The 57,671-nt window shown below is 43.7% G+C and carries 52 protein-coding genes (2 of these 52 only partly in view); 5 read left to right on the forward strand and 47 right to left on the reverse strand.

The window, feature by feature from the left end:
- From ACZ41C_RS08820 to flxA, 29 genes are all read right to left on the reverse strand, one after another.
- Positions 1 to 1,857, reverse strand: the 5' portion of a protein-coding gene (locus ACZ41C_RS08820) for an MMPL family transporter (protein WP_464565658.1). It extends 1,827 nt beyond the left edge of the window; the window shows 1,857 of its 3,684 coding nt (coding positions 1-1,857); its start codon is at positions 1,855 to 1,857; its stop codon lies beyond the left edge, outside the window.
- The gene (locus ACZ41C_RS08825) at positions 1,850 to 3,019 is read right to left on the reverse strand and encodes a DUF2062 domain-containing protein (protein ID WP_464565737.1); all 1,170 of its coding nucleotides are present in this window, start codon (positions 3,017 to 3,019) and stop codon (positions 1,850 to 1,852) included. Before ACZ41C_RS08825 ends, ACZ41C_RS08820 begins: the two co-directional genes overlap by 8 nt.
- Positions 3,020 to 3,104: 85 nt before the next feature.
- On the reverse strand, positions 3,105 to 3,587 hold the full coding sequence (locus tag ACZ41C_RS08830) for a hypothetical protein (protein WP_464565660.1): 483 nt from the start codon (positions 3,585 to 3,587) through the stop codon (positions 3,105 to 3,107).
- A complete protein-coding gene (locus ACZ41C_RS08835) occupies positions 3,587 to 3,955 on the reverse strand; it encodes an ApeI family dehydratase (protein ID WP_464565662.1) in 369 nt (122 codons plus the stop codon). The genes ACZ41C_RS08830 and ACZ41C_RS08835 overlap by 1 nt, the downstream gene beginning before the upstream one ends.
- Complete coding sequence (locus ACZ41C_RS08840) at positions 3,956 to 4,546, reverse strand: porin family protein (protein ID WP_464565664.1); 591 nt, start codon at positions 4,544 to 4,546, stop codon at positions 3,956 to 3,958. It abuts the gene before it with no gap.
- Positions 4,543 to 5,151, reverse strand: coding sequence for a flexirubin biosynthesis protein LolB2 (lolB2, locus tag ACZ41C_RS08845; RefSeq protein ID WP_464565669.1), 609 nt, complete (start codon positions 5,149 to 5,151; stop codon positions 4,543 to 4,545). The genes ACZ41C_RS08840 and lolB2 overlap by 4 nt, the downstream gene beginning before the upstream one ends.
- Positions 5,132 to 5,749: a flexirubin biosynthesis/transport protein LolA2 gene (gene lolA2 / locus ACZ41C_RS08850; RefSeq protein WP_464565671.1), complete on the reverse strand. Its 618-nt coding sequence runs from the start codon at positions 5,747 to 5,749 to the stop codon at positions 5,132 to 5,134. Before lolA2 ends, lolB2 begins: the two co-directional genes overlap by 20 nt.
- Positions 5,742 to 6,518, reverse strand: a complete 777-nt coding sequence (locus ACZ41C_RS08855; protein WP_464565673.1) for a polysaccharide deacetylase family protein — start codon at positions 6,516 to 6,518, stop codon at positions 5,742 to 5,744. The genes lolA2 and ACZ41C_RS08855 overlap by 8 nt, the downstream gene beginning before the upstream one ends.
- Complete coding sequence (locus tag ACZ41C_RS08860; protein WP_464565675.1) at positions 6,512 to 7,579, reverse strand: beta-ketoacyl synthase N-terminal-like domain-containing protein; 1,068 nt, start codon at positions 7,577 to 7,579, stop codon at positions 6,512 to 6,514. The genes ACZ41C_RS08855 and ACZ41C_RS08860 overlap by 7 nt, the downstream gene beginning before the upstream one ends.
- Positions 7,580 to 7,669: 90 nt before the next feature.
- On the reverse strand, positions 7,670 to 8,869 hold the full coding sequence (locus ACZ41C_RS08865; protein WP_138257948.1) for a beta-ketoacyl-[acyl-carrier-protein] synthase family protein: 1,200 nt from the start codon (positions 8,867 to 8,869) through the stop codon (positions 7,670 to 7,672).
- Between the two features lie 62 nt (positions 8,870 to 8,931).
- Positions 8,932 to 9,189 (reverse strand): phosphopantetheine-binding protein, encoded by a 258-nt coding sequence (locus ACZ41C_RS08870; protein WP_138257947.1) that lies wholly within the window; start codon positions 9,187 to 9,189, stop codon positions 8,932 to 8,934.
- Entirely contained in the window at positions 9,179 to 9,793 is a 615-nt protein-coding gene (locus ACZ41C_RS08875; protein WP_464565678.1) for a 3-oxoacyl-ACP synthase, read from the reverse strand. The genes ACZ41C_RS08870 and ACZ41C_RS08875 overlap by 11 nt, the downstream gene beginning before the upstream one ends.
- Positions 9,794 to 9,798: 5 nt before the next feature.
- The gene (locus ACZ41C_RS08880; protein WP_125221530.1) at positions 9,799 to 10,860 is read right to left on the reverse strand and encodes a methyltransferase; all 1,062 of its coding nucleotides are present in this window, start codon (positions 10,858 to 10,860) and stop codon (positions 9,799 to 9,801) included.
- A 59-nt stretch (positions 10,861 to 10,919) separates the two neighbouring features.
- Complete coding sequence (locus tag ACZ41C_RS08885) at positions 10,920 to 12,062, reverse strand: beta-ketoacyl-[acyl-carrier-protein] synthase family protein (protein ID WP_464565680.1); 1,143 nt, start codon at positions 12,060 to 12,062, stop codon at positions 10,920 to 10,922.
- The gene (locus ACZ41C_RS08890) at positions 12,055 to 12,492 is read right to left on the reverse strand and encodes an acyl-CoA thioesterase (RefSeq protein WP_154917433.1); all 438 of its coding nucleotides are present in this window, start codon (positions 12,490 to 12,492) and stop codon (positions 12,055 to 12,057) included. Before ACZ41C_RS08890 ends, ACZ41C_RS08885 begins: the two co-directional genes overlap by 8 nt.
- Positions 12,482 to 13,747, reverse strand: coding sequence for an ABC transporter permease (locus ACZ41C_RS08895; protein ID WP_464560797.1), 1,266 nt, complete (start codon positions 13,745 to 13,747; stop codon positions 12,482 to 12,484). Before ACZ41C_RS08895 ends, ACZ41C_RS08890 begins: the two co-directional genes overlap by 11 nt.
- Entirely contained in the window at positions 13,740 to 14,483 is a 744-nt protein-coding gene (locus tag ACZ41C_RS08900; protein ID WP_464560799.1) for an ABC transporter ATP-binding protein, read from the reverse strand. Before ACZ41C_RS08900 ends, ACZ41C_RS08895 begins: the two co-directional genes overlap by 8 nt.
- Positions 14,484 to 14,496: 13 nt before the next feature.
- A complete protein-coding gene (darH, locus tag ACZ41C_RS08905) occupies positions 14,497 to 15,504 on the reverse strand; it encodes a BtrH-related acyltransferase DarH (protein ID WP_464560801.1) in 1,008 nt (335 codons plus the stop codon).
- Positions 15,488 to 15,898, reverse strand: a complete 411-nt coding sequence (gene DarG / locus ACZ41C_RS08910) for a flexirubin biosynthesis protein DarG (protein ID WP_138257939.1) — start codon at positions 15,896 to 15,898, stop codon at positions 15,488 to 15,490. The genes darH and DarG overlap by 17 nt, the downstream gene beginning before the upstream one ends.
- Entirely contained in the window at positions 15,895 to 16,356 is a 462-nt protein-coding gene (locus ACZ41C_RS08915) for a hotdog family protein (RefSeq protein WP_464560803.1), read from the reverse strand. The genes DarG and ACZ41C_RS08915 overlap by 4 nt, the downstream gene beginning before the upstream one ends.
- A 5-nt stretch (positions 16,357 to 16,361) precedes the next feature.
- Positions 16,362 to 16,796 carry a hotdog family protein gene (locus ACZ41C_RS08920; RefSeq protein WP_464560805.1) on the reverse strand — a complete coding sequence of 145 codons (435 nt, stop codon included), beginning with the start codon at positions 16,794 to 16,796 and terminating at the stop codon, positions 16,362 to 16,364.
- Complete coding sequence (darB, locus tag ACZ41C_RS08925) at positions 16,797 to 17,930, reverse strand: dialkylresorcinol biosynthesis protein DarB (RefSeq protein ID WP_464560807.1); 1,134 nt, start codon at positions 17,928 to 17,930, stop codon at positions 16,797 to 16,799. It lies immediately after the preceding gene.
- Entirely contained in the window at positions 17,930 to 18,856 is a 927-nt protein-coding gene (locus ACZ41C_RS08930) for a flavodoxin family protein (protein WP_464560809.1), read from the reverse strand. Before ACZ41C_RS08930 ends, darB begins: the two co-directional genes overlap by 1 nt.
- Complete coding sequence (locus ACZ41C_RS08935) at positions 18,853 to 19,740, reverse strand: LpxL/LpxP family acyltransferase (RefSeq protein ID WP_464560811.1); 888 nt, start codon at positions 19,738 to 19,740, stop codon at positions 18,853 to 18,855. Before ACZ41C_RS08935 ends, ACZ41C_RS08930 begins: the two co-directional genes overlap by 4 nt.
- A gap of 120 nt (positions 19,741 to 19,860) precedes the next feature.
- On the reverse strand, positions 19,861 to 20,103 hold the full coding sequence (locus tag ACZ41C_RS08940; RefSeq protein WP_138258004.1) for an acyl carrier protein: 243 nt from the start codon (positions 20,101 to 20,103) through the stop codon (positions 19,861 to 19,863).
- 4 nt (positions 20,104 to 20,107) lie between these two features.
- The gene (locus ACZ41C_RS08945; protein WP_464560813.1) at positions 20,108 to 21,331 is read right to left on the reverse strand and encodes a beta-ketoacyl-[acyl-carrier-protein] synthase family protein; all 1,224 of its coding nucleotides are present in this window, start codon (positions 21,329 to 21,331) and stop codon (positions 20,108 to 20,110) included.
- A gap of 22 nt (positions 21,332 to 21,353) precedes the next feature.
- The gene (gene flxB, locus ACZ41C_RS08950) at positions 21,354 to 22,085 is read right to left on the reverse strand and encodes a flexirubin biosynthesis SDR family reductase FlxB (protein ID WP_464565740.1); all 732 of its coding nucleotides are present in this window, start codon (positions 22,083 to 22,085) and stop codon (positions 21,354 to 21,356) included.
- 28 nt (positions 22,086 to 22,113) lie between these two features.
- Complete coding sequence (locus ACZ41C_RS08955; RefSeq protein WP_464560815.1) at positions 22,114 to 23,235, reverse strand: WG repeat-containing protein; 1,122 nt, start codon at positions 23,233 to 23,235, stop codon at positions 22,114 to 22,116.
- Positions 23,232 to 24,767 (reverse strand): flexirubin biosynthesis tyrosine ammonia-lyase FlxA, encoded by a 1,536-nt coding sequence (gene flxA, locus ACZ41C_RS08960; protein ID WP_464560817.1) that lies wholly within the window; start codon positions 24,765 to 24,767, stop codon positions 23,232 to 23,234. The genes ACZ41C_RS08955 and flxA overlap by 4 nt, the downstream gene beginning before the upstream one ends.
- Positions 24,768 to 24,885: 118 nt before the next feature.
- On the opposite strand from flxA, the gene ACZ41C_RS08965 reads away from it, so the two are divergent.
- Positions 24,886 to 26,133, forward strand: a complete 1,248-nt coding sequence (locus tag ACZ41C_RS08965; RefSeq protein ID WP_464560819.1) for an NAD(P)/FAD-dependent oxidoreductase — start codon at positions 24,886 to 24,888, stop codon at positions 26,131 to 26,133.
- Between the two features lie 22 nt (positions 26,134 to 26,155).
- On the opposite strand, the gene ACZ41C_RS08970 is transcribed toward ACZ41C_RS08965, so the two are convergent.
- Entirely contained in the window at positions 26,156 to 27,439 is a 1,284-nt protein-coding gene (locus ACZ41C_RS08970; protein WP_464560821.1) for a serine hydrolase domain-containing protein, read from the reverse strand.
- 217 nt (positions 27,440 to 27,656) lie between these two features.
- Between ACZ41C_RS08970 and ACZ41C_RS08975 the strand changes: the two genes are divergently transcribed.
- The gene (locus ACZ41C_RS08975; RefSeq protein WP_464560823.1) at positions 27,657 to 29,315 is read left to right on the forward strand and encodes a solute:sodium symporter family transporter; all 1,659 of its coding nucleotides are present in this window, start codon (positions 27,657 to 27,659) and stop codon (positions 29,313 to 29,315) included.
- Position 29,316: 1 nt separating this feature from the next.
- On the opposite strand, the gene ACZ41C_RS08980 is transcribed toward ACZ41C_RS08975, so the two are convergent.
- Both ACZ41C_RS08980 and ACZ41C_RS08985 read right to left on the reverse strand, forming a co-directional pair.
- Entirely contained in the window at positions 29,317 to 30,147 is an 831-nt protein-coding gene (locus tag ACZ41C_RS08980; RefSeq protein WP_464560825.1) for a phosphatase PAP2 family protein, read from the reverse strand.
- A 125-nt stretch (positions 30,148 to 30,272) separates the two neighbouring features.
- Entirely contained in the window at positions 30,273 to 31,175 is a 903-nt protein-coding gene (locus tag ACZ41C_RS08985; protein ID WP_464560827.1) for a histone deacetylase family protein, read from the reverse strand.
- A gap of 53 nt (positions 31,176 to 31,228) precedes the next feature.
- Here ACZ41C_RS08985 and ACZ41C_RS08990 point away from each other — a divergent pair, with 53 nt between their 5' ends.
- Complete coding sequence (locus tag ACZ41C_RS08990; RefSeq protein ID WP_464560829.1) at positions 31,229 to 32,185, forward strand: L-threonylcarbamoyladenylate synthase; 957 nt, start codon at positions 31,229 to 31,231, stop codon at positions 32,183 to 32,185.
- Positions 32,186 to 32,200: 15 nt separating this feature from the next.
- Here ACZ41C_RS08990 and ACZ41C_RS08995 read toward each other — a convergent pair whose 3' ends face one another.
- The 4 genes from ACZ41C_RS08995 to ACZ41C_RS09010 all read right to left on the reverse strand — a co-directional run bounded on the left by ACZ41C_RS08995 (position 32,201) and on the right by ACZ41C_RS09010 (position 39,818).
- Positions 32,201 to 34,348 carry a Tex family protein gene (locus ACZ41C_RS08995; protein WP_464560831.1) on the reverse strand — a complete coding sequence of 716 codons (2,148 nt, stop codon included), beginning with the start codon at positions 34,346 to 34,348 and terminating at the stop codon, positions 32,201 to 32,203.
- Between the two features lie 59 nt (positions 34,349 to 34,407).
- Positions 34,408 to 36,483, reverse strand: coding sequence for a methionine--tRNA ligase (gene metG / locus ACZ41C_RS09000; RefSeq protein WP_464560833.1), 2,076 nt, complete (start codon positions 36,481 to 36,483; stop codon positions 34,408 to 34,410).
- Between the two features lie 126 nt (positions 36,484 to 36,609).
- On the reverse strand, positions 36,610 to 38,310 hold the full coding sequence (locus ACZ41C_RS09005) for a DUF1501 domain-containing protein (RefSeq protein ID WP_464560835.1): 1,701 nt from the start codon (positions 38,308 to 38,310) through the stop codon (positions 36,610 to 36,612).
- 14 nt (positions 38,311 to 38,324) lie between these two features.
- Positions 38,325 to 39,818 carry a DUF1800 domain-containing protein gene (locus ACZ41C_RS09010; protein ID WP_464560837.1) on the reverse strand — a complete coding sequence of 498 codons (1,494 nt, stop codon included), beginning with the start codon at positions 39,816 to 39,818 and terminating at the stop codon, positions 38,325 to 38,327.
- A 190-nt stretch (positions 39,819 to 40,008) separates the two neighbouring features.
- Here ACZ41C_RS09010 and ACZ41C_RS09015 point away from each other — a divergent pair, with 190 nt between their 5' ends.
- Entirely contained in the window at positions 40,009 to 40,368 is a 360-nt protein-coding gene (locus tag ACZ41C_RS09015; RefSeq protein ID WP_464560839.1) for a YraN family protein, read from the forward strand.
- A 188-nt stretch (positions 40,369 to 40,556) separates the two neighbouring features.
- Complete coding sequence (locus tag ACZ41C_RS09020) at positions 40,557 to 41,216, forward strand: aspartate kinase (protein ID WP_272635627.1); 660 nt, start codon at positions 40,557 to 40,559, stop codon at positions 41,214 to 41,216.
- A gap of 170 nt (positions 41,217 to 41,386) precedes the next feature.
- Here the strand turns inward: ACZ41C_RS09020 and ACZ41C_RS09025 are convergent, their stop codons facing one another.
- The 11 genes from ACZ41C_RS09025 to ACZ41C_RS09075 form a co-directional block, all read right to left on the reverse strand.
- On the reverse strand, positions 41,387 to 42,718 hold the full coding sequence (locus ACZ41C_RS09025) for a thioredoxin-like domain-containing protein (protein WP_464560841.1): 1,332 nt from the start codon (positions 42,716 to 42,718) through the stop codon (positions 41,387 to 41,389).
- A gap of 12 nt (positions 42,719 to 42,730) precedes the next feature.
- Positions 42,731 to 44,038, reverse strand: a complete 1,308-nt coding sequence (locus ACZ41C_RS09030) for a serine hydrolase domain-containing protein (protein ID WP_464560843.1) — start codon at positions 44,036 to 44,038, stop codon at positions 42,731 to 42,733.
- Positions 44,039 to 44,249: 211 nt separating this feature from the next.
- A complete protein-coding gene (locus tag ACZ41C_RS09035; protein ID WP_154917408.1) occupies positions 44,250 to 44,582 on the reverse strand; it encodes a TerB family tellurite resistance protein in 333 nt (110 codons plus the stop codon).
- A gap of 106 nt (positions 44,583 to 44,688) precedes the next feature.
- Entirely contained in the window at positions 44,689 to 48,096 is a 3,408-nt protein-coding gene (gene mfd / locus ACZ41C_RS09040) for a transcription-repair coupling factor (protein ID WP_464560846.1), read from the reverse strand.
- A 200-nt stretch (positions 48,097 to 48,296) separates the two neighbouring features.
- Entirely contained in the window at positions 48,297 to 48,494 is a 198-nt protein-coding gene (locus tag ACZ41C_RS09045) for a hypothetical protein (protein WP_464560848.1), read from the reverse strand.
- A gap of 153 nt (positions 48,495 to 48,647) precedes the next feature.
- Positions 48,648 to 52,652, reverse strand: a complete 4,005-nt coding sequence (locus tag ACZ41C_RS09050) for a hybrid sensor histidine kinase/response regulator transcription factor (RefSeq protein WP_464560850.1) — start codon at positions 52,650 to 52,652, stop codon at positions 48,648 to 48,650.
- Positions 52,653 to 52,861: 209 nt separating this feature from the next.
- Entirely contained in the window at positions 52,862 to 53,653 is a 792-nt protein-coding gene (locus ACZ41C_RS09055) for a tryptophan-rich sensory protein (protein WP_464560852.1), read from the reverse strand.
- Positions 53,654 to 53,737: 84 nt separating this feature from the next.
- Positions 53,738 to 54,391 (reverse strand): ligase-associated DNA damage response endonuclease PdeM, encoded by a 654-nt coding sequence (pdeM, locus tag ACZ41C_RS09060; protein WP_464560854.1) that lies wholly within the window; start codon positions 54,389 to 54,391, stop codon positions 53,738 to 53,740.
- 99 nt (positions 54,392 to 54,490) lie between these two features.
- Entirely contained in the window at positions 54,491 to 56,956 is a 2,466-nt protein-coding gene (locus tag ACZ41C_RS09065) for a ligase-associated DNA damage response DEXH box helicase (protein ID WP_464560856.1), read from the reverse strand.
- Positions 56,957 to 57,090: 134 nt separating this feature from the next.
- Complete coding sequence (locus ACZ41C_RS09070) at positions 57,091 to 57,408, reverse strand: GIY-YIG nuclease family protein (RefSeq protein ID WP_464560858.1); 318 nt, start codon at positions 57,406 to 57,408, stop codon at positions 57,091 to 57,093.
- Positions 57,409 to 57,508: 100 nt separating this feature from the next.
- On the reverse strand, positions 57,509 to 57,671 hold the final stretch of the coding sequence (locus ACZ41C_RS09075; RefSeq protein ID WP_464560860.1) for an ATP-dependent DNA ligase. 1,526 nt of this gene lie beyond the right edge of the window; 163 of the gene's 1,689 nt are visible here — the last part of the coding sequence; its start codon lies off the right edge, out of view — the gene reads right to left on this strand; the stop codon is at positions 57,509 to 57,511.

The raw sequence follows: 57,671 nt of genomic DNA on the forward strand, positions 1-57,671 counted from the left end.
TTTGAGGAGCGAAGTGGCCGTTGTTCCTGTGCTGTCGGTTACAAGATAGTCATCGACACTGAGTGCCGGAAATTCCTTGAATGAGGATACGGACATGGGTTTGAAATCACCCTGGAGCCAATCGTAAAAATGTTGAAAGGTACCCTCCTTAAAGCCCAAAGCATCGGCGCTATTATTTAATTGTTTCTTTAGGGAATCGTTTCTGGGTCGCGACCAGAATTCCTGCCATTGCCTTATTTTATCGGTTTGGGTCTTTTCGGATTTAACAAGGCTGGATACAGAGGTGAAATTGACCAGTTTTCCTTCTTTTTTCAGTCTTAGTAGGTCGGTATAAATGACATCGTTCTGCTGTAATACCTTTTCCTGTTCGGTCCCGTAGGTGGATAGGTATACCGATTTTGATTCCAGATCTGTTAATGACTCCAACTTCTTACGTGCCTGGGTCAATACTTCTGATTCATAATTGAGTTTGGCGATATCCTGGTCAAAACCCACGCGGTTGTAGAAAAAAATACTCAGTATACTCCCCAAGAGTACAGTACCAATGGACCATTTATTTTTATGGAATTCAAAAGCTGCCATTCTTTCCAATACGTTGGAATCCTTCGGCCGATGTCCCTCAAAAGCATATACCTGTGGGATGAACAACAACGAAAAAACGGCCGATCCCACCACACTGACCGATGCAAAAACTCCCAAATCCTGTAGCGCTTGGGATTCCAAAAACAACAGACATAGAAAGGCCGAAGCCGTCGTAAGGCTGCTCATTAAAATGGAGGGAGTCACCTCCCGGTACATTGTTTGCAATTCTTCGCCTTTGCGAATGTGGGTCAAAATATGCAGGGCATAGTCCAGGGTAACCCCCAGTAATATCGCCCCGATTCCCAAAGAGACCGCCGAAAGGAACTCCCGTGAAATCGCCAATAGGGCCATCGCCAAAAGCGCCCCAAAAAGTGTTGGGGCAAAAAGTATGAAGGGCAGGGCGAGGCGTCTGTAAAACAAGATCAATAGTACAAGAAGGACGATCATGGCGATACTCACCGTAAATAGGATGTCGTTCTTTACTTGCTGGGCATTGGCCACTGCAACCAAGGCCGCGCCAAAAAACGAAGCTTCCACTTTGCCGCCGTATAATACGTTCAAGCTATTTTGAATGTCATACAGGCCTTCGGCCAAGGGTTGGTTTTCCACCGTGGCACTTGAAGGATTTGTAGGCGTGATGAACAATAGGATATTGGTCTCCTCCTTGTTGAGCAAAAAACCATCGCGGATGATAAAATCCTCGGCAACACCTATTTTTTGAAGTTTTTTGAGTGCAATGAAGGAAAGTCCAAGCGGGTCCTTGAGAATATTCTTTTTGGCAATGATTCCTGATGGGGAGACCAAAGTGCGATAGTTTTGGGCCATTTGTACGTCAATACTATCGTTTGAAAGTTTTTGTTCGATGCTACCATAATCCGGTTCGTCCAAAAAAACGGGAAGATTGTTATACACCAGATCCAACGTGTTCAATACCTGCGCATCAGCGACATTTCCTTGAACGTTCTTGACATAATCTGAATACCCATTTTGAAGGCTGTCCAGGAATTCCGAGGCATACTTGGTAAGTTCTTCTACGGATCCTGCTTCCTTTTTTTCAATATTTACAATGATTTTGTCCGTAAAGGCAATGGACTTCAATACTTTTTGGATGCGCCTAGACTCCGGATTGGAAGGTATGAGGGCCGTGATGTCATCCTTAAAATTGACTCTGGTAGTACAAACTATTAGTCCTGCAATTATAAGTAGTAGCAGAAAAACACTTACTGTCCTGTTTTTTCGTATTCGTTGGTATGCCCTAAAAAAGAAATCACCCATTGTTGACGGCCATTTTCCGCTTTCCAAAAAATGTAAGGGTAAGATAGCCTATTCCACCAAAAAGTACCGCACCTAAAATGGCCAATACCAAACTTCCCAGAAGATAGGCCTTTAGGTGTATCACAAAGTCGAAATTCTCATTGATGGAATCCAATGAAAGTGTAAAGGATTCACCTAAAATCCAGCTACCTGTCTGCAGGCTTGCAAGTATTATGAAGGGTATAAAAGGAGGAAGGCTAACATTGGAAAAAGCGAAGGCAATGGGTTTGTTCAATTTCAATAAGAAGGATAAAAAAAGCACCAAAAGTGTATGCAGGCCCCAAAACGGACTAAGGCCAATAAATACCCCCAAGGCAATCGATCCCGCTTTCTTCGCAGGGGAATCGTTACTTCCCAGCACATCGTTCAAAAGGAATTTCTTGACTCCCTTTTTTTTTATCTTTCTAAAAAAATCCCGCGGTTTTATATAGAATATGGTAACGATTACGAACCATGTATTGAGGATGCTTATCCGTGTAAAATCCGGGACCGTCCTAAAATGGGAGACCCGGTCTACATCGTCATATAAAATTTTGACGGGAACGTTTTTAACCAAGGTGCCTTTCCAAGAGGCTTTTACGATGACCTCGATTTCAAATTCGAACTTGGGTGTATAAAGCGATAATTTTTCGATCTCTTTTAGTGGATAAAGGCGATAGCCGCATTGCGTATCCTGTAACCAGGTTCCGGTCTCGAACCAAAACCAGAAATTGGAAAATTTGTTGCCAAAACTACTTTTTCCTGGTACATCGGCCTGGGTCATATTTCTTGCCCCTATGTAGAGCACGTTTTTGGTGGTCTCGGACTCCAAGGCATCCAGAAACACGGGAATGTCCTCCGCAAAATGCTGCCCATCAGAATCCATAGTTATGGCATATTCGTAGCCCTTTTTCAAAGCCTCTTTAAATCCGGTTTTAAGGGCCTTGCCCTTACCTTGGTTTTTCTCCAACTGAAACACTTCAATTTCATGGAACTCATCCAAGATTTGGGAAGTACTATCAGTAGCGCCATCATTTACAACCAGGATATTGGAGGTGTACCGCAATACATCCTTCAGAACCCGGGCCAACGTTTTCTCATTGTTGTACGTAGGTATCAGCACACAGCAACGCCATTGTTGCATCTTTTCCTGTATGGTCGCTTGGTTTGGCACGGGCTTATAGGTTTTTGGGCCTAAAATCTTCGTAAAGATACACAATCAAATAGGTCTACAGGGCCGACTTCTCCTCATCGGTAAATACCTTTGAACCCTGAATATAGTTACGGATCATTTTTTTCAGGGAACCATCCCTAATTTCTGTAAAGTGGTCTAGGATAAAACCCTTATCGGAATCGATAGCATCGTTATACTTTACAATCTTGGGAGCATTTTCCTGAACGCTCAACCGGATGAAACGAAGTTCAATGTTCCCAGGTTCTGAAGCGATGGCGGCCTCCAAGATGCTTACACCTTCCTTAAAAAACCCTTTTTTATCCTTGACGGCTTTGGCACGATTGGCCTTTAAAGTCAAAACGGCTCCTTTATATCCATAAAGTTCTATGTCATCATCTTGGGAAATGCCAGATAGTTTTTCAGCGAGGGTGTTCGTTATGGAGGCATCGTCCTTGGCCTTTGGATACAAGCTGCGTACCTCATCCAAGGATGTGGAGTAGGCTATAAAACTCAGAAAACCAAGCAACAACATCTTCATTAGGCCCTAATTTTAAAACTTGCGTTCAATTTTAGTGCCAGGGTGTCCTCAAAGCTGACCGTATTTTTGATCTTGACCTCGTCATCTGACTGGGAAAGTTCAATTTTAAATTGGACGGTGTCATTCTTTTCTGGATTGATAACGGTCATGAACTTGACATTGGAAGCAACGGACAGTAATAATTTTTTTTCAAGGGATTTCTCCGTGAGCTCCTTTATTATCTGTATCACACAGACCCCGGGCAATACCGGATGGCCGGGAAAATGGCCTTCAAAGATTTCATGTTCCTTGTTAAGTTTAACCGTGGCCTTCACATACGGTTCCGTGTAATTAAATTCCTGAATCTCGTACAATCCTTCTAACAGCATTTACTTGGTTTTAAATTTATAAGAGGCGCCAATTTGAAGAACACCGTTCAAGTTGCTTCCTGCTTCCTCGTAAAGGTCATCTGCGCCAAAAAAGTCCACACTTACGGTTCCTTGTTTATACCGCGCCTCCAATGTAAGTCCAAAATTGAATTCATATCCCATACCGCCAAAGACCACAACATCAAAAGGTGATATTTCTCCATCGGCCTCTCCATTGAACAAGTTCACAAAATTATTTTTTAAGTTGACGTCCAATCCCAGGCCAAGATTAAAATGAAACCCTTTGTTCTGGCCCACATAGAATTTATTAGCTCCCATAATGGACAAATAATGGATCCGAACATCGCCATAATCCGCGCTCAACGATTTTCCTCCCTGGGAGGAGTAAAAAACTTCCGGTTGAATGGTATACAACTTCGTAATGGGAATGTCCAGAAATCCACCAATATATAATCCCGATTTTGGTTCCAGCCTTGTTTTGCTAATGGTGCTTTCGTTGTAGCCCATTTTGATGCCGGGAGCTACCTGAGCTCCTAAAAAATAGGGAAAGGTACATGCAAACAAAAACAGGAATGTTATGGACTTCTTCATTTGATTGCTTGTAAATATATGGTAAGTTTCATTGTTTTGTGCGAAATTACAATTTGTCTTGCCACACGGTCATCGATCTCTGAGAATGTGATGACCACTTTTTCCTTTTCGTTTCCCACCCGTGTAATGTTGGTAAGGATATCGTTATTGAACGTGTAGAAATGTGTTTTGGAACCTATTTTGGTCTTTGTCAGTTCGCTGTCGTTCTTCGTGTAGGTATTCAATGGTACAATTTCTTCCTGGATCAAGCTTCTAAAATCCTGTTCCAGGATACTTAAAAGGATTTTACGGTCCATTTCCTTTAGGATGCGGTTCACTTTAAAGTCGGTCCCGCTAAGGGTAAAATCAAAAATCGTGTTCCCAAGTTCCGTAGTAAAGGCAATTCTATGGGTTTGATCTGCCAACTTTTTTAGGACCAAGATCCCTCCGAAGTTATTCTCGAAAACAATGATGTTCGCCTTGTAGACGTAATCCTTTTGTACATTCGAGAAATAGGGGTTCATTATTTCCAGGGTGTCAAGTGCAGTGGGTTGGTAGCCCATTTTTTTTGGGTACGAGGCACAGCTGAATAGGAGCAGGAAAAGGCTAAAGGTCAAAAACCGCATCGGGTAGGGTTTTGTTTTCTATCCGATTGGAAAAAACAATTCTGGTGTAATCGCCGCTGGGTTCGATCATTTTCACTTCTTCCACGGTCCCTCTTTGCGAAAATGTGATGTGGAAGGCTTGGATGAACTCTGAAAACTGAGGGTCCCTGGGTAAAAAATGCACCAAACTTGTCTGGTTCTCCTTGAAGTAGGCAATTTCAAAATCATCGGCATTGAACATATTCCCGTTAATACTGGCGCTTATCAAATGGTTGAGCTGTTTGAAAAGTTCGTTGGAACCAAGATCCAGCTTACTTTTGTTACCGTTGTCATTGATAAGCAGTTTTTGGTCCTTAAAAACTACCTTGTAAGAGAAAGGCTTTACGTATTGCCAACTCACATTGTCCGGGCTTTTGTAAGCCAATTTCCCGGTCGATTCGATGTCGCTTGACAAAAAGTCCAAATGCTTGTACTGTACAAAATCACTGGTGATGGTCTGGGTCTCTTCTGCCTTTTGTTTCACCAATTGCTGTAAGGATTTTGCCGCTTCAGCGGACATTCTGGTCTGTGCGAAACCAATGTAAGAGAATAGTAAGAGGATTGCCAGGATTCTATTCATACGCCCGTATTTGGAACAGTTGATCTACCGTGATCGATAGCAACTTTCTTTCCTCCAAAAATACCAATAATCGTTCCAAAACGGCGATCGATTTTGCACTGGTATCATGAAGTAGGATGATGGCCCCGTTTTGGGTACGGCTGGTTATCCGTTTTAAAACCTGGTCCTCATTTCTAAAGGTTGTATCCAAGGAACGCACGTTCCATCCTATGGTCTTTAACCCCAATTTTTTTACCGCCCTGGCTATACTTGGATTGGTGACACCAAAAGCGGGCCGGTACAAGGCCATTTTTAACCCTGAGATACCTTCAACAAGTTTGTTGGTTAGGGTAAGTTCTTCCATAACCTTTTCAGTTCCAAAAAAACCAAAAGTGTTGGCATGTGAAAAGGTATGGTTTCCAACGGAATGTCCCCGCCGTATAATCTCCTTAAATAGCTCCGGATGTTTTTCAATATTTTTCCCGATGCAGAAAAAGGTCGCCTTGGCATTGTACTTTTCTAGGAGGGAAAGCGCCTTTGGCGTGTATTCCGGATGCGGCCCGTCATCAAAGGTTATGGCGACCTGGGGTTTATTGATTTCGTTATTTGAATTCAAGGAAGTCATGTGGTAGTTCCACCGGATAAAAAAAGAACCACCCAGTGTCAAAAGGAACCAACTTGCCATCAATAGGGCGAAAGCGGGCCACGGAATCGGTTTGAAAATGGAAATGACCAGAGAGAAAACCAGGCCCAACAGGAAAATGGTATTTACTGTTTTCCGAGTTAGCATTTTTCCAGGACTACCAGACTGTGGTTTTTACCCCGATATTGGTTATATAATAAAAGCCTTTTTGGTTGGCTTACTTTTATATCGTTCCAGCGGATGACCTCTGGAACCTTACCGGTTTTGAAGATTTTATTGGCCATCCAAAAACCGAAACCGGAAGCCGTGTCATATTCTCCGGAAAGATGTTTATACACAAATTGTGGAATAGTTTGAAATATCCCATTTGCAAGGTCTTGGTAAATCGTATCGAAATCTATATCCCCATTGTTACCTAAAATGACACCGTCCAAATCTTCGAGTGTCAATCCATTCGTATGCAAAAAACCCAGTATTGTATCGGAGACCTCCTCCTTCTTTAGGGTATTGTAAATTCCCATGGCAATGAGCCTTGAATAGGTTGTATCCTGTTTTTGATTGGACAGTACAAAAAAGTGGGATCCCTCCCCAAAAACAATGCCCTTGGTGCCGGAGCGAAGTACCTGTTCCCTGGAAACGGGTTCTTTTTTTATATGATCGATGAATTGATGGGTGGTTACATGGTGTTCTACCAATTCGTCCACGGCACCTACCAATATGTTTTCAGCTTCATTGTTCTCTAATTGTAGCTTGGCGTCCCATAGGCTGGACTCGAACGATATGTTGGAATGCACGTAGGTAAAATTGTATCCCTTGCACCCCATATCCAATGCAATGGAGCCCGCTACGGTGTTGTGGGAAGATTGAATGAACCGGGTAGGGGTAAGGTATTGTTCATCGTTATCCAATAAGTCCCGCACAAATTTTTCGGATTCGCCCAAGCAGCCTAGACCCGTACCTACGATGATGGCGTCCACATTGTCCAGACCCGCTTCCTTTAGGGCATTTTGGGAGCTTACGGTGCTCATTTTTAAGCCTTTTGCCATTCTTCTAGCCGCAGCTGGAGGTATGTAGTCCCTATAATTGGGGTCGACCGCTTTAACCGAAGTGCCCTCATAATCAACGACCTCATCCAAAAACCCCGAATCATCAAAAGTTTTTTGGACGGAAACAGATCCGATACTGTTTATATACACCTCCAATTTCATGCGTTTAAAATTAGTTTATTGGCTTGACTTTTAAACATTTTCTTTCGCCTGGGTATTTCACTTACCATACCAATGCCCTCGATGAGGGTTTCATGCCTCTTTGGTAAAAATAAGGGTAGAACAGTTACCGCCAAAACCAAAGGAATTGGAGAGTACCGTTTTTATCTCCTTGTACTTTAATTGGGTCTCTGGAACCAAATTAAATTCGGTCATGGGCGTCTTAAAGTTGAGGTTGGGATAGATGACGTTGTTTTGGATGGACAAAACGGAATAAACGGCCTCTACACCCGCCGCTACTGCCAAGGTATGCCCCGTAAAGGGTTTGGTGGAACTGAATTCCGGAACGTTCTCCTTAAACACACGAAGTAAGGCCCTCCCTTCGGAAAGGTCGTTGTTGGGCGTTGCCGTACCGTGGGCATTGATATAATCCACCTCGCTTGGAGTAATACCTGCTACTTTTAGGGCCTTCTCCATTGCCATGACGGCTCCGTCGCCATTTTCCGAGGAAGCGGTTTGGTGATAGGCGTCGTTGGCATTGCCATAGCCTTTTACATAGGCCAAGACCTTTTTGTTTTCCTTTGAAACGATTGCATCGGATTCCAAAATCAAAAATGCCGCCGCTTCGCCCAGATTCAACCCTTTTCTGTGTTCATCAAAGGGAGTGTTATACGTATCGGATAAGATCATCAAGGTCTTAAAACCGTTGATGGTAAACTTTGAAAGACTGTCCGACCCTCCCACGATTACCCGATCCAGTTCACCACTTTTTATCATTCTGGCCCCCAACATGATTGCATTGGCGGCGGAGGAACAGGCCGTACTAATGGTGGTTACAAAGCTTTTGGTCAGACCTATGGCATCCGCAATTTTTTGTGTGGAGTCACCGGCATGTAAGCTGTTTATATGATTCCAATGGAGGTCCCTTTCATAAAAGTCATAGAAATATTGCTCGGATTTGTCCATGCCCCCTACCGTAGTGCCGGATATAAGTCCGGTTCTGTACTCAGATATATCTTGAATTTCTGCCTGTGCCAGTGCTTCCTTTGCGGCCATGATCCCCAATAATGGGGTCCTCGAATGGGAATCTGCGGGCAGGCCCAGTAATTTTTCCAATTCCCCATTGGTCAACAGAACTTCCCCCACCATGATTTCATGTTCATGGACCGTTTTTATACGGCTAATTTTGGAAATGCCCGTTGTGCCAGAAATCAAGGAAGCGAAGTTATCCGCAACATTGTTACCAATAGCGGAAATTAGGCCCATTCCAGTAATCGCAACTCCTTGATTCATTGAAAATATTTAGACAAATAGCAGATTACACCTTGTATGTAAATCTGTGATAGGGTACCAAGTTAGGCTTTGTTCGCACTGATGAAAGCGGCCATGGTATCTATGGACTCGAAGATTTTTCGGCCTTCCTTTGGATCTGCCAGTTTAATGCCATAATCCTTGTCCAGCATTACGATGAGTTCCAACGCGTCAATGGAGTCAAGTCCCAAACCGTCTCCAAACAATGGATCGTTGTCCGCAATTTCAGCTGCGGTAACATCTTCCAGGTTCAGCTGCTCTATAATTTTTTCCTTTAATTCTTGTTTCAAATCACTGCTCATGGGTCGTCTTATATAATCGGTTTATTTCAGCATCGGAATGGACAAAAGTACCTTTCTTCGCTACAACATACAAAAATGCATCATATTTTTCATTATCCACATCTACCCACCCACATAATACCTTTTCGGCCTTGTTTTCATCCATCAATTCCGCAGAATAGGAACTCAGGGTTTCAGGACTGAATTCGTCCATGACAAAGAAACAGTTCTCCGAATGAATTTTGTGCTTGATACTGATTTCGCCCATACAGATATTGGCCAAGGTATATACGAAAACGGCGGGGCTGGGATAGTACTGGGTGGCATCCTTTATGGAGTCTTGGTACCCACGGTCCGTATCCAAACTGGAAGCCCTATTGGAGAATACCATGGCGATATTTTTTTCCGATTCTTCCCTCAATAACACATTCGCGGCCAAAAGTCCCAGTTTACTCAGGTTGTCCATTTTAAAGAACTTGGGATAATCCACGATCAACTGTTTGTAGGCCAATTTCATGACCGATTTAAAATCGGTTTCCAAGGTTTTGAATACGGGCGTACCGTTAACGGAAACGATGCCATTGTTTACGTGGCTAAAGGATTCTATGTAATACCGGTTCTCCAATAAAATTATTTCTTTTTGCAGACGAATAACGTGTGGAATTCGCCCAAACTTATATCATTCTTCAATTCCAAACCGGCGGCTTCGGCAAGTTCCATAAGTTCCGTGGCCTTGTACATTTTGCTGTTTCCGTTGGCCAAAGCGGTAAAGTAGAGGGACGTGGCTTCCAAGGTGAATTTGGCGTTCTCGAATTTTTGTCGGTCCGTATAGGTCTCAATAATGATCAATTCCGTTTGGGATTCCATGGCATTCGCCGCTGTTTTCAAAATTTTTAGGATTTCCTCTTTTGAGAAGCAATCCAAGAATTGGCTCATCCAAATGGTATCCGCACCCATGGGAATTTGAGGATTTTCTGAAAGCCAATCGATTTCACTTCCTTGGACCCTATCCCCAAAACCTTGATCCGCGGTATTCTTCAAGGCTACCTTTAATTGTCCAGGTAAATCGAAAATATGCACGTTTACCTCTTCATTGTAAGCACAACATTGGATGGCAAATTTTCCGGTGTTTCCGCCAATATCGAACAACAGTTTTGGTTGGTGCCTAAAGACGATTTTTAGCGCTTCCTCAAAAATACCATCGGAATAGAAGTGATCAAAAGCGAACCATGACTTCTGAATTTCAGGTTTCAATTGGGAAAGTCCCTCGTAAATGGTGGGCCAATTTCCCAATTCCTTGAGTCCGGCAGGTTTGCCTTCCCGAATGGCTTCCTCTAAGTGGAAAAGTCCCTTGTAACAAACATCTTGAGTGAAATTCATGTTCACCTGGGTCATAGGGTTGTAATTTAAGAAATAACCAATTTTGGTGAGCTCATACCTTCCGCGTTCGTCCATGGAGACAATGTTGGCACTTTCGGCCATTTCCAAGAGTACGCTCAGGCCATACTCGCTAATGGAGAGTTCCTCGCAAATTTCGGTAAGGGTGACCCCGCCTTTGGCTACGTTTTGAAATATAAAGTCAAAAACCCCTAAATTTTTCAAGGAAACCGTGGTCTGGAAAACGAAAGGGGCAAAAGCTATTTTCTGTGCCTCCTGCAGTGCATCAATGGCCTTAATATATTTTTTTGGCATTTCTTAAAATCAAGGATTGAAAAAGGCGAATTTAATACCCCACACGATAATAACAAAGTTTATACCTTTTTAAAGATAACCGCGGTGTTTGAACCGCCAAACCCCGAGGCGGTTTTCAGGAATACGTTTAGTTCCTTTTTGGTTGTTTCTTTGATAATGTTCATGGGCCTTGAGACACCCAGTTCCTCAAAACCAAGGGAGGCGAACAAGGTGTTTCTATGTAGGGAATGCATGCCGATGATGGATTCCAGTAGGCCCGATGCGCCCAAGGTGTGCCCAAAGTAGCTTTTTAGACTGTTTACGGGTGTTTTGGATAGGCCGGCACGTTCAAAGGCGATCGACTCCATTTCGTCATTGAACATCGTGGCCGTACCATGCCCGGAAATATAATCGATATCATTTTTTTCCATGCCCGATTGTAATACGGCATTTTCAATGCACCTGTAAAGCCCTTCACCGGTACGGGAAGGACCCGAGATGTGGTTGGCATCGTTACAGGATGCCTCCCCCATGATTTGAACAGATTCCGGCGCAAGTTCCTTCGGGTTTTTGGTCACCAAAACACTTGCCGCCACCTCTCCGATATTGATGCCGGTCCGGGAATTGCAGTACGGTCTACAGGGTTCCAAGCTTAAGGCTTGAAAAGCATTGAACCCAGAAAGTATGAACTGGGTTACCAAATCTCCAGCCACCACAAGAATGCGGTCGTACCTACCTTGTTTAATCAGCCTTTTGGCTACGGCAATTGACAGAACCCCGGAAACACAGGCATTGGAAACAATGATGGCCTTGTTTTTAAATCCGAAGAATTTCTGAACCTGTTCGCCCAATTCGGCAAGATAGGCCCTGGATTCCGCAAAATTACTGTCCTCCTCCAGAACGTCTATGTTTCCTTTGGTGGTGGAAATAAGTAGTCCCGTTCTTTCGTCCAATCCTATTTTTGATTTTTCTAGCGTGTCCGCAAGGGAAACCAACATCATTTTCTCCAAACGGGTGTGTTCCGTGTTGGGATTGAGGTTTTCATATCGTTTTTGAAGCTCCTTTGGGGCTATCCGTGAGGAACAAAAGGGCACATGCAATACCTTGTTGTCCTCATAGACCGATAACCCGCAGTTTCCTTTTTCGATACTATCGATAACCGTGGTACTATCAAAACCTAAGGAAGAAACGATGTTGTTATGTGATAGGTAAACGTTATCCATCCAATAAACCTACTTTTTTCTTCCACTCCTTAAAAAAATCGGGAATGACCAAGGAAAGTTCCCCTTGGAGTTCCACAAAAACCTGTACGGTTTCCCCGGTGCATACCACTTTTCCTTCGGGATTCATGATTTCGTACCTGAATATCATCTTGGCAGCGGCAGAATCCACGTAGGTCGTCCTAATTTCGGCAACATCGCCATAGCGAAGGGGAAGTTTGTGTTCACAGGTCGATTTAACAATAGGGGATGAAAAATTATGCTTTTGCTGATCCAAATAGGAAATACCGTGATGCCTCCCAAAAGCTTCACGCCCATCCTCAAAATATTGAATGTAGTTTCCGTGCCAAACAATACCCAATGGGTCGGTTTCGGTAAAACGCACACGTACCTTGCTGGTAAAACTGATTTCCTTGGAACTGTTAGACGGCATTTTTTCTTTCGTTATAAATTATGGCCACAACCGTTGTTGCAATGAAAAATAGGAAAAGGGCGATTATTTCCAGAAGGATTTCCCCAAACCCAACATTTCTCAAAAATACATCATAAAAGGCATTCAGTCCCCAGTTCATTGGGGACAGTTTTGAGAGCAGCTGCATGAAATGGGGCATGGCAAAAACGGGCACCCAAACCCCGCCAATGGCCGCGAGAATCACCACAAAGGTTGCCCCAAAGGGAGCCGATTGCTCCTGGGACCTGGCAACGGTTCCCAACAGCAGTCCCAAACCAATGGCCGCCAGCCCTGCAAAAAACGCAACGATCATCAACAGCGGAATTCTTCCCGCGACTTCCAGTTTTGGAAGTCCTATTACGGGAAATAGGTATACCCCCAACAATAACATCAATATAAATTGGAGGAGGGAAACGACCACAAAGACAAGGGCCTTGCCGCCCAACACCGTGGCATAAGGAACGGGCTGGGTTTTAAGCCTAATAAAAGTCCCTTGATTTTTTTCGTGTACAATATTGATGGATAAGGGCAAAATGATAAAGAAGATGGCGAACAGGGTCCAGGCCGGAATATTGTGCTGTGTGGAATTGGGAATTCCCTCTTTTTTGTTAGTATTCGGAACGATCTCCGTGAAGGAAATAAAACTTTCCGTATCAAAAATGGGACTGTCCTCTTCTTCGCCTAACTCCTCTTGGAAGGCCTTGTAAATGGATTTGCTCTCTATTTGGGAAATCATTTTATCAATGTTGTTCCGCACCGAGCTTTTAAACGATTGTTGGGTGGCGGGATCAAAGTAGAGCCTAATTTCCTTTTTTTCGATTTTTAGTTCTTGACCATCCTGTGTTTCTTCAACCCCAAATTGGGCCAATATTCCAGATACGTTTTGGTCTATTTTCAGATGTAAATCCCGCGTCAGGTGTTTGGGTAGGATAATGGCCAATTGATATTCTCCTTTTTGTACCAGGTTCTGAGCTTGTTCCTCACTTTCTTCCCTAACGATTTCAAAAATACGGGACTCCATTAGGTTGTTTCCAACCTGGTCCGAGACTTCGCCTTTGTCCAAATCTACCAGAAGAATAGGTATCTTGTTTTCCTGAATGGTCTTAAAGGTATTGTCCTGTATCAGCGTGATGGTAACGACCAAAAGCAATGGCATCAGGAACAAAACGGCCAGGCCGCCCATATCCCTGGTGAGCAACCAAAACTCCTTTTTTGCCGATACCCAGAGTTTATGCATAATCGCGAAGGGCTTTACCAGTTTGGGCCAAGAAAACCTCTTCCAGGTGTTCCGCACCTTGTTCGTTTTGGATCAATTCCTTGGGCGTACCCAAACATAATAGCTTGCCATGGTCTATGATACCCACTTTGGTACAAAAGGTTTCGGCTTCGTTCAAATGGTGCGATGTATAAATAATGGTCGTTCCACGGGCATTCAGTTCCTTCAAGTATTCGATAATGACCGACTTGGACTGAACGTCCACCCCAACCGTTGGTTCGTCCAAAAACAGTACTTTGGGACGGTGAAGGATACTGGCAATTAGGTTGATCCTTCGTTTCATACCACCTGAAAAACCCTTTATTTTTTTATGGGCGAATTTTTCGAGTCCCAAAATTTCCAAGTGTTCCTGTATGGAAGTTTTGAACGAGGGTCCTTTTAACCCGAACATACTTCCAAAATAATAGAGGTTTTCGTACGCCGTAAGACTGGGGTAGAGGGCATATTCCTGGGGCACGATACCGATCAGTTGTTTCAGTTCCTTTTTGTTTGCGGCATAATCAAGTCCGTCTATCTTGAACGAACCGGAAGTGGGCCTTATCAAACCGCTGAGTATGGAAATAAGGGTGGTCTTACCGGCGCCGTTAGGACCCAGCAGTCCAAATATTTCCCCTGTTTGGATGTTCAGGTCCAACTCCAGAAGGGAGTACTGTTCCGCCTTCTTGTATTTTTTGGAAAGTTGGTCTATTTGAATCATGGGGTAAGGCGGCTTATACGGCTTTCTTCAAGGTTTTGAAAAAATGTTCTTCCCTGTCTGCAAGTGCTTCCAATTGGATGGCCACATCTTCATAGCCGTTACTTTCCGCGTTTCGGTTTTTATAGATCCGTGAGGCGTCCACCGCAAAACCGCGCCAAGCGTCACCTATAGAAGTCATCTCCTTGGAAAGCTCCATGAGTTTGGGATTTTCCAGTAAAACACTGGCCTCTTGTAAGAATGCAGCATAAATGTACCTAAATCCGCCACCGCCCGTACCAATTTCCTCCTGCATACGCACGATTTGGCCCAAATAATGGTTCGCTTTTTTAGGCCCCAGTTTTTTGGGCCATTTACGAATGTTTTTGGCTACCCACCGCATGGCCTTTACGCCCACAATGGGCACGGGGGCCGTCATATCCCGGGCCGTCTGTTTGATGCCCTTTACAATGGCGCTTTTTAGTTCCAGTTTCTCCGGAAAAGAAATAGGGTAGTACATATGTCCTTTGGGCGCAAATGCGCCTTTGGCAAAGCGTACCTTTTCCAGCTCCTTACTCGATAGGCTGGTAACCTCTTCCATTACGGGGTCACTGATCAAATACCGGTCTCCGTGTTTGCCGTACACGACCATATTATGGGCATTGAAATGGAAACGGTACTCATCTGGAAAATACACCAGATTGTACACACCTACCTGAAGACCTACCGGATTGTTCTTTGCCAAATTCTGGTCCAGACGTTCCTGCGCCTTTTTTGGATTATTGAACTTTTCCCGTTTCATTTTTATGCCTGTCCGTTTGGCAAACCTATTGAATATGAACCCTGGCATGGATCGGTAGGTGAACACGGGGGCATAGTTGACCTTTAAAAAAGGGAGGTAACTAAAAAGCAATCCAGAACCTATGCCAAAGACCATTGGCTCGCTTATTTGGAAACCGTTGTGCTTCATGAGGTTTGAAACCACGCCGTTTTCACAATGTGCGGACTGATTGTGGGTAAAGTCTATTTTAAGATTTTCCGTCATCAATGGATTTCAATTGTTCAATACTGATATCGAATACATCGGCATATTTCTGTAACGTCTTTTGGCTTAATTTTTTAAATACCGATGGTTTAAAGTGTCTTTTTACGCGCCATTGCCAAAGGCCCATATAGCTTGCCAGCACGGGAAGATCCATTTTATGGACTTCCATATAATATTCAATGGGACTCGTTTCATGGTTCAGAACCCGACTCTTTGCATGTGCCACACGCTCTTCTATTTCCTTAATGGCGTTGTCCAAGGCAATTTTTTTGGGATCCCAGCCAGTGCTCAGTGAAGTCGTGTATTTGCCATCTTCGTCCACTGCATAGACCATTTCCCTGAAATTGGCAGATGCCAGGTTACTTTCGTCCTGCGGCACATCTTCTTTCTTCATACGTGTACTTCTTGGATCAAACAGTTCAACGTACAATCTACAATTAAATCGTCATTTCTAAAAGTGCTGGAGCTCATCGTGCAAATGCTTACCCCGTTAAGGTCGTACCGTGACAAGAGCTGTGCCTTTGTAACCAGAACCTCATGTACTTTGGGTAGTTCATAAATACGAACTTTTTTTATGGCACTTATATAGCCGATGAGGTCATTGCTCGTACCTTCAAAATCCTTTACGTCGTAAAAACTTTGGCCAACGATCGCGGAACAGGTTTGGGCGGCGTTTTCAATGAGTCCAGCTTCGGTAAAGTATCCGTTTTCCAAAAAAATGCAGTGCGGCTGTATGTTGAATTCCGTAATTACGGAAGTACTGTCCACAAAGGGCATATCGGTTACCAAAAGCATGGGAGGCCTATGGGGCAAGAACTTCCGAATGTCTATTTTTTGCCCGTCCCTTTCCATTGGATTTATGCCAAAGCGGTTTTAATTTCACTGGTTGCGATCACTCTTTCGCCACATTCGACTTTTGCCTCCACCAAGGTAACACCCATGATATCATGAAGAATCGTAACCGTTGTAACCAATTCCGAACCCAATTTGGGCAATTCGAAAATTTCGGCTTTTTTAATGGCGCCTATGTATCCTACAGGAGCAGGTTTATTTTTTAAATAGTAGGTATAGCCTTTGTGCATGGCCACGGTTTGGGCCATATTCTCGATCAGCCCAGGCTCCAAAAATAGTGCATCGACACAGAAAAGGTTTTCGCTTTTTACGGTCAGTCCCGATACAATTTTATATTCTGAAAAATGGTGCAACGTATCGACCATTACAAACGGATTTTTTTGGGGTATCAGTTCGATGATGAATTCCGAATCGGTAATTGGGGGTTGCAATCGTTCCATCTAATAGACGGTTAAATAAGCGTACATGTAGGAAAATCGGGCACTTTCCGGAACATGAAGCAAAATTCTGTCCCCTTTTTTCAAGTTTCCCGATGCTACAAGCTCTTCCAGCATCACATAAATGGAAGCGGCACCCACATTGCCTACCCGCTCAAGGTTCAAAAACCATTTTTCCCATGGCATGGGTATCCCTTGATTTTCCATTTCCTTGTACAGGCCTTCCTTAAAATAATACGAGGAGATGTGGGGCAAATAATAGTCTACGTCCCCTGGGCCTATGCCATGTTTTTCATACGCTTGTTTTAGGCTGTCCACTCCTTTGACCAAGATGTTGGCGCCCAATAAACGGGTGTCCTGTTTCATGGCAAATAGGGACATCTTTCCCCAATCCTCTGCGGGATATTCACTCCAGGGTTTTAGATTGCCATCCTCGGTTTTTTCGGCGCCAGCGTACATACATGCATCCATTTCGAACGCATACGAGTAACCCTCCATCCATTCGATTTTCAGGGGATTGGGTCCTTTTGGCTTACTTTCCAATAAGACGGCGCCCGCCCCATCGGAGAGCATCCATCTAAGGAATTCCTTGTTAAAGGCCAACATGGGATTGTCCTCCAATTCCTTTAAATGGGTGACCTCGTTTTCAAAAATATCGTTGGTCATCCAGGATGAGGTACGTTCGGAACCGGCACATACGGCATTTTCCACTTGTCCTGTCATTACGGAAAGATATCCGTACTTTAAGGCATTCATTCCGGAACAACATGCCCCGGAAGGCGAATTGATTTCCATGTTGCCATTTTTCAAATACCCGTGCACCATGGCCGCATGCGACGGCAATATTTGATCGGGACTGGAGGTGCCACAGGACAATAGTTGAATGTCCTTGGTGGTAAAACTCTCATCACACAGTTTCTCCACCACCTCTTTGGTCAGTTGTGCATTGTTATGGGTCGTATTGCCATGTTCATCAATGGCATAATACCGTTGTTTTATTTGATTGTTGCGTAGGACGATACGGCGAGCTTTGGAGGCCTTTCCGTCTATAACTCCCAGTTTTTTCTCCATTTCCTCATTGGATACGGGTTTATTGGGTAAAAATTTGGCAATTTTAGTTATAAATACGTCCTTCATCAATTCTCTTTTAACGCAACCGAGGAATAATAGATTTTATCCCTTTTCCTTCGTTTATAGCTCGGCAAATAAGTCAGCAAAAATACGACAAAAACTATAGGGGCTATGACCCAAATAGCAAATAACAAATAAATTTTGAAGAAACCAATCCATTTGAGGCGTTTGGGATTTCCGGGTTCTCCTTTCCTGATAATGTGGTTCGCCCATTTGGAAAAAAGTACGTTTCCCCTTTTATCGGTCATGATGAGAAAGGGATTTACCCTAACTCCGTTCAGGGCTAAAATTTCATTTTGAAGGGCGTCATAATTATTGGAAAGCAGGGCTTGCTTAATGGGAGCCCCAAACCGCTCCGCTTCTTTAATGTCCTTATCAGATACCCCGGGTTTTGGAAAAATACCCAAATACCGGTCCTTTCTGCCTGAAAACATCCAATGTGCAATGGTGATCACACTGATATGATTGATATTTCTATCTACAAGGGCGATATGCCCCACCAACTTCGCCCCTACATCAAGCAGCAGCTTCTTCATTTTTTCTTGGGCCATGATCCACATATTTCTACAGGCCACCACCGTAACCACTGGGGTGTCCTTAAGAAGTAATTTTGCATCGGCCGATTTTAGAAAGGAGTTTATGGGAATCGATGGGGTCAGATACCAGACCGGATAGCCTAAAATCACCAAATCGTACTTTTTGTCCAAGATCGTTTTGGATGGAGATTCAAAATCGGTTGGAATCTGAAGGAAAGATTCAGGAAAGCTATCATAGAATTTTTCCTTCTTCCAGGGAAAGTCGTATGCTGGTTTCGGCACTACTTCATAATAGGAAATACGAACGTTATCGCCTTGTATGTTTCTTGCGATATTTTCCAGTATGGTCAATAACTGTCCGGTCTGGGAATAATATATAATTAAAACTTCCTTCATTTCTTTAGACTGTCTTTCCAAAAGTCAAAATAATTGAACCATTGATAGGGATACCTTACTAAAATCCATTCCATGCTTTGGGTGAATTCACTTAGTAAGGCTTGTGGATCCCGTGCCTTGGCAACCGCTTGTTTTGCGTAAAGATGGTATTCTTTTTTTGGGCCTTTCAGGACATACACGAACAGTACGGGCACCTTTAAACGGGTGGCCAAAAGATAGGGGCCCAATGGAAATTCAGCTTCGGCACCCAAGAATTCCTGTTTTAGGGTCTTGGTGCCTGGAAGGTATCTGTCTCCCGTAAAAACGACCAGACCACCCTGTGCCAGGGCATTGTGTATTTCAAAGATGTGCGACATATCTTCTTGGACCACAATAAACTCCATGGAGGATTTTGATACAATGCCGTCCATATACTCTTTTATATTCTCATGTTCCGCATGTGTGGTCACCATGAAAATCTTTGAAATGGAATAACGATCCTCCAAAAAATAATGGGAAACCTCAAAGTTTCCAATATGTCCGCTTATTAAGATACCACCCTTGTTTTGTTTAAGCAACTCATCAATATGCTCCATTCCGTCATGGGTATATTGATATCTGTCCCTGAATTTTGTAGAAATGGCGACCCTGTCCGTCAACACCTTGCCCAGCATGTAATAGCTTTTGTAAATGGCGGCAATACTTTTTAACCCGGTGTATTTGAGTCTTCCATTGAAATAATAGAAAATGGACTTGGAGCTACTAAAGGAGAATAGGAAATAATACAGGACTACAAACCTCAGAATAAAATAGGCCGTGCCAATTCCAAAAGTGTTTAGGAAAAAGATATATAGCTTATAGCCTAGGACGGTACCTTTAGATTTTCCTTCCCACTCCGTCGCCATGTCTCTATCTTCTTTGGGATTTTATCGGCTCCGCCGAAGAATTTGATATCCCTTGGCTTGCCGCAAAATTGAGGTTCGGTTTCATATGAATGCCTCCGGGGCGAGCCCGGAGGTAGTTTGCTAATCCAGTTTTCGTTCTATAAGGTTGTAGAAATCCTGAAGGGTCACAACGTTGACAAAATCCTCACCAACCAATTTCACTCCAAAATTGCTTTCCACGGCGACCACCAAGTCCACAAAATCCAAGCTGTCCAGGCCAATCGTATCCTTTAGGTTTGCATTGGGTTCCAATGCTTCCTCCTCTACTTCAAAATCTTCTATCAAAAAGTCGTTTATCTTCTTGATAATGGTTTGTTTGGTCATCATTTTATCGGTCAACATTTTTTACGATAAGTGCGGAGTTTGTACCGCCAAATCCAAATGAATTGGACAAAAATACATCAATTTTTTTATCTATGGTTTTGTTGGCCAAGTTAAGTTTTGCCGAGACTTCATCGGGATTTTCAAGGTTAATGTTTGGAGCCACGAAGCTGTGCCGCATCATCAACATGGAATAAAGAACTTCACTGGCCCCGGCCATCCAACATTCGTGTCCCGTCATGGATTTTGTGGAACTTATCAAAGGGTTACTTTGACCAAATACTTCATAGAGCGCCTTTGCTTCGTTGGCATCCCCTACAGGCGTTGAGGTCGCATGGGCATTTATATAATCAATGGCAGCCGCATCGATGTTGGCATCCTTTAGGGCCTTTTGCATGGCCCTGGATGGGCCGTCTACATTGGGAGTGGATATGTGGTCCCCATTGGAAGAAAAGCCATAACCAATGACCTCACCTAAAATAGGGGCACCTCTTCTTACGGCACTCTCAAAACTTTCCAGGATAAGGGTGGCTGCACCACCACTGGGAATGAGTCCATTTCTGTCTTGGTCAAAAGGTCTGGAGGCCTTGGTAGGGTCGTCATCCCGCAAACCAAAAACACCCAAACCGTCAAAACTTGCCATAGAAATGTGGTTGGTTTCTTGTGCTCCCCCGGCGATTATACAATCTTGCAGCCCGCTTTTAATCAAATGATAGGCCAATCCAATGGAATGCGAACCACTGGCACAGGCTGCGCTTAGGGTTAGATTTATCCCCCTCAATTTAAAAATGGTGGAAAGGTTCATGGTTACCGTAGAGTTCATGGCCTTAAAAATGGCACCCGATCCTACAAGCGTTGTATCTTTTTTCTCTTTTATGGTGTCCACGGATTCCACCACGGACAGTGCCGTGCTATCGTTTCCAAAAATGATTCCAACTTCATTCTTCTCAAAAAAGTCTTCCGTGATTCCAGCGTTCTGCATGGCCTCGACCGTGGCGACGTAGGCATACCTGCTTTCCTCGCCCATGCTGATTCGCTGTCTTCGGGAGAGCATCATTTTTAGATCGGGATCTTCCAAAATACCGGTGAGGGGAGATCTAAAGCCAAACTCGGTTCGAACGGGGTCGATACCAATTCCGGATTTTCCTTGGTACAGGGACTCCTTGACTTCATCCAGATTCTTTCCTATACAGGAATATATGCCCATACCCGTAATTACGACTCGCTTCATCTGCCTCTGCGTTTTCAGTTCATCAGGAATAGATACCTCCGTTTATATTGATTACTTCGCCCGTAATATAGGATGTTTTGTCCGAAGCTAAAAATGACACGACATGGGCAACTTCCTCGGCCTTGCCAAATCTGTTAACAGGAATCATTTTTTTAAGCTCCGCTTCGTCCAATTCCTCGGTCATATCAGTTTCGATAAACCCAGGGGCAACTGCATTTACGGTGATTTTTCTCTTGGCAACTTCCTGTGCCAAGGCTTTTGTAGCTCCAATAACGGCACTCTTGGCGGCGGAATAATTTGTCTGGCCCGGGGTTCCCTTGAGTCCGGATACGGATACGATATTGATGATCCTGCCATATCTATTGGTAAGTAGTTTTTGGATAAGTGCATTGGTCACGTTGTAAAATCCGTTAAGACTGGTGTTTATAACCGATGACCAATCCTCCATCGGCATCCACATGAAGAGTCCGTCTTTTTTTATACCCGCATTATTGACCAATACCTCGATGATGGCATTTTTATTTTTTTCATGCCATTCGTCCAAGGCGTTTTTGACACCCTCGGAATCGGTTACGTTAAATTGCAGGATTTGCCCTGAGCCGCCTACTTCCTCTACCATAGTCAATGTTTCTTGAGCGGCTTTTTTGTTACTGTTGTAATTTATCAAAAGGTTATACTCCAAATCCTTTGCCAATTGAATACAAACGGCCCTTCCTATTCCCCTAGATCCACCTGTGACCAAGGCATATTTGATTTTTTCGGCTCCCATTAAATAACAAGCATTAATTTTTTACGAATGGCTCCGCATTTTGGTACCATTTGTTGCCCAAAAGCTCTCCTTTCGTGTTGAAAAAGCCCCATCCTTCTTTTGATTTTATTCGGGCGAAATCCCCTAAGAATCCCTTGTCGTTGTTGCCGGCCAAAAAGGCGAATCCCGCGGTGATGTCATATTCCATTGGGATAATAAGGTTTCCCTTGGTATCTATAAAACCCCAATCCTTATCTTTGACTGGGGCAAACCCGTTTTCTGAATAGATTTCAGCGTCCTTATATTGGAAATCGATGACCGTTTTTCCCTCTTGGTTAATATATCCCCAATCCTTATTTTCTACCACAGGTGCCAAGCCGTTTGAAAATGCTCTTGCTTTCTTATAAATCGGCTGAATCACCCATTCCCCTTTTGAATTCACGAAGCCTGTCAACTTATCCTTTCGGGCATAGGTTAGACCGGAGTTCCCATGAAAGTTCCACACTTTATCCGCACCTGCGATGACATTGAACGATCCGTTGTGAATAATTCCAAAATCGGCACCTTTTTTGCCATACACTCCGGCTTCGTTCCAAGTATTCCCAATTTCTTCGTACTCAACTGGGATGACCACTTTTCCTTTATTGTCTATCATTCCCCATAATTCCCCATTTTGAATCTTCGCATATCCATCCCTAAAGGATTGGATTTCGTCATAGGTAGGCTCTAGGACGATTTTTCCATCGGTGCCTATGAGACCTATCTTATCACCCTGACGGATAAAGGCCACGCCATCTTCAAAGTCATAGAATTTATCCGTGGAAGGAACTTCCAATTCCTTTCCGCTAGAATCGATGTACCTCCATCGGTCCTCTTTTAGAACCAGGGCATATCCGGAATTGAAATATTTGACCTTGTCGTAAATCGGTTCTATGGCCCAATCCCCACTGGTATTGATATATCCCCATAATTTGTCCTTTTCTACGGCCGCTAAGCCTTCCGAAAAGCTTTTGGCCCCTTCATATTGCGGTTGGATTACGTATTCGCCGGATTTGTTAATGTAGCCGAAGAGGTCGTTTTCACGAACCAGTGCCAATTCTTGGGCAAAAGAAATGACAAATGAAAATAGGGTCAATAGTGTTAAAAGTCGTTTCATGATTTCGTATTTTGATGGTTAATAATATAGCTCTTTACTTGATTTACATAAGGATACATGACGGTATCTTCTTTGAATGGGGGAACTATCTTACGAACCGCATCGTACATTTTTTTGGTTTTGGAAGAAACCTTATCGGCCACTCCAAGGTATTCGATCGCTTGAACGATCGTAATCATTTCTATGGCTACTACTTCATAGGCATTTTCGATTACTTTTTTGGTAATAAGGGCGGCATTGGTACCCATACTCACAATATCCTGATTGTCATTGTTATTTGGGATGCTGTGAACATACATGGGATTGGACAACATTTGATTTTCCGCGGTGGTAGAAGTTGCCGTAAATTGAACCCCTTGCATACCGAAATTTAATCCTAATGTACCTAAATTAACGAAAGGAGGCAAAATATTGTTCAATTTGGAATTTAGCAAATAATTAAGTTGTCGCTCCGCGAGCATGCTCATCTTAGTGACAACTATTTTTAACTTGTCCATTTCCAATGAAACGTAATCCCCATGGAAGTTTCCGCCGTGGTATACATGTTTCTTTTTCACATCCACAATGGGGTTGTCGTTGGCGGAATTTACTTCCTCGATTAAAATACGTTCCACTTCGTTGAGCGTATCCCAAACAGGCCCCAGTATTTGGGGAACACAACGAATGGAATAATATTCTTGGACCTTTTCCTCAAAGACCGATACTTCGCTACTGGAATTGTACAAGTGATGTTCGCGCTTGCGCGTTAGGGAACTATCTTTTAAATGACTCCGCATAGCGCGGGCAATTTCTTGTTGGCCTTTGTGTTTTTTGGTGCTGTTGAGCGCTTCGGACAAATGGTCGTCATAGGCTTGCATGATCTCATTTATGGCCGATGAACAGGAAATGGCCCATTCCAACAAGCGCCGGGTGTAAATCGTGTTTACGATACCAATTCCCGTCATTACTGAGGTTCCGTTCATAAGTCCCAAACCTTCCCTAAGGGCCACTTTTATGGGGCTGATGCCCTCCATTTCAAAGACCTCACTGGTAGGTCTTCTTTTCCCTTTGTAAAAGACCTCCCCTTCACCGATCAAGACCAGGGCCAAATGTGCCAATTGGACCAAATCACCGCTAGCTCCAACACCGCCATGTTCATAAATTAAGGGGACGATGTTTTTGTTGAGTAATTCTGCCATCACTTCAATAACCGAAACATGAACCCCGGAATTTCCCAAACTCAAGGTATTTAAACGGGCCAACATGGCCGCTCTAACATATTTTGGTTCAATGGGATTTCCCGTGCCGGAAGCATGGCTTCGTATTAAATTGTACTGTAGGTCCAGGGTCTGGGAATCCTTGATTTTGTATTGGGCCATGGGCCCAAAACCTGTATTTACCCCGTAGATGACCTTGTTTTTGGAAAATTTCTTTAAGAAATTATGACTTTCTTCTACAGTATCCAAAAGCTCCTTGGAAAGCGTAAGGGGCTTTTGATCAAAAATAATATCATAAAAATCCTGAATTCCTAGACTTCCTTTAATTTCTGGCATGTATGGTTGATTCTATAAGGTTTAAATAATACCTTTAGTCTATGTAATTGGTCTTGCAGAAGCAAATTTAAAATAATTAGTGAACTAGGTTCAGGATTGTTCTGGAAATCGTTTTTAGATGAAAAAAGAAAAAGTGGACGTATTGATAATAGGGGCGGGACCTTCCGGTTCCGTTGCGGCGGCCTATCTCTACAACGCGGGTTTTAAGGTGAAAGTAGTGGAGAAAAACAAGTTTCCAAGATTTGTTATCGGTGAAAGTTTGATCCCCAGATGTATGGACCATTTTGAGGCAGTTGGTCTTCTGGATTGCCTCAAGAAAAAGAAATTCGAGGTTAAAACCGGAGCCCGATTTTTACAGGGTCCTAAGGTGTGCGAATTTGATTTCAGTAAAAAGCATACCAAAGGTTGGGACTGGACTTGGCAGGTTCCCAGGGCGGAATTTGATAAGACCTTGACAGACGAACTGTTGTCACGTGGGGTCGATATCGAATTTGAAAAGGAAGTTTTGGCCGTCGATTTTAAGGAGGACCGTTCCGTAACCACAATTATGGATGAAGAAGGCAATTCTTCTGAAATCGAGGCAAAGTTTATCATAGATTCCAGTGGTTTCGGTCGGGTGCTCCCTAGATTGTTGGATTTGGAAAAACCATCGGAAATACCCAAGCACTCCTCCATTTTTACCCACGTGAAAGATGTTCGAAGACCTGAAGGCTGGGAGGGACATCGCATTACTTTCGATATTGTAAGCCAGGAAACCTGGCTATGGGTCATTCCTTTTTCCAATGGCTACACCAGTATAGGATATGTGGGCCCCACGGAGTATTTGGAATCCTTTGAGGGCACCAATGGGGAAAAGTTGCGGCAGATGATGAAATTAAGCGACCACTACCATGACAGGTTTGAAGGCCTGCCCTATGAATTTGAACCCAAAATGATTAAGAACATAGCCAAATCCGTCAAACAACTTTATGGTAAGGGCTATGTACTTACGGGCAATAGCGCGGAGTTTTTAGATCCCGTGTTCTCTTCTGGGGTAACGTTTGCAACGGAATCGGCACACTTATCGGCAAAATTAATTGCCAAAGAACTTAAAGGAGAGGAAGTGGACTGGGAAACCGAGTACTCCCAATATATGTTGGAAGGGGTGGATGTATTCTCTACCTATGTAAAGGAATGGTATACGGGCAACCTTCAAAAAATATTTTTTAACGATTCTGAGAATCCAGTAATCAAGGAACAAATCTGTTCCGTTTTAGCGGGCTATGTTTGGGACAAGACCAATCCGTTTGTGAAAAACCATCATCGTTTAGTGAAGGCGGTGGCCCATTTCACGGATTTGGAAAAGGAGAATGCCAGTCTTTCCTAATTTAAATCGGTACTTACAATAATCAATCATCAATAGTAGTAAATACCATCTGCCGGAACTTCCATCCGGTATCGTCATTAACGGATCCCTGTGTTTGCTTCATAATTATACCGATAACATTTTCCTTGGGATCCGCAAAATACTGGGTGTTGAAGTAGCCGCCCCAGCTGAAGGTACCCTCGCTTCCTTCGCCTCCGGCCATGGCACCTTTTTTGTTCACAATTTCAAACGCCAGTCCATAATCCTTGCCACCGTCCCAAATAGTGCCGATTTGATTGCTCAGGATGCTGTTGACGGTAGTTCTGCTAAGAAGTCGTTTTCCGTTCAGCTCGCCTCCATTTAGGTACATCTGTAAAAAATTGGCGTAATCCCTTGCCGTACTGGATAATCCTGCTCCGCCCGAAAAAAAGGTTCCTGGGCTGTTAGGGTAGTCAATATCGAAAACAGGGGTTTCAAAACGTTTCCATTTGTTCCCGTCCTTATGTTGAACGGCGACCAACCTATTTACTTTTTCCATTGGGAGGTAGAAATACGTGTCGTTCATTTGTAAGGGTTCAAAAATTCGGGTGCGCAAAAATGCATCAAATGGCATTCCTGAAACGATTTCGATAAAATATCCCAATACATCCAGACCTTCACTGTAGGTCCAGGCCTCGCCTGGTTCATGGTGCAGGGGTAGCGTGGCTAGTTTTTTTATATTCTCCCCGATACGAATTTTTTCTGATGTAAACGCGTCAATGATTCCGGCCTTCGCGTATATTTTGCGAAAACGGGCGTCACCGTCGATCATGCCATAGCCAATACCCGATGTATGTGTTATAAGATCTCTAATGGTAATTTGATTTTCCGCAGGTTTTGTGGTGTAGGTGGAATCGGCTTCGTTAAAGGTGTCCAGTATTTGAGCGGCCTCAAATTGCGGGATATATTTTGAAATGGGGTCGTCCAATTTAAACTTGCCCTCTTCCCAAAGCATCATCACGGCCGTGGCGGTAATGGCTTTTGTTTGGGAAGCTATCCTAAAAATGGCATCTTTTTCCATTTCCTCGCCTTTTTCGGTATTTGCCATACCGTAGGCCTTATGAAAGACGATTTTCCCATTTCTCGCAATGAGGGCAACGGCCCCCGGTAGATTGCCCTTTGAAATTTCGCTGCTTAACATCAAGTCGATCTTGTCCAATCGTTCTTGGGACATGCCTTGGGCAGATGGAGTGCCCTCAGTTAGTGTCGGACTATTTTGAATGGAATTTGTTTGTGCCGCTAGGCAAAGGGAATAAAGCAACAGAAGATGGGCTGCGAGGTTTTTCATTTTAAGGGTGTTTGGTATGATTTTTTTAAATGTAGTAAAAGTTTTTCTTATTTAATCGGTAAAATGTGCGGACTAATATTGTATGTATTATATTAGTTGCCGTTCTTTTGTGCGAATTTCATAATTTTCAAAAAATCCGATTCAGATTTTTTTGTAATCAATTGAGAAACAGCATTCAAGAATTAATAGACTATAATAACCAACAAACCTCCTTCCTATGGATTTTCTTGCAGTGTTTTCTTTTTTGGGATTTACCTTACTTGTAGCCATTATTGCCTGGTATGCCACTAGAACTACCAATGAAAAATCATCCGATGGTTATTTTTTGGGCGGGCGTAGCTTAACGGCAGGGGTCATAGCGGGATCCCTATTGCTTACCAACCTGTCCACGGAACAGATTGTTGGCTTAAATGGAAGTGCTTATAAAGACGGATTGTCCGTAATGGCTTGGGAAACCCTTGCGGCCATGGCCATGGTGGTTACGGCCGTATTTTTGTTGCCTAGGTATTTGAAGGGCGGATTGACCACGGTTCCGCAATTTTTGGCGGACCGCTTCGATGTTACCACCAAAACGATTACCTCCGCACTCTTTTTGACAGGTTATGTAGTGGTCCTTTTGCCGGTCATATTGTATTCTGGATCTGTGGCCATTAGTGGTATGTTCGATGTGCCGGGTATGTTCAATATTTCTGAATCCGCCGCCTTGGTCTATTGTATTTGGGGGATTGGCATCATTGGGTCTATTTATGCGGTATTTGGCGGACTCAAGGCCGTGGCCGTTTCGGATAGTATCAATGCCATAGGTTTGATTATTGGGGGCTTATTGATTCCCATTTTTGGTTTGATGGCCATTGGGGATGGAAGCGTGACGCAAGGCTTGGACGTTTTAATGACTGCCAATCCGGAGCGATTCGATTCGACAGGGGAGAAAGGACAGGAGGTACCCTTTGTGACCATATTTACGGGGATGATGTTGGTACAGCTTTTCTATTGGGGCACCAACCAACAGATCATTCAAAGGGCCTTGGGGGCCAAGAACCTCGCCGAAGGCCAGAAAGGATTGTTATTAGCCGCTTTCTTGAAAATTTTAGGGCCCATAATCCTGGTACTACCGGGAATGATAGCCTACTATTATTTTGAGGGAGGATTGGCTTCCAGTGATTTGGCATATCCGGAATTGGTGCGGGCCGTATTGCCTAAAACCTTGGTCGGGTTTTTTGCCGCCGTTTTGTTCGGGGCTATCCTAAGTTCCTTCAATAGCGTGTTGAACAGTTCTGTAACCCTGTTTGGTATCGACATTTACAAACAGCATATCAACAAGGAGGCTTCCGAAGCTACGGTAGTCAAATACGGTAAGATTTTTGGGATTTGCTTGGCCTTGGCCGCTATGTTCATTGCCCCATTGATTGCCAATGCCGGTAGTTTGTTCAATTACCTTCAGGAAATCAATGGAATTTATAGCATTCCTATTTTCACGATTATCGTAGTGGGATATCTCACCAAGCGTGTTCCGGCCATTGCGGCCAAAATTGGAATCTTTTTGGGATCGGCGCTGTATATTATCAGTCAGTTTATCATGAAGCCCCATTTTATTGGAAAATCTTTGGAGGAGGCAAAAAATGCCGGTATTACAGACCCGGCACAACTTACTTTGGTAGAGGCCGATGCTTATCCACATTACTTGCACGTAATGGCTATATTGTTCATGATGAACTGTATCATTATGCTCGTTATTGGGAAGTTTTATCCACGGAAGGAGGCCTTTGAATTACGTTATACGGAACAGGTGGATATATCGCCTTATAAGTATGTAAAACAAGGCGGTATTGCAGTTGTTCTAATTGTAGTAGCCATTTATGTCTACTTTGCAAAATAATCTAGAATTGTAAGTTAAGTCCAATTTGTCCTGGGCCGAAAGTAAGGTTCCAACTTACTTTTTTGTCTTGGTCATTATATTTTTGGTCATATTTTGAATCCAGATAGTGGTCTATGGATTCAACTGTGGCAATGCTAATGGCGAAAGCAAATACCATATCGCTCAGCCAGTGTTGTCCGTCCCAGACCCTGGATATTCCTGGAATGGCACCTACAGTATAGATACCGGCCTTTAGCCAAGGATTTTTGAATTGTTTGGCAATGGCATAAGCATTCGTAAAGGCTAATATAGCATGGCCTGATGGAAAGGAATGAAAATTTCTGCTGGAGTTAAAAGGGTCAAACGTATCCTTTCCCAAATTCGCCACTGGTCTAGCCCTCCCAACAACGGATTTTAGAACTTGTTGTAAAAGACCTGCAGAAGTGGCCGATGATATTAATAGAACCCCGGTCCGTCGTAATTTTTCGTCTTTGAGTATAAGTCCGGTTAAATAAACTGCAGAGGTTGCAATATAATTGTTTTCGGGACTTCCGTAACTTGTTCCATAGTCCCTGATCCATCCCGGGACACTTTCCCTGTTATTGCGAATAAACCTTGATGTATTGTCGTCAAAAACGTAAACAAGCCCTGTTCCACCCACGACCATTCCAAAATCGGCCCATTGCTCCCCTTTCCAATGAAATGGTCTGGAATAGGAGTGGCCAACCCCCTTGAATATGTTGCCCATATCGTAGGTGAACATTTTCCATCGGGTATCCACAGTGTCCACAGGCTTAATCTGGGCATTTGAATAAAGGGATATGGATAGAGTTATTAAAAGAAAGTATTTCAAAATAAACGTTTAAGATTTTAAAACTATTAAAAAATTTATTTTCACATATGCCATAAAAATAAAAAGCTTGACCCATACCGAGTTAATTTTGAGAGCACTTGGGTCATTATATTATTTTGCAGTATTCAGGTAAAAATAACGGTAGCTAGTCTAAACGTATTGGCGTGTGCCTCAATAATGGTTTTGATTTCCATGGAATACCCTCCTCCCATACTACATTGGACCGGAATTCCATGTTCTTTGCAGGTCTTTAGGACAAATTCGTCACGTTGTTTGCAACCGTTTAAGCTTAGGGCCAGGGTTCCTAGTTTATCGGTTTCCAACACATCCACCCCGCAGAGATAGAATATAAAATCAGGCCGATGTTTTTCTATCAGCCCGGGCAGGGTATCCTGTAGAATGGAGAGATATTCTTCGTCGTTAGTTCCTTTTTCCAACGAAATATCTAAATCCGATACCTCCTTTTTAAAGGGATAATTCCCTGCCCCGTGCATGGAGAAGGTAAATACGGAAGCATCTTTTTGGAAGATTTCCGCTGTACCGTTTCCTTGGTGTACGTCCAAATCCACGATCAATATGCGATTCGCCAATTTTTTGGACTGCAGATATCGGGCACCTATGGCCTGATCGTTCAACATACAAAAGGCTTCGCCCCGATTGCTGTAGGCATGGTGTGTTCCTCCGGCAATGTTCATGGCAACTCCATGTTGAATGGCATATTCACAGGCTTTCATGGTGCCATCGGCAATGATCCGCTCCCGTTCCACCAAATTCTCGTCCAGTGGAAATCCAATTTTTCGGGCCTCCTTATGAGAAATTTTAAGGTTTAGGAGGTCATAAAAATATTCGGCATCGTGGGCGGCAACGATGTACTTGTCATTTGGGATTTCCGGAGCAAAGAAATTTTCATCGGTACAAGTCCCTTCATACAAAAGCTGCTTGGGTAACAGTTCGTATTTGATCATCGGGAACCGATGTCCTTCCGGCAACGGATGTTTGTAAATGGGGTGGTAGGCGATTTTCAGCATCAATTGACTGTCAATGTGCAAAAATAGGCAAACCTTAGTTACCTTTGGTCCCCATGAAGACCTCAATAACTACGGCTATTGAAAAATGCCAGGAACTTTTAATGGAAGGGCACCTAGTAGCCATCCCTACCGAGACGGTGTATGGATTGGCAGCAAATGCCTTGGACAGTATGGCGGTAAAGCGCATTTTTGAGATGAAGGGCCGGCCTGCTTTCAATCCCTTAATCGTTCATATCCACCAAATGGAGCAGTTGTCCATTTTGGCGAAGGATATTCCCCAAAAGGCCTATGAATTGGCAGAGGCTTTTTGGCCGGGTTCTCTAACCTTGATATTGTCCAAGCAGGATATAGTGCCTGAAATCATTACCGGTGGCAAGCCTACCGTGGGGGTGCGAATGCCAAATCACCCGTTGACGCAAGAACTTTTAAAAGGCTTGCCATTTCCCTTGGCGGCCCCCAGTGCCAATCCCTTTACGCGGGTGAGTCCAACCTCTGCCCAACATGTGTGGGACTATTTTGGTGACCGAATTCCAGCTATTTTGGATGGTGGTCCTTGTCAGGTTGGTTTGGAATCCACCATTGTGGGATTTGAAGGGGAGACCCCTATTTTATACCGAAAAGGGGGCATTCCCAAGGAGGCCGTTGAGGCTGTCGTTGGCGAACTAAAGATTTCCACAGAAAATGAAACATCTCCGGAAGCCCCTGGCATGCTGCTAAAACACTATTCTCCCAGAACCCCTTTACTGGTTTGTGATAATATTAGAGAGGAATTAATGAATAATCCACATAAGAAAGTGGGAGTCCTATCATTCTACCAGGAAGACTTTCCATCGGCTACCAAGGTCATCACCCTATCGCAAAAAAAACAAATGGAAGAGGCGGCCACGTACCTTTTTGAGGCCTTGCATATCTTGGATGCGAGCGGTCTGGATTTGATCCTTGCCGAACGTTTTCCGGAAAAGGGCTTGGGCAGTAGCATCAACGACCGCTTGTTCCGGGCGCAGAACTAAAACACTTTTTAAATCCTAGCCTTTGTGCAGCTTCAATTGTATCCTTTTTCTAGGAATATCGACGGACAATACCTTTACGATAACCTGCTGATGAAGGCTTACATGGGCATTTACGTCCTTTACGAAACTATCCGAAAGGTTGGAAACATGGATCAGGCCACTTTCCTTGATGCCGATGTCCACAAAACAGCCAAAATTGGTAATGTTGTTCACGATGCCGGGCAACAACTGTCCGTCCCGCAAATCCGAAATGGTTTTGATGTTTTGGTCGAAAGTGAAAACCTTTGCCTTTTCGCGACGGTCGAGTCCGGGTTTTTCCAGTTCGGAAAGAATATCCTCCAAAGTGGGTAGGCCAATGGTATCCGTGCAGTATTTTTTGAGATCGATTTCCTTCAGTAGGGCCTTATTTCCAATAAGTTCAGATATACCCTTCTTTTTGTCCGATGCCATTTTTTGAACAATAGGGTAGCTCTCCGGATGTACGGCGGAATCGTCCAAGGGATTTTCGGCATCCTTTATCCGAAGAAATCCAGCGCCCTGTTCAAAGGCTTTTCCGCCTAAACGGGGAACCTCCATAATTTCCTTCCGACTCCCAAATGGTCCATGGGCCGTTCTATGGGCCACGATGTTTTCGGCGAGTTTTGGCCCAATACCGGATACGTAACTTAACAGGGGGACACTTGCCGTGTTGATGTTCACCCCAACGGAGTTCACACAGCTTTCCACCACCGTATCCAAGGATTTCTTCAATTTTGATTGGTCCACATCGTGCTGGTATTGCCCCACACCAATGGACTTGGGGTCGATTTTTACCAATTCGGCCAAAGGGTCCGCCAAGCGCCTTCCAATGGAAACAGCACCACGAACGGTAACATCGTAATTAGGAAACTCGTCCCGGGCAATTTTCGAGGCCGAGTAGATGGAAGCCCCGGCCTCGCTGACCACGAAAACCTCGATGGGATTTTTAAATACCACTTTTTTTACCAATCGTTCCGTTTCCCTGGATGCGGTTCCATTTCCAATGGCAATGGCCTCAATTTTATAGGCATCGGCCAGGGAACTTAATTTTTTGATAGCTCCGGTAACATCGTTCTGAGGGGCATGGGGATAGATGGTTTCATTGTGCATAAGGTTCCCCAGTTCGTCCAGGCAAACCACCTTACAACCGGTCCTAAAACCTGGGTCAATCGCTAATATTCGTTTTTCGCCCAAAGGAGCCCCCAACAACAACTGGCGTAGGTTTTTGGAAAAAACGGCGATTGCTTCGTCATCTGCCTTTTCCTTGGCGTTTTTTAGCAGTTCATTGGAAAGGGAAGGAAAGAGTAAACGCTTGTAGGCATCGGCAATGGCCAATGTTATATGCTCCGAACAGGCATTTTTGGTTTTGATGATTTTGTTCTCGATGCCTTGCAGTAACCGTTCATCGTCCAGTTCTATTTTTACTCGGATGATTTTTTCCGATTCCGCCCGTAAAATGGCCAATAGCCGGTGCGATGGACAACGGTTCAAGGGTTCGCTCCAATCAAAATAATCCCGGTATTTTTGAGATTTTTCACTTGTGCTGAGCGTAGTCGAAGCATCCTTCATCGCTGAAACCACTTTTGTGGTAATCAATGCGAACCGTTCCAACTGGTTCCGGATCATATTTCTAACATCAGTGCGTTCATTGATCCACTCGGCAATAATGTGTCGTGCACCCTCTAAAGCTTCGTCTTCGTTTTGTACCTCGGGACTTAGGTATTTGGATGCCAAGAACTCAATGTCGTCCGACCGTTGGGCCATGATAATTTTGGCCAAGGGTTCCAACCCTTGTTTTCGGGCTACCTCGGCCTTGGTCTTTTTACTTTTTTTGAAGGGGAGGTACAGGTCTTCCAATTGGGTCAAATCCTCGGCGGATTCAAACTTGGCCCTAAGTTCCGGGGTTAAAAGGTCTTGTTCCTCTACCGATTTTATAATAGCGCTTTTGCGTTTTTCTAGGGCCTCGAATTGTTCTTTAAACTGAACGATACTGCCAATCTGGACTTCGTCCAATCCACCTGTAGCTTCCTTCCTGTATCGTGATATAAAAGGGACGGTACAATCTTGGTTTAATAGGTCAACCGTGTTTAGAATCCCTTTTTCGGGAAGGTTTGTGTGTTTTTGGATGTAGGGTAGCAATAACATTTTAAATTGGGTTTTGTCCGGTCGAGCGCAGTCGAGACCTTTTAAAGTGTGTAGGATTTTTAGCTAATGGTTAATCCATTACCAACCCCATCCTCATCCGGATTTACGAATACCAATTTACCTTCCTTGTTTTCCGTCATCAAGATCATGCCCTCACTTTCCACCCCACGTAAGGCCCTGGGTGCTAGATTGACCAATACGGTCACTTTTTTGCCCACAATTTCTTCCGGGGTAAAACTTTCGGCAATACCGGAGACAATGGTACGAACATCCAAACCGGTATCCACTTTTAGGACCAATAATTTTTTGGCTTTGGGCATTTTCTCGGCTTCCACTATGGTGCCTACGCGCATGTCCAGTTTGGAGAAATCGTCAAAGGTAATCGTATCCTTTTGTGGCATATGGGCTTTGTTTTCTTGTTGGTTTGCTTTTTTTGTAGCTTCCAGCTTGTCCAGTTGCGCTTGAATTTCAGCGTCTTCAATTTTACGGAACAATAGCTCGGATTGACCAATTTTGTGTCCGGGGGGTAACAGAATATCTTTGGTAGATACCTCATTCCAAGAGGTCTCGATTGCGCTCGACCGGACCCCTAAAATGCTTTTCAGCTTATCCGAAGTAAACGGTAAAAACGGTTCGCTCAAAACCGCCAATCCAGCGGCAATTTGCAAAGCAACATACATAATTGTTTTTACCCGTTCCTCGTCCTCTTTAATGACTTTCCAGGGTTCTGCATCGGCTAAATATTTATTGCCCAAGCGGGCAAGATTCATCAACTCCTGACCTGCTTCCCTAAAGCGATAACGTTCCAAGGAACTGGAGATAATCTCCGGAAAATTTTTGAGTTCGTTCAAGGTTTCACTATCCACTTCCAAAAGGGTACTTGGAGCAGGTATTTTGCCTTCATAGTACTTATTTGTTAGCACTACGACACGGTTCACAAAATTCCCAAAAATGGCCACCAGCTCATTGTTGTTCCTGGCCTGAAAGTCCTTCCAGGTAAAATCGTTGTCCTTTGTTTCCGGGGCATTGGCCGTTAAGGTATACCGAAGCACGTCCTGCATGTTTGGAAAATCCTCCAAATATTCGTGCAGCCACACGGCCCAGTTTTTGGAGGTGGAAAGCTTGTTCCCCTCCAGATTCAGGAACTCGTTGGCGGGGACGTTTTCCGGTAGGATATAATTCCCATGTGCTTTTAGGATGGATGGAAAAATGATGCAGTGAAAAACGATATTGTCCTTACCGATAAAATGCACCAATTTGGTATCCTTGTCCTGCCAGTAGGGTTTCCAGTCCTTTCCCTCTCTTTCCGCCCATTCCTTGGTGGAGGAGATGTAGCCAATGGGTGCATCAAACCATACATACAAAACTTTGCCTTCTCCGCCTTTTACGGGTACGGGAATCCCCCAATCCAGATCCCGAGTAACCGCACGGGGTTCGAGACCGCCATCAATCCAGGATTTGCACTGGCCGTAGACGTTGGGTTTCCAATCGTCCTTATGGCCTTTTAAGATCCATTCCCTTAAAAAATCCTCATAGCGGTCCAAGGGCAAAAACCAATGGGTGGTCTCCTTTGTTGTGGGTGTCGTGCCCGTTATGGTGGATTTTGGATTGATCAAATCGGTGGCATTCAGGGAGGAACCGCAATTCTCGCATTGGTCGCCATAGGCTTCCTCGTTACCGCATTTTGGACAGGTGCCGATGACGAATCGGTCGGCCAAAAATTGTTTCGCTTCCTCGTCGTATAATTGGGCGGTAGTTTCCTCTATGAAATCTCCCTGTTCGTATAATTGTTTGAAAAATCCCGATGCTGTTTCATGATGTACCTCTGCTGAGGTCCTGGAATAATTGTCAAAAGAAATGCCAAAATCCGCAAAGGATTTTTTTATGATACCGTGGTATTTGTCGATGACATCCTTGGGCGAAACACCCTCCTTCTTGGCTTTCATGGAAATGGCCACGCCATGCTCGTCGCTTCCACAGACAAAGGCAACCTCCTTGCCCGTTAGGCGTAAATATCGGGTATAAATATCCGCAGGTACGTAGACCCCGGCCAAATGGCCAATGTGTATAGGTCCGTTGGTATAGGGTAGGGCGGCCGTAACCGTATATCTTTTGGGTGGAATGGCTTTGGTCATCGGATTAAATTAAAGGCACAAAAATAACCATTTTTAATCCCTAGTTGGGCCAGATACGGAAAAAACAAAAAACCCTCGGCGTACCATAGTACGACCGAAGGTCAAGTTACATAGTGGGGAAACTCTTTACGCTACCATTACCGACTTGCTCATCTTTTGATTCTGTACACTTATGCGATAAATGTACTTGCCGGATGATAGGTGTTTGGGCATGCGCTCTCGTATGTTGATCTCTGTGGACCCTTCTAGCATCATTTCGTTAAAAACGGTGCCAACATGCTGTCCAAGAATATTGTACAATTGAATATCCACCTGCGCAGAGAACGGCATTTCCAGATAAATATGTGGGGTACTATCCGTAGGATAGAAAGGTTTGTGAACGATGGCGTTCAGTAAATCTGGATTTACGGGATCTGTTCCTTCCTCACCGGGTTGTGTTGGTGGGGTTACCGGACCGTCGCTGTACACGATATCTGGGAAATCCGTACCGCTACAGTTGAAGCCTAAATTCACTGGATTGTAGGGGTGGTCCAAAAGATGTTGTTCGACGAGGGGAATGTCCACGCACAACCATTCGGCCAACACCGTGGCATACAAATCCCGGAAATCCATGGTGTATTCCAGGTTGCCTCTTCCGTCAGGGTCGTCCAACGTAGGGTGGTCGCCCACAAAGGCGCTTCCGTTCAATCCTGAGCCAAAGAACAGGGTAGGGGCCGCCTTTCCATGGTCCGTTCCATTGGAACCGTTTTCGAAAATTCTTCGACCAAATTCAGAAAAGGTCATGCTCAATACCTGATTGTCCTGTTGGGTAAACCCTAGATCCTCGTAGAAATTATTGAGGGCAACCGATAGATTGGTCATTAATCGCTCATGTGCCAAAGGCTGATTGCCGTGGGTGTCAAAACCACCCATCGATACCATGTATACCTTGGTGCCCAAATTGCCTTTTATCAATCTTGCCAAAAGGGCCATTTGACGGGCAAACCCGTTATCCTGATATTCCACTTGGTTTTGGCCCCTTGCATAGGCTTCGTGAATAAGACCGGAATATTCATAGGTAGTATTCGCCACCCCTCTTAAAAACTTTAATTGGTCCCCGTACATACAGCCATTAAAGAGGGCATTGTCCAAACCATAAACTACGCCAGATTCTGCAATCTCCTGTAGTTGCTCCACGTTAGAGGTCACAAAGGCATAATTGGTTTCCTCCCCTTGGAAAATCAAATTTCCAAACTGCCCGATCTGTATCGCTGCCGGAGCGGCGGGAGGGTTTATCAAATAATCGGGATAAATATTTTCGAAATGTCTTCCCATCCATCCGGTATTGAGTCCACTAAAACCGGTTGTGGTCAAATCAGTATTCGCATAAATATCGGAACCCGTAAAATGAGAGAGACTTTGGTTTTGATATCCTACACCGTGGACTGCCTTGAACTGACCATTGCCCCACATGGGCTCCAAAGCTCCCATGTAAGATGGAACACCAAATTCATCCGTAAGTTTTAACACTTTACTTTCTGGGATATAGATATTGGGTCGTGCGTTGGCATAGCTGTCATATTGCTCAATGGGGATAACGGTACTTAGACCATCGTTTCCTCCAGATAACCTTATAAGAATTAAGATGTTATCCGTTTCCGCCGCGGCAATACCTGCGGTCAATGGGGAGGGAGAGGATGCGGTAAGCATATTGGCTCCCAATAACATAGAACCGGAACCGGCGATTCCCAAGGCCTGTAAAAAGGAACGACGGCTCCATATTTGATGTTCTTTATCATGACCATCGTGTTCCAGTCCTTTGTGGGGTGAGTGATGTGTATGGCACATAGTAGTAGGTGTTGTTATTTTAATTGATATTCAGGTTGTCTAGCTAGGTATTGCATCAAAAGATACACTTGATATGGGGCTTGTGGCCAAGTGGCCAAGGTCCAGGATTCCTGGTTGCCACCTTCGTAGTAAACGTCTTCCACATCACTTCTAAAGATGGCGAATGCCTTTGCATACTCGCCTTCGTCCAATAATCCTTTGGGGAGGATAAAGTCGATGATGAGCCGGGCTACCGCATCAGGATTGGTACTGGTCAAGCCAGTGGTTCCTGTTATGGATAAACCCAACGACCTGAATTGTTCGTTATCCTGTTGGTAGAAGGTCTCCAAAAGACTTTCAATGGTAAGCCACCTACCTATAATAAAATTAGTGTTGATCCACGTTCTGTCCCGCTGCCATCCGGCAACATCAAAGGGGTCGAACAATTCTTGACCTAAAAGTCCACTGTAATTGAGCATGGAGCCCAACACGGTATCATCATAGGCAAAGCTTGTTTCCTTCAAGGTGTTCAAATAAAAATCGAAAGGACTTTTAATGATGACGCCAATGGCCTCATCGTCAAAAAAGTGTTGGCTTTTAAATAGCTGCCTTAAGACAGGAGCCAAATCAAAATTGTTTGAAATGAACGTCGATGCCATGCCATCAATAATTACTTGGGCGTTGTTCATGTCGTCCTGTGAATCCGGATGTACGAAAAACTCATAGAGTTTACGACAGATGAATTCTGCTATTTCATTGGGTCTTTGCTGAAACAGGATGTTGATAACATCGTCATAGCCCCAATTGCCCGTTTGGCCCAAAATGGTTTTGGTACCCGTATCATGTCTGTCTGCCCTAAAGGTCACCTGGGTACACCCTTCCTCTCCACGCTCCACGTAACCACTAAGGGCCCTTGCCGTTTCTATGATATCCTGCTCCGTGTACCCATTTCCTTCACCAAGGGTAAATAGTTCATAGAGTTCCCTTGCGTAATTCTCATTGGGATTGTTACCATTGTTATAGACACCGTCCAAATAATAGAGCATGGCACTGGTTAGGCCAATTTCACTTACGAACGTCCTGAAATTTCCAATGGCGTTTCTTTGAAGGCAGTTGATGTAGTGGTATAGGAAGGAGTTACAATCGTACACATCCAATTCGGTCACAAAATGGTTGCTCCAGAAGAAACTCAATCGGTCCCTAAGATTGTTCGACAATAGGGCATTGGTATAGCCTAGGGCGAATTCTGACCGTTGTTGGTTTACCAATTGCCTACGGGCATCATCGTCTGCCGGATAATTCGCATTGTTCCAATCCGCCCAAAGAGGGGCGGCCGTAGGGGCCATGTTTATGGCCTGGTCCACCAAGGCATCCACAAGGGTACCGGCATTTTGTTCAATGGCTTGGTTGATGGTATCTACCGATGCACTAAAGCCTAATCTTCTGTAAAGGTGTAAAGCTCTAGTCTGGTCTAAAGGTGCCGTATACGGAGCAAGGGTAGAAGTATTACAATTAATGAAATATTCCATAGTCCTGAAAGTAGGGCGTTAATAATGTTACGTTCAATAGAGTTGGGGCTTCTATCTAACGCAACGAAATTTGGGATAGTATAAGAATCCGTATATTTTCGTTGTCCGACAGCCGAATTTAATATGTTCCTTTTTTAAAAACGGTAAAAAACATATTTTTTCGACGAAATACACTTTTTTACGGAATATTATGGGAAGACATAATGAATTTGGCAAGGAAGGAGAGGAGATGGCCAAAGACTACCTTATAAAAAAAGGATATCAAATCTGCTATCAAAACTATAGGTACCTAAAGGCCGAAATTGATATTATTGCCAAAAAGGATAAAGTCTTGGCCATTGTAGAGGTACGTTCGCGAAGCTCCGTTTTTTTTGAGAACATTGCAGAAACGGTAACACACAAGAAAATAAAGCTATTGGTCATGGCGGCCGATCATTATGTAACCTCCAACGATTTGGATGTGGAAACCCGTTTCGATATCATCACCATTCTGAAAGAAAAGGGGACCTTTCAATTGGAACATCTTGAATCCGCGTTTTACCACTTTTGATTATCCTATTAGGTTTATAGAATAATGTTTAAAAACATTTTGTTTTATTTATAACAAGTTGTTATATTTGCTCAAACAGCCAAATGTCTGAAATGAGCCAATGGCATACTCGTAAGCCAACGAGGTGCTCCGAAAGTTATCGGGAAGGTGCATAGCATACAGCTTTTTAAATCAATAAATTCTAACATATGAAGACCATTTCTTCCGTTGTAGAGCATTACATCAAGAAAAAACCGTTCTTGCAAAGCGCCTTGGCACAAGGTATCATCAACCTTACATCGCTTTCAAGAATCGTCAAACCTGAAATTGAGTCCGAACTGGGAAAGGATATACGAAACGGTGCTATTGTCATGGCGCTGAAAAGACTTTCCGATGACCTTGAATTTAGGGCTACACACAAGATTTTAAAGGTGTTGAAGAATATCGGGGAGATTACGGTGCGGTCCTCCCTATCGGATTATACGTTTTTGGCTTCGGATAAAATACTGGTGCATCAGGCTAAATTATTGGAAGAAATCAATGAAAACCAAGATGTCTTTTATACTTCCAGTAGGGGCGTAAACGAAATCAATATCGTCATCAGCAGTATTATGGACGAAACCGTCCAAAGACTTTTCAAGGACGAGAAATGTACCCAAAAAGCGGATGACCTTTCCTCTATAACGGTCAAGTTGCCTGCGGAAAACGTATCCGTTCCAGGAATCTACTACTTTATTTTTCAGCGATTGGCGTGGGAAGGAATCGTGCTCTACGAAGTTATCTCCACAACCAACGAGTTTACCATTTTGGTGAATGACGAACAGGTAGATATCGCCTTTAAGACCATTAAGGACTTAAAAACCTTGTAGTTGTAGTTTAGGGAGTTATGGGAGTTCTTTAGTATTGGCTATTTAAAAATTCCAAGCTGTAAATTCCAAATTCCAAAAAAATGGTTGTATTTACAATTGTCCTTTTTCTTAAAAACAAATCTTTAATAAAACCCTAAAAATCAGCTAGTTTTAGGTTGACAAACCTGTGATCAGTTTTTTTTATTACTTCTCTTTAAATAGTCAACAACCGCCTCAGCACTTTCAGGTCTGTCCAAGAATCGTTTGTCCTTGTCCAGGATAAAGTAGGTGGGTGTCTGTTGAATCGCAAAAGTCTTTACATAGGGGCTTTCCCACTTCTCAAGGGCTATGGCGTGGTGGAAATCGGGCAACTTGGGAATGGTCTGTTCCCAATTTTCCTTACCGTCCTCCAAACCAACGGCGAGCACCTTCAAATCCTTGACGGTTTTTAGGTGTTCGTGAAGACCGGGCAATTCATTTAAACAATGGGAGCATGTACTGCTCCAAAAAATCAGGAGGTAGTTGGAAGCACCGGTCAAACCTGACAATGATTTGTTTACTCCATTTTCCTCCCAAGTAATATCGGGCGAAACGGCCCCTTTACGGAGTCGGGTTTGGGTTTCGATGTTCGTAATTAAGTTTGCATTATTGGTATCTGTAGCAAGTTTTTTCAAATAGGTATTGAAAATATAGTCCGAAACGGTGTAGACCTCACTTTCATTTGCCTTGTTCCAAGCCTTGGCCCAAATCGATGATTGCAAAACTTTTGGAACCACCTCCAATTTTGAGGCTAAAAAATCCACGTTTTTATTGATTTCCTTCACCATATCCTTTTCTGGAGTTCCGGGGTGAATGGCCCAGAACATATAGTTTATGATCTTATCGGAAAAAAATTCTGAGGCCTGTAGCGTCGCGTTTTTAAAATCAATGGCATCAAAGTAGTGTTTCTTTTTCTCGATAAGATAGTTTTCCAAAGACATATACTCTTTTGGTAGATAGTGCCTATTCGCTTTTACGAAAGTATCGGCGATCAAACCTTGTGATTGGGTCTCGAAGGAATTTTGCACCTGTTTTAGGTTGTTCACCAAGTCCATATACTCCTTTTTATCCGATTTATCTTCGCTGTAAAAGGCCATGAGTTCATCCTTGGCATTTTCGATTTCGGTGAAGTAATCATAGTAGATCATGTTTTCCTTAGAACTCACGATCGTAATGCCCTCGTCCAAGTTAAAATTGAAGACGATATCCTCTTCGCAGTTGTAAACGATATCGATAAAGTACTCATCTTGGGGAACGCCATACACCAATCTGTAGGTGCCCGGGGAAACGGAATTGGGCAAGGTAAAGGAAAACTGGCCGTCCTTTACACCCGTATCCGTAACGTATTGAATACCGTCGCTGGACAGGTGATATACCATGATATAGCGAAAAGCATCGGCCGGGGAGAAATTACCCGAAACCGTATGTTGTGATTGGACTTTAAAGGATAAAAAAAGCAATAACAAAATCTTTGCGATCTTCATAAATTCTGATTTTTAGTTGGCATTATCTGCCTTGTAGGGGCCATAAACGGCATCCCTGAATTTTTTGTGCAATCCTATTTGGTCATAAGGGAACAGTTGTACGAACATGACGGCCGTGAGCTTATTTACGGGGTCTACCCAAAAAAGGGTGCTTGCAGCACCATCCCAATAAAACTCGCCTACTACGCCATGATTTTCATCTGCATCTGCAGGTGAGGCTACCCGAACGGCAAAATCGATTCCAAATCCTACCTGACCCTTGGAAGGTAACCAAGAACGCTCGGTTATGCTATCGGCCAACTGGTTAGTGGCCATGAGTTTTACCGTTTCCGGTTTTAATATTTGAACGGAATCAAGACTACCATCATTTACCAACATCTGGGCGAATTTCATATAATCGTCCAACGTAGAGGTTAAACCGGAACCACCTCGGGTCATAGGCCAGTGTTCCGTGTAATTGCTGTAGGTGACGGAATCCTTGACCAATTCCCCCTCCCCGGTTCGTATATAGAGTCTTGCAAATCGATCCCGGTCCCCTTCAGGAATAAAATAGCGTGTTTCTTGCATTCCAAGCGGGTCCAGCACATTGTTCCGTACATATTCTACATAGGGGACCCCAGAAATCCGTTCCACCAAAAGGGCCTGTACATCTACACTTGGCCCATACTCCCATTGGGTGCCCGGTTGGAACCAAAGTGGGATGTCGCCTAATTTTTCCGCTAAATCACTTAGCGTAGTCTCACGATCGTAAATGTTTTTTTGCTCCAATAATTCGCTCAAGCCAAGAATATCCGGTCTGTTGGGAAACCCAGCAGTGTGCCGGGTTACGTCCCTTATGGTTACCGGCCGATCCAAGGGTTCCGTGGTGATATTTCCCTTTGGATCCATTCCTGTATAGACTTCCATATTGGAAAATTCCGGAGCATATTTTGATATGGGGTCGTCCAAATCGAATTTTTCTTCTTCATATAGTGTCATGAGGGCCGTTCCCGTAATGGGTTTGGTCATCGAGTAAATTTGGACGATGGTGTTCCGGTCCATAGGTTTTTGGGCTTCTTTATCGGCATAACCAAAGGCATTGAAATACACTTCTTGCCCATTCTCAAAAATCAAGGCCGATATACCTGCGATATTTCCAGAATCAACGAAGGATTTCAAGGTGGAATCTATTCTTTTTTTGGTGGCATCCGTAACAACGGAAATTTCCACGGGCTCATTATCCGATTTATTAATTTCCTTTTTGCACGAAACCAATACTAGGAATGCAAGGCAAAAGCAACTTGCGAAGGGTTTTTGAAGTTGTCCTAAGAAAGTATCCATAACTTACTTTTTTGATTTTTTGTAAATGAACTCCATAAGGAAGCAGCTAAAGATAATTGAAATGGAAACGATTACCTGAGAATTTATGGCTCAGATTTGCCCAGTATCCAAATTGAAGGGAGGTATGAAAGTATAATGGAATAGGGCTGGGTGTCGTTTTTTAGGACCGAAATCTGATTATATTGCTATCCTAAGCTATTAACAGTACCATTTACACATTGGAATGAATGTGCATTTTGATGGAGGATAGTACACTTTCCATCATTTCAATTTCCTTTTGATGGACAAAACCATCTGATTTTGCCACCTCCTCCATAAGATTCTCCAACATTTCCCTTTTTTCATGGGAAAAATTACGAACCATGGAGATGCTCTGTTCGGTTTCCAGAAAACGTGCCTGAATCAAAAAGTTGGCGTCAAAATCCAAAACCTCCATCAGTTTCCCAAAGGCGTTTATTTCACCGTCATGCACAACACCATCGGCATGGATAAGTGCATCAATAACCTTTACGATGGCCAGTTTTTCAGAGATATCAAAAGTCATATGTAAAGAACTTCACGTGGTTATTTAGAGTTTTAGCGGTTTTGCTAAGGTATCTGAATCAGGCCGTATCTGGGAGTTAATTCTGTTAAAATTGCTATTTTTTGGATTAACCACCTTTTTGCCCTTCCAATTTTGAGATATTTTCAATTCTAGCCCTTCTTTCAAAGGGTAACATCGCCTGTAATGCCTTATCCACGCTGGTAATTCCGTCAAAAGTCAGGAGCAAACGGAGCCCGTTACGGGTCTGCTTTTCCTTTATCCTACATTTTTGGTGGTTGGATTGTACGTATTGTAATATCCGGGTAAAATTCTCGCTTTGATAGAAGTCGGATTGCTGGTCGCTTATAAAATAGCCTATCATCTTCCCCTGTTTCATTACTATTTTTTCAAGTCCGATGCCATTGGCGATCCATTTGATCCGTACGGAATTCAATAGGTCTTCGGCCTGGAGGGGCAGTTCCCCAAAACGGTCTATCAATTGTTTTTCAAAGTTCTGGAGTCCTTCCTCGTCATCTACCTGGTTCAAATCGGTATACAGTGTCAGCCGTTCCGTAATGTTATTGATGTAGTCATCGGGGAACAAGAGTTCAAAATCAGAATCTATCTGCGTCTCCTTTACATACACTTTTTCGTGGGGACCGTCCACTTCATCATACAGCTCCTTGAATTCGTTCTCCTTCAATTCCTCAATGGCTTCCGCGAGTATTTTTTGGTAGGTTTCAAAGCCGATTTCGTTAATGAATCCGCTCTGTTCGCCCCCCAATAAATCGCCGGCACCCCGTATTTCCAAATCCTTCATGGCGATGTTAAAGCCACTGCCTAGATCTGTAAATTGTTCCAGTGCCTCGATACGCTTACGGGCATCCGTGGTCAATACCTCGTATGGCGGGGTAATGAAATAACAAAAGGCCTTTTTGTTACCTCGGCCCACACGACCGCGCATTTGGTGAAGGTCGCTCAGTCCAAAATTGTTCGCATTGTTGATAAAGATGGTATTGGCGTTGGTAACGTCCAGGCCGCTCTCCACAATGGTCGTGGAAACCAGTACGTCAAACTCCCCGTTCATAAAGCCCAACATGAGGGTTTCCAATTTTTTACCGTCCATTTGGCCATGGCCTATCCCTACCTTGGCATCCGGAACCAATCGTTGGATCATGCCCGCTACCTCCTTGATGTTTTCGATTCTGTTATGGATAAAGAATACCTGACCTCCACGCTCTATTTCATAGCTAATGGCATCCCTAACGGTCTCTTCGTTAAAGCGGATTACCTGACTTTCAATGGGATATCGGTTGGGTGGGGCCGTATTGATGACCGATAGATCCCTGGCGGCCATCAAACTGAATTGCAAGGTCCTAGGAATAGGTGTGGCCGTTAAGGTGAGCACATCCACATTTTCCTTGATGGATTTTAACTTGTCCTTTACCGATACGCCAAATTTCTGTTCCTCGTCCACGATCAACAGTCCCAGGTCCTTGAATTTTACGTTCTTGTTCACCAATTGATGGGTGCCAATGATAATGTCCACCTTGCCGGAAGCCAAATTTACCAGGGTCTCTTTCTTTTCCTTGGCCGTTCTAAATCGGTTTAGATAATCGACCGAAACCGGCATATCCTTTAACCGTTCTGAAAACGTACGGTGGTGTTGGAAGGCCAAAATAGTGGTAGGTACCAAGACGGCCACCTGTTTACCATTGTCAACGGCCTTGAAAGCGGCCCGTATGGCCACTTCTGTTTTTCCAAAACCTACATCGCCACAGATCAATCGGTCCATGGGGCGTTCGCTCTCCATGTCCTTTTTTACATCCTCCGTGGCCGTGCTTTGATCCGGAGTGTCCTCATAAATAAAGGAAGCCTCCAATTCGTTCTGCAAATAACTGTCCGGCGCGTACTGGAATCCTTTTTCCAAGCGTCTTTTGGCGTATACCTTGATGAGGTCGAACGCGATTTTCTTGACCCTGTTTTTGGTCTTGTCCTTGATTTTTTTCCAGGCCCCGGAACCCAATTTGTATATTTTGGGAACGGCCCCGTCCTTGCCGTTGAATTTGGATATTTTATGAAGGGAATGGATGCTCACGTAAAGGATATCACGCTCGCCATACATGAGTTTGATGGCCTCCTGTTTTTTGCCCTCCACATCTATTTTTTGCAGTCCCCCAAATTTCCCGATACCATGGTCAATATGGGTCACATAATCCCCAATTTCCAATTTGTTGAGTTCCTTTAAGGTGATGGACTGTTTTTTGGAATATCCGTTCTTGATATGGAACTTGTGGTAGCGCTCAAAGATTTGATGGTCCGTATAGCACACCAGTTTTAGATCGTCGTCCACAAATCCTTGATATAAGGGAAAAACCAGGGTCTGGTAATGTACCTTTTGGTTTATTTCCTCAAAGATGTCCTGAAACCTTTTGGATTGCTGTTCGCTGGCACAAAAAATATAGTTGGTATAGCCTTTGTCCCTATAATCGTTGAGGTTTTCGATCAATAGATCGAACTTCTTGTTGAAAGAGGGTTGGGGCTTTGTATGGAACTCAAATTGGTTTTGATTCTTTTGGGCGCCATCTGTAGTTAATACGGTGAAGTTCTGCAATTGCTCCTTAAACGCCGCGCCGCTCAAAAAGAGTTCCGCCGGGTTGGCGTGTTTTATCTCCTCCGAGAGTTTTGAAAAGGCTTCCTTGGCTTTCTCGAAAAGGTCGTTGAGGCAACCAAAAAGTAAATCGGTATTCTTGCTGTATACCAGTGTATTCGCCGCAATATAGGTCAAGAAGGATTGTCGCTGTTCCGTAAGGAACTTGTTGGCCATATTGGAGACGATGGTTATGGTCTTTATCTTGTCAATGGATAGCTGTGTGGCTACATCGAAGGTCCTAATGCTATCGACCTCATCGCCGAAGAATTCAATGCGGTACGGTTCGTCATTGGAGAAGGAATACACGTCCACGATACCCCCACGTACGGAAAACTCCCCAGGTTCGGTCACAAAGTCCACGCGTTTAAATTGATATTCGAACAGCACCTCGTTCAAAAAATCGAGAGACAACGAATCGCCCACTTTCATCTTTAGGGTGTTCTTGTCCAGTTCCTTCCGGGTGAGTACTTTTTCAAAAAGTGCATCGGGGTAGCTAACGATAAAGGCCGGTTTTTTTCGGGAGTTGATGCGGTTTAAGACCTCGGCCCTAAGGAGTACATTGGCATTGTCCGTTTCCTCAATTTGATAGGGCCTTCTATAACTTCCCGGATAAAAAAGCACATGTTCTTCACCAAGGATCCTTTCCAGGTCGTTGAGATAATAGGCGGCCTCCTCCTTGTCGTTGAAAATGGCCAAAAACGGTCTTTCCTGTTTGTTGAACGTATCAGCAAGGACAAAGGATAGTGCAGAACCTGCCAATCCTTTTAGTTCAATACTTGGGTTTTCAAGGGCATCCGAATCTTGAACTTGGGAAATAGCATCCCGCAGTTTCCCTAGTTTGGGAGACTGTTGATAAAGCGTTGCTATGGATGATTTGGTCAATCCAAGAAATTTGCGGCAAAAGTAACCCCGGATGGCTTACCAAGCAATTTTTTCCAGTGAGATTTTTAACCCTTTCAAGGAAACCAAGGGACGCAGATCATTTCTATTGAATATTGCAATAATCGGATTTTAGGCTTCAAAAAATCCTTACAAACCGGACAAAAAAGCTCCTTTATGGTGATTTCTATGCTTTGTGACAACTATAATTTGAAATCCACGTCAAAGCAATTACGTACATCCCTAACGACCGTATGCGCATAATAGGCTACCCCCAGAAGAAGTTCCGCTCCCCCCACCATATAAGGATTAAGAAAGCCTAGAAGTTGCGTTCCCAACATCCCTGCCAAGAAACCCGAATTCATAAGAAGTAGCACGATCAAAACACTTGAAGTTTTCATTTTTTCTTTTATTTATTTGGTTCAGGACAAATGTCAGTAACGGCCGTGCATTCCTTCTTGGCTATTTTGGCAAATGGAACGATTATTTGTGCGATCCCTAAAATATCATGGGTAGTATTTTTGCAAAAAATACCATAAATAGCTTATATTTAGTTAGTTGCGAAATTGTGTGGGACTTTGCCCAAATTCTTCCCTGAATGCTTTACTGAACCAGTTGGGGTCGTTGAATCCTGTTTCAAAAGCAACCTCGGCAACCGTTTTATCTGAATTTTGGAGCAGTTCTTTCGCCTTTTCCAAACGTACATTGCGTATGAAAATAGCTGTGCTCCTGCCCGTGATGGCCTTTAGTTTTCTGTAGAGTTGTGAGTCGCTCATGGCCATATCCTTGGCCAACTGCTCGCTGTCATAATCGGCATTGTCTAGATTTTTATGGATCAGTTCAACGGCCTTGTTTAAAAATCGTAGGTTCTTTTCGGATTTGGCACTGGATTTTTTCGGTGTATGAAGGATGGAATTTTGGTATTTGGATTGTAACCGATTTCTTTTTTCAATCAGGTTTGAAATTCGAAGTTTTAGTTCCGCTTCGTTGAAAGGTTTGGCCAGATAGGCATCGGCACCGCTTTTTAAACCATCTAGTACGTCCTCGTCCATGGACTTGGCGGTGAGCATGATGATGGGAATATGATCGGTAACTGCATCTTCCTGAAGCATTTTGGTCATTTCATACCCGTCCAGTAAGGGCATCATTACATCGGTAAGTATGATATCCGGTATTTCCCTTTTTGCCATTTCCAGCCCCTCTTGCCCGTTATAGGCAAACAATAGGTGGTATTGGGAATCCAACCTGGAGGCTATGTAGGCCGATATATCGGCATTGTCCTCAACAACCAAAACCGTATGCACATTTTTTACTTTGCCGATTTCTTTTTCCCTCTGGGCATCTTGTGCCATTTGTCCGGAATCCGAATTGTGGATTTCTTCCGAACTATAATCCTCTTCTGTTGGGGATAGGTTTGAAAGGGGTAGCTTAACTTTAAAAGTGGTGCCAATGTTTTCTATGGAATACACTTCAATAGTACCCTCCATGAGGTGTATCAACTCTTTGGTCAAAGAAAGTCCAATACCTGTTCCCGATGTTGTGGCAGAGGTATTGGTAGAGCGATAGAACCTATTGAATATATGCGGTAGTTCCTCTTTTGGAATGCCCATGCCTTGGTCTTGGATCGTTATGGTCGCCCAACCTTCCTCTTTGGCCACCAACACTTTGATCGTGCTTACCTGTTCCGAAAACTTGAGTGCGTTACTTATCAAATTGAATAAAATTTGACGCATTTTTTCCGTATCCACCGTGCTGACAATGGAATCTTCGGCTTTAAAATACTTTATTTGGATATTATTTTTTTGGGCGAGGCTTTCAAAACTTTGGACTATATAATGGGTAAATGTTGCCAGATTTATGGGTGTCCTGTCCAATTTTAGGTTGCCGGTTTCCAATTTGGCCAGATCCAGCATTTCGTTCACCAACTTTAAGAGGTTTTTACTGTTCTGTTCAATGGCATTGAGGGGAATTTTCATTTTTGCCCGCTCCCCCAATTCACTGTTCAAAGTGTTCAGGTACCCAAGGATTACGGTTAGCGGCGTTCTAAATTCGTGGGTGATGTTCGTGATGAGTCGGGATTTGACATCGTCCAGTTCCTTAAGGCGTTTTGCCTCCTGGTACGCCATTTTTTGGCGCAACCGAAAACGATACATCAAATAGCCTGAGCCAAGCAGTAGCAGCGCATAAGCCAAATAGGCAGGATTACTGTTGTACCAAGGTGGTATTACGACTATTTCCAGTTCCAAAGGGTCCTTTTGCCAAAAACCGTCCCTAGAACTACCTTGTATTTTTAAGGTATGCTTTCCCTTGGGCAATTGGAGCAGTTGAAGTTCGTTGCTATAGCCAAGGGCGTTCCATTCCTCCTCATCAAAGGAATAATGGTATTGGGTATTTTTATTGGGGCGATAGTCAAAATCCGTGAACTGGATATAGCAGGGAAAGGAGTCGTGGTCCAACGTAATCCTTTTTGCTATGCTAAAGCCAAGGTCCAAAACGCTAGGATGCGTAATTGGGTTCACCTCTTTATCCTTTATTTTAAGGGAGGTGAGGGAAAGGTCGCCCTGCCAATCCAGCAGGTGAACATCGCGCGGGGAAAAGGAATTAAAGCCATTGATGCCCCCAAAATAGAGTACATTTTCTTTCGTATCGTTGAAATGGGCACCTAGGTTGAATTCAGAACTTTGCAGCCCGTCCTTGACCGTAAAGTGGGTAAACTTACTTTGTTTTTTATCAAACCGAAACAATCCGTTGTTGGTACTCATCCATAACATGCCATCCTCATCCTCCAAGATGTTGTAAACATAGTCATTGCCCAAGCCCTCGGCTTTGCCAAAATGGATAAAGGAATCTGTTAGTTCATCGTATGTATCGATACCGCTTTGTGTGGCTACCCAAAGTGTCCCTTCGGCATCCAAAAAGGTGTTCAGTACGCTGTTGTTTTTCAATTCCCCTTCCTTGCCATTGGCAACATATGTTTTAAAAACGGGGTTTTGATAGTCACCTTCTTTGAAAGTCAATAGGTTAAGACCATTTTCAGAGCTTATCCAATACCGATTTTTTTGGTCCTGAACGATGTTGTACACAAAATCGGAACTGATGGAAGTTGCGCCATCCAACATCCCGTACCTCTCAAAAGTGATTTCATTACGGCTTAGGTCGCCCGTAAACCGGTTTAGGCCGCCCCCGTAAGTACAGACCCACATGGTCCCAAGACGGTCTTTGTAAATACTCCGGGTGTTATCGTTGCTCAGGGAGCTTTGATCGTTTTCGTCAAAATAAAAGGATGTGATGTTGGGTTTTTGAGGATTGAAATTGTTCAGGGAAATTACCGAAACACCTTTGGTGGTAGCCACCCAAAGATTATTGTGGTCATCTTTTGCCATACCCCTAATGACGTCGTACGCCAATTGCTGTTGAGTGCTCTCCTTTGAAATTACGTATACCACGCCATTTTGGTCAATACAATTGATTCCTTTTCGTGTGCCGATAAATAAAAAATCTGTATCCTTGAAAATGGAAAAGACGTAGTTGTTCGTAAGTGCTGGCCTGGTATCGGGGTTGACTGTCCTAAAGACATTTAGACCTTGGGAAGCGATGTCCAGATTATTGGTGCCGATATAAATAAGTTCATCATGCACCAATACATCGTACACCCTGTTGCTGGTAATCGTGTTTGTGTCCTCCAGATCGCCCTTATACACATTGCCCGAAGCAAACCTACCCGTGGTTTTATCCAAACCTTCAAGCATGAAAAAACCGTTGTCCGTTCCCAAATAAAGTTGATTTTGGGTGTTAAAAATGGATTCAATAAAAAAGACCTCGTTGGAGGTAGCATCGTGCTCGGCAATGTTCAGAAAGGTGGTGGTATCCAATGCCTCGTTGTACAGATAAAGTCCGCGCGAAGTACCTAAGAGCCATTCATTTTGATAGGGGACAATTTCCTCGATACTGCCAGGAAAGGTAGTATTGCCAATGGTCCATTCATTGTGATTGTCCGTAGTGCCTTTTAGTATGTTACCGGATTTGGTGCCCAGTAAAATGGTTTTCCCTTTTATCGCGATGGAAGTGATAATCTTATCAAGGGCCGAAAAATGTTCCGGGGCGAAATCACGGTCCTTTTTAAGCACCGTAAGACCGGTCTGGGGGGAATTAGTGTAAACGTTTCCATCGGTATCCAAGGCCAATGTGTTGTAGTTCCCATCTTCCAGTGGGGTCTTTTTAAACGTGTCCGTTTCCGGATGGTAATAACAGACCCCTTTGCCCCCAGTGGCGACCCACAGGGTTCCGTCTTCACTTTCTAGCAGCCTATTGATAAAATTTCCCGATAGGGAGCGCGCATCGTTTTCGTTATGTTGGTATACTTTAAAATTTTTACCATCGAACCTGTTTAGGCCATCCTGTGTACCCAGCCATAAAAAACCATCACGGGTTTTGGTAATGCACCGAATGGTCTGTTGGGACAGGCCTTCATCGAGACCATAATGCTGAAAAAACAGGTCCTGAGAAGTACCTATTTGAATGCCGATTAGAAAAATAAAACAAACAACAAATCTGTTCACTGGTTTCCTGTTTTGCCCACCTTAAAATTAAACCGATTTAATATTGTAAAAAATAGCCTCTTTTAAAAACGAAATTGTATTTCTAGAAAGGATTTATGGATAATCGGTTGGTTTAGGGAATACAAATGGAAGACGGCCCTTTGGGATTAAGAGTGGAATATAAATTTAGGTAAATGGGAGTAATTGATTTTAAAAAGGAAATACTTTAATCAAAGTTTTAGGGGACTTTTATAAAAAGGATTGCTTTTTCTATTGTTGAAACCCTGCCACAGGATATAGCTAAGAATAAGTAGGGCACCTATCAAGGCGCTGAGTGCAATGACTTGGTAATTGTTCCAATGCCTCACTGCAATAGCGATCAAGGCCCAGACACCTACGGCAGCGAATTCACGCATAAATCGTCTTTTTATGATCAATAAATTGAGGGCTGTGGCGACGGCCACAAGTATTATGGTCCAGGTGCTTTCCGATAAAGGAGCACCCGTCCATCCAAGTTTGGTAAGAAAGGCCGATATATTTGCAATGGTCGCCACGGCGATCCAGCCGCTGTACAGACAAATAGGCCACCAAACAAAGGCGATGAGCTCCTTGGGGGCATCCCACCGCTCCATTTTCGTGTTTAGGACAATTCTGATCAATGAAAAAAGAATACCTAGCATGATCATAACGGAAAGTCCCGTATAATCGTAAACAAAGGCAATAACCCAAGCACTGTTCAAGATATTGGCCAAACAGAACCAATAGCCAATTTGACTTATAAATTCCGTTGAGTTTCTTGTAAAAAAGGCCCGATGGATTTGAAAAATGGCAAATGCTAGGAGTCCCAAAAAAATCAGTCCCCAAATAGAAAAAGCATAGCTGGCGGGAGTGAATAGATTGTCATAAGTGTTGCTTACCTCTCCAATGGTGGTATCGTTCAGTCGCACGGCCTGGGAGATATAGTTCACCCCAATGACCAGTAGGACCGATAAGAGGTTGAGCACTGCATAGATCTTGTTCATGATTTTTTGTTTATATAAACTTACGGGAAACAAAGGATGTCCATGTGCGGTAACGAAGGAATTTTGGGCCGAGTTGCAATAATTTTATGACTTACGGCCATGTACCTGGACAGGCAGTACCGTATCCCCCAAAATGGCGAAGACTTCGCACTCCTTTGTAACCGCCATGGTATGGGATCCTGTAAACTCCCCCATGGCAGGTAATATCATCTGTACAGATGATTTGTAAAAACAGCGCAAACGCACGGATTGCCTACCAAGTCCGGTAAGACGGACGGCAGGGTGTAGATGCCCTGAAAAATTGAACTGGCCTTCCCGCTCCTCCGGATGGTGGGTCATAAAAAAGTTGCCCAATGAAAACTCAGGTGTGACCGTGATGCCCAAGGCTTCGTATTTTACGGGCGATATAATATCATGATTCCCCTCTACCAAAGTGAGCTTAATTATTTTTTGCCCCACCCATTCTTCAAATAATTCCCATTCCTTGTTGAGTGAAGAATGAAAGAGATCTCCCATAAATACCACGTGTTTTGGGTCAAATTGGGCAATGGCCGCGTCCATGGTCTCAAAGTTTTTTAAAAGGGCGTGTTGCGGAACGGCGGCACCATACTTCCTAAAATGGGAGATCTTCCCTAGATGTACATCGCTCATCATCAGCAGCGACTGGTTTTCCCAGAACAAGGCACCGGAATAATGTAACTGGAAGGATTCCTCTTTAATTTGAATGGGATGGGTCATGCGGGTAAAAATACAAATCTGGGTTTGATTTATTGAAATGTAAATGTATCTGTAAAGGACTAGTTTAAATAAGGATTCCACCTCTGGGGGCTAATGGTCTTACTTCATCAATAGGGCCGCCATTCTGCGGATACGGTCCTCCAACTTTTCACTGGAAAGTCGCTCACGGCTTAATCGGTCGGTGATTAAGGGGAAGGCAAAGGGCGTTGGCTTTTCACACTGTTTCCATATGATTTTTTGTGTCGCTATACGTTCCATGGAAAGTCGCAATCGACCTTCTTCCAGCTGATGTTCAAAGGTTTCCGTAAAGGCCTGTTGAAAGAGCAGATTGTCCGGTTCGTAATCCCTAAAAACTTCGAACAAGAGTTGCGAATTACTTTGTAAGTGTTTCATTTTGATGCCTTTGTTTGGGTAGCCGGTAAAGACCATCCCGCTAATGATTGCGATGTCCCTGAACTTTCTTCGTGCCATTTCGGTGGCATTCAAACTTTTCTGTAGGTCGTCCAAAAGAAAATCGGTCGTAAAGAGGTTGTTGTCCAAAACCTGTTGCATATCTATCGGCTTGTCCGAAAGCAGTTCAAAACCATAATCGTTAAAGGCGAGGGAAAAGGTAATGGGGGATAGCAGACTGATGCGATATCCCAGAAGACTTCCCATGGCTTCATGGACGAAACGTCCTTCAAAAGGGTAGAAAACCGCATGGTGACCATCCCTACTTTTAAAGGTTTCAATAAGGAATTCATCGGGTTGAGGCACGATGCTTTCCCTGCGCTGCCGTTCAAAAATGTGGGCCAGGGATCGGATTTCCACCGATTGGTTTTCCATCGCTTCACCGGAACTGTACAATTCGTTCCGAAGTAATTCCGACATCTGGGCGGAGAGCGTCAACCTACTGCCCATCCAACTAGAGACCTTGCTGGTTTTTTTCTTGGAATTTTTCACATGCACCTGCATATCCTTTATTCGGATGAATTCCAGATTCCTGCCAGCAAACGTGAAGACATCGCCCTTATTGAGTTTTGAAACGAAGTATTCCTCAATGGTTCCTATATAGCCACCCTTTTGATATTTCACGGTAAGGTTCACATCGCCAACGATGGTCCCGATTTGGAATCGGTGTCGCATGGCTACGCCCCTGTTGTTCACCTTGAATTTGCCGTCCCCCTCAATTTCCACTTTTTTATACTCATCATAGGATTGCAAGCTTTGACTTCCCATGACCAAAAAGTTCAACAGCCATTGCCAATAATCCTCGCTCATTGCCTGATAGCAAAAGGTTCCTGATACTTCCTTGAAAATCTCGTTTGGGTAAAATCCATCGGAAATGGCCAACGTGGTCAAATATTGCAATAGGACATCGTAACTATTCAGGTAGGGAATACGGTCCTCTACGGTATTGTGTTTCACGGCCTTTTGTAATGCCGAAGCCTCTATAAGTTCAATCGCATGGGTGGGCAAAAAATAGATAACGCTTTCCTTCCCCGGTCTGTGGCCACTTCTTCCTGCGCGTTGAAGAAAGCGGGCAACCCCTTTGGGCCCGCCAATCTGGACCACGGTTTCCACGGGGGCGAAATCAACCCCAAGGTCCAAGCTGGAGGTACATACCGCCGCTTTAAGGCTTTCGTTTCGGATGGCGTTCTCTACCCAAATACGTGTTTCCTTGTTGATACTCCCATGGTGCATGGCTATTTCACCGGCAAACTCCGGATGTTTTTCCAGAATCTTCTGAAACCAAATTTCGCATTGGCTCCGGGTATTGGTAAAGAGTAGGGTAGTCCTGCTGTTCTTTATGATGGGGACTACATACTCCAACAAATGGAGTCCAAGGTGTCCCCGCCATGGGAAGGTCTCCATTTTATTGGGGATGATACTTTTGACCGTTATTTTTTTGTTGAGGTTTGCCTTGATCAAGACCGAATTTTCCAAGGCTTTGGAGGCAGGCCCCAACAAAACTTCGCGGGCCTGCTCCATATTCCCTATGGTAGCCGATATGCCCCAAATACGAAGTTTTTTGGAAATCGTTTTGAGTCGGGATAGGGCCAGCTCCATTTGCACTCCCCGTTTGGTGCCTAGAATTTCATGCCACTCGTCCACTACTATCGCCTGGCAGTCCTTGAAGATTTTATCATAGCCTTTTGTGGCCAAAAGAAGCTGCAAACTTTCCGGGGTGGTAATCAGTAAATCGGGCATTTGTTTTTTTTGCGCTGCCCTGGTTTTGGTAGTGGTGTCCCCAGAGCGAATTCCTACCGTCATTTGGGTTTCCAGATCGGTAACAACACGCTCGGCCGATTGCTTAATTTCTTGGGATAATGCTCTTAATGGGGTAATCCAAATAGCCTTGAGCCCTTTTTTATGCTTAGTCTTATAATTTGGATTTTGTTTGATGTAATTAAGAACTATGGGAAACCATAGGGCATAGGTCTTGCCACTTCCAGTAGGGGCGTTCAAGAGTCCGTTTTTGCCCTGAAGAAATGCTTTCCAGGTGTCCTTTTGAAAGGGGAAGGGCGACCAATTCTGTTGCTCGAACCAGTTTTCTGCGATATGGAAAAGTTCATCTCTAGTCATAATTCCGAGCGAAGCGAAGGAATCTGTTTGTTAATAGTTCTAATTTTTTATATTCGAAGCGAAGGAATCTGTTTGATAATAGTTCTAATTTTTAATATTCGAAGCGAAGGAATTCAACTATTCGGCCTAACATTTTATTCTTTGCTTCTGAGTAAAAAATTTTCGTCATACCATTGAGAGGATAAGTCTTCCCAATTGGGGTTCATTGAATTAATTAGCGCAATTTTCTTTTTTCTATTCCCTGACTTCAATTGTTTTTCTCGAATAAATGCATCTTGTACTTTATCAAACTTTTCAAAATACACCAGAATATCACAATTATATCTTTTAGTAAATGCGTTTTTATAAATTCTGTGTTTATGCTCATTCATTCTCCGCTCAATATTATTTGTGGCACCTACATATAAAACGGTTTTGTTTTTGTTTGTTGTTATATAGGCATATCCCTTCATATCGTTAATTGAAGCTAACCAAATTTAAATCTTAAAATATGTTTTAATTATTTTGGTTTGTGTTTTCTCCAATGTCCAGTTTTTTAGCGAAGAGATTCCTTCATCCCGAATTCTCGGAATTAGGGATTAGGTTTTTGAGCTCACCCAAACTATTCGCTTCATGAATGTTTTTATCCTGTCGCCATCGTAGCATACGGGGAAAACGGGTAGCAACGCCACTTTTGTGCCTATTGGACAGGGCGATTCCTTCAAAGGCAATTTCA

The organism is Maribacter sp. C-4077, assembly GCF_055378385.1.

What these genes read in the sequence shown, in the direction of transcription:
- ACZ41C_RS08825 (WP_464565737.1), bottom strand. Translation starts at nt 3,019, where the DNA reads ATGCAACAATGGCGTTGCTGTGTGCTGATACCTACGTACAACAATGAG.
- ACZ41C_RS08830 (WP_464565660.1), bottom strand. Translation starts at nt 3,587, where the DNA reads ATGAAGATGTTGTTGCTTGGTTTTCTGAGTTTTATAGCCTACTCCACA.
- ACZ41C_RS08835 (WP_464565662.1), bottom strand. Translation starts at nt 3,955, where the DNA reads ATGCTGTTAGAAGGATTGTACGAGATTCAGGAATTTAATTACACGGAA.
- ACZ41C_RS08840 (WP_464565664.1), bottom strand. Translation starts at nt 4,546, where the DNA reads ATGAAGAAGTCCATAACATTCCTGTTTTTGTTTGCATGTACCTTTCCC.
- lolB2 (WP_464565669.1), bottom strand. Translation starts at nt 5,151, where the DNA reads ATGCGGTTTTTGACCTTTAGCCTTTTCCTGCTCCTATTCAGCTGTGCC.
- lolA2 (WP_464565671.1), bottom strand. Translation starts at nt 5,749, where the DNA reads ATGAATAGAATCCTGGCAATCCTCTTACTATTCTCTTACATTGGTTTC.
- ACZ41C_RS08855 (WP_464565673.1), bottom strand. Translation starts at nt 6,518, where the DNA reads ATGCTAACTCGGAAAACAGTAAATACCATTTTCCTGTTGGGCCTGGTT.
- ACZ41C_RS08860 (WP_464565675.1), bottom strand. Translation starts at nt 7,579, where the DNA reads ATGAAATTGGAGGTGTATATAAACAGTATCGGATCTGTTTCCGTCCAA.
- ACZ41C_RS08865 (WP_138257948.1), bottom strand. Translation starts at nt 8,869, where the DNA reads ATGAATCAAGGAGTTGCGATTACTGGAATGGGCCTAATTTCCGCTATT.
- ACZ41C_RS08870 (WP_138257947.1), bottom strand. Translation starts at nt 9,189, where the DNA reads ATGAGCAGTGATTTGAAACAAGAATTAAAGGAAAAAATTATAGAGCAG.
- ACZ41C_RS08880 (WP_125221530.1), bottom strand. Translation starts at nt 10,860, where the DNA reads ATGCCAAAAAAATATATTAAGGCCATTGATGCACTGCAGGAGGCACAG.
- ACZ41C_RS08885 (WP_464565680.1), bottom strand. Translation starts at nt 12,062, where the DNA reads ATGGATAACGTTTACCTATCACATAACAACATCGTTTCTTCCTTAGGT.
- ACZ41C_RS08890 (WP_154917433.1), bottom strand. Translation starts at nt 12,492, where the DNA reads ATGCCGTCTAACAGTTCCAAGGAAATCAGTTTTACCAGCAAGGTACGT.
- ACZ41C_RS08895 (WP_464560797.1), bottom strand. Translation starts at nt 13,747, where the DNA reads ATGCATAAACTCTGGGTATCGGCAAAAAAGGAGTTTTGGTTGCTCACC.
- ACZ41C_RS08900 (WP_464560799.1), bottom strand. Translation starts at nt 14,483, where the DNA reads ATGATTCAAATAGACCAACTTTCCAAAAAATACAAGAAGGCGGAACAG.
- darH (WP_464560801.1), bottom strand. Translation starts at nt 15,504, where the DNA reads ATGACGGAAAATCTTAAAATAGACTTTACCCACAATCAGTCCGCACAT.
- DarG (WP_138257939.1), bottom strand. Translation starts at nt 15,898, where the DNA reads ATGAAGAAAGAAGATGTGCCGCAGGACGAAAGTAACCTGGCATCTGCC.
- ACZ41C_RS08915 (WP_464560803.1), bottom strand. Translation starts at nt 16,356, where the DNA reads ATGGAAAGGGACGGGCAAAAAATAGACATTCGGAAGTTCTTGCCCCAT.
- ACZ41C_RS08920 (WP_464560805.1), bottom strand. Translation starts at nt 16,796, where the DNA reads ATGGAACGATTGCAACCCCCAATTACCGATTCGGAATTCATCATCGAA.
- darB (WP_464560807.1), bottom strand. Translation starts at nt 17,930, where the DNA reads ATGAAGGACGTATTTATAACTAAAATTGCCAAATTTTTACCCAATAAA.
- ACZ41C_RS08930 (WP_464560809.1), bottom strand. Translation starts at nt 18,856, where the DNA reads ATGAAGGAAGTTTTAATTATATATTATTCCCAGACCGGACAGTTATTG.
- ACZ41C_RS08935 (WP_464560811.1), bottom strand. Translation starts at nt 19,740, where the DNA reads ATGGCGACGGAGTGGGAAGGAAAATCTAAAGGTACCGTCCTAGGCTAT.
- ACZ41C_RS08940 (WP_138258004.1), bottom strand. Translation starts at nt 20,103, where the DNA reads ATGACCAAACAAACCATTATCAAGAAGATAAACGACTTTTTGATAGAA.
- ACZ41C_RS08945 (WP_464560813.1), bottom strand. Translation starts at nt 21,331, where the DNA reads ATGAAGCGAGTCGTAATTACGGGTATGGGCATATATTCCTGTATAGGA.
- ACZ41C_RS08955 (WP_464560815.1), bottom strand. Translation starts at nt 23,235, where the DNA reads ATGAAACGACTTTTAACACTATTGACCCTATTTTCATTTGTCATTTCT.
- flxA (WP_464560817.1), bottom strand. Translation starts at nt 24,767, where the DNA reads ATGCCAGAAATTAAAGGAAGTCTAGGAATTCAGGATTTTTATGATATT.
- ACZ41C_RS08965 (WP_464560819.1), top strand. Translation starts at nt 24,886, where the DNA reads ATGAAAAAAGAAAAAGTGGACGTATTGATAATAGGGGCGGGACCTTCC.
- ACZ41C_RS08970 (WP_464560821.1), bottom strand. Translation starts at nt 27,439, where the DNA reads ATGAAAAACCTCGCAGCCCATCTTCTGTTGCTTTATTCCCTTTGCCTA.
- ACZ41C_RS08975 (WP_464560823.1), top strand. Translation starts at nt 27,657, where the DNA reads ATGGATTTTCTTGCAGTGTTTTCTTTTTTGGGATTTACCTTACTTGTA.
- ACZ41C_RS08985 (WP_464560827.1), bottom strand. Translation starts at nt 31,175, where the DNA reads ATGCTGAAAATCGCCTACCACCCCATTTACAAACATCCGTTGCCGGAA.
- ACZ41C_RS08990 (WP_464560829.1), top strand. Translation starts at nt 31,229, where the DNA reads ATGAAGACCTCAATAACTACGGCTATTGAAAAATGCCAGGAACTTTTA.
- ACZ41C_RS08995 (WP_464560831.1), bottom strand. Translation starts at nt 34,348, where the DNA reads ATGTTATTGCTACCCTACATCCAAAAACACACAAACCTTCCCGAAAAA.
- metG (WP_464560833.1), bottom strand. Translation starts at nt 36,483, where the DNA reads ATGACCAAAGCCATTCCACCCAAAAGATATACGGTTACGGCCGCCCTA.
- ACZ41C_RS09005 (WP_464560835.1), bottom strand. Translation starts at nt 38,310, where the DNA reads ATGTGCCATACACATCACTCACCCCACAAAGGACTGGAACACGATGGT.
- ACZ41C_RS09010 (WP_464560837.1), bottom strand. Translation starts at nt 39,818, where the DNA reads ATGGAATATTTCATTAATTGTAATACTTCTACCCTTGCTCCGTATACG.
- ACZ41C_RS09015 (WP_464560839.1), top strand. Translation starts at nt 40,009, where the DNA reads ATGGGAAGACATAATGAATTTGGCAAGGAAGGAGAGGAGATGGCCAAA.
- ACZ41C_RS09020 (WP_272635627.1), top strand. Translation starts at nt 40,557, where the DNA reads ATGAAGACCATTTCTTCCGTTGTAGAGCATTACATCAAGAAAAAACCG.
- ACZ41C_RS09025 (WP_464560841.1), bottom strand. Translation starts at nt 42,718, where the DNA reads ATGAAGATCGCAAAGATTTTGTTATTGCTTTTTTTATCCTTTAAAGTC.
- ACZ41C_RS09030 (WP_464560843.1), bottom strand. Translation starts at nt 44,038, where the DNA reads ATGGATACTTTCTTAGGACAACTTCAAAAACCCTTCGCAAGTTGCTTT.
- ACZ41C_RS09035 (WP_154917408.1), bottom strand. Translation starts at nt 44,582, where the DNA reads ATGACTTTTGATATCTCTGAAAAACTGGCCATCGTAAAGGTTATTGAT.
- ACZ41C_RS09045 (WP_464560848.1), bottom strand. Translation starts at nt 48,494, where the DNA reads ATGAAAACTTCAAGTGTTTTGATCGTGCTACTTCTTATGAATTCGGGT.
- ACZ41C_RS09055 (WP_464560852.1), bottom strand. Translation starts at nt 53,653, where the DNA reads ATGAACAAGATCTATGCAGTGCTCAACCTCTTATCGGTCCTACTGGTC.
- pdeM (WP_464560854.1), bottom strand. Translation starts at nt 54,391, where the DNA reads ATGACCCATCCCATTCAAATTAAAGAGGAATCCTTCCAGTTACATTAT.
- ACZ41C_RS09065 (WP_464560856.1), bottom strand. Translation starts at nt 56,956, where the DNA reads ATGACTAGAGATGAACTTTTCCATATCGCAGAAAACTGGTTCGAGCAA.
- ACZ41C_RS09070 (WP_464560858.1), bottom strand. Translation starts at nt 57,408, where the DNA reads ATGAAGGGATATGCCTATATAACAACAAACAAAAACAAAACCGTTTTA.